Raw genomic sequence first — 56242 nt, forward strand, 5'->3', positions numbered from 1 at the left:
TAAAGTCTGATAAAGGATATGGATACAGTGAAATGGATTCTCAGTCTGTTTTAGCAATGCGCGGTATGAACTGTATCAAGTATGCAGGTGGAGACTTAAAGCAGTTTGAGAAGTTTTCAAAGATATACGAAATAGAGCATAAATTGAAAATATCGTTTTCTGAGAAAGGCGATGTAGTTAATTTTTCAAGCACGGATTCAGAAAATTCAATATCTTTTAGGACGGCGAGCATTAAGGAAGGTGGTAGAAAATTAAGGGATAATTTCAAATCTGTTCTTTTACAAAAGGAGGAATTAGAAAAAGCTCATAATGCCCATTTCGTTAGTCTGGATTTTGAAACTAAATATGATAATCAAGGACAAAAATCTAAATTGAAAACAAGTGGTGTGAAATATGCTTGATTCAATTTCTAAACTCAAAGATATTTTCAAACCGAAGTATGTGAAACAACTCAATGGCCCGCATAGGGTCGATGAGAGGGCAGACCTTGAACCATTCAAGGTCAAAGTTAAGGAAAGACTGATTAAGGCAATCATTCGTGGTGTGGTTGGTCTGCCGCTGGTTTCAGACAAAAAGCCAGAGTTTGAAGCTGAGATTGCTTATAAGCACAATGGTTATTACATAAAGCATATCCAATTTCTCAGAAGATCTGTCTATGCTCGTTCAGTATTCTGGCAGATAGTAAAAGAATTTCCAATTAGCTATACAGATGAAGCCGCTGCCGTCATGGATGCCTTTTATCAAGAAGTGAAGCTTCAAGATTTCATTGAAAAAATCTGTATAGGATTAGTGAATAATCTTCAACTGGAATCATTGGGAGATATTGAGCAAGCCCGATTGCACCTAAACAACCTTATAGCTAATCGTCTTGCTATTGAGCTTGATGATTTCTTTAACGCTAACCAGCTTCTGGTTTTGTGCTGTGCAAGGGCAGAAGGCGTCAAAGGTTCGTTAATCTTCAAGGACGATGAAGACGGAAAAATTCAGGGAATATTAGATAGAAGAAACTATGATAGGCCAATGTTCGATGACCAGTATCATTTGGCGAGAGGGAACTATAAGCCAGTTTCTGACAAGGATGATGAAGAAAAGCCCTTTGAATGAAGGGCTTTTTTACTGGTTAGAAATTTTCATTCATTATCTGCGTCAATTCTTCAACCGTCATATTTTGACCAGCATTTACCGCTGCGGGTAACTCCAAAGCTGGTTTAGCTTGTTTCGTTTCCTCCTGCTTTATCTCTTGTTCAAGGGCTTTTTCATACTCGTTAGAAGAAGCGGATAGGCCAACCAATTCTGTTGGGTAGCAGTGTTTCAAGGCTCTGCGAAGGGGAACAGCCATTTCTGTTTCAAGCTGGAAAAGCTCCATGATTTGGAAATTATCCATAGATTCCAGTTTGGAGCGTTTGATTCTTGAAGCGCCGCCTTTTTCACGCAGGCCGATTATATTATCTATGTAGTATTTGTTTTTTCTTTTTGGCTCGAAAAGGGTATATGGAAAAACTGAGTATCTTTCTTCAACCAATTTGGCGTATTCGTAAAATTCTTTCCAACCTTCTGTGGTAGTCGTATCTCCCCATTTTGGTTTTCCTTGCTTTTTTTCGATTAATTCTACTATTGCCAATGGTGATGTAATTTCGTCTATTGCCTTGTCCAGCATAAAATTATTGATTGATTCCCAAAGGTTGAAATTTATTTTGACGCAAGATTTTCTTCTTTCGTCTTCCAATACTTGGAATGATTTGTTAGGTGTTTGCATAATTTTTAGTAATTGTTTACCTCATTATATCAAATGAGATCTTGAAACCCGCCTTTTCTGGAGTTATAAACACGATCCATTTTTTCAAAAGGAATTTGAACATGTTGAAGAAAACCTTAGCAGCGCTGGCCTTGGTGGTCGCTGGGGGCCAGGTTCTGGCCGCTCCTGCTGATTTCGCTGCCTACGCTGTGCCTGTCGAGAACATCACGCTTAAAGGCCCGCTGACGGGCGCTAATGACCAGATCCGGGCAAAGGTCGCATGGGTCAAGACAAAGGCGCAGAAGCCTAATTTTGCAGGCCATTACGTGCTTGACAGCTTTGGCTGTGGGACGGGCTGTATGTCTACTGTCCTTGTAGATCTGCGAACAGGGGCTGTCTATCGTGCGCCGTTCCACGAACCCACCTATGGCGAAAAGTCTTACCGCCCAGATAGCCGTCTGGTGGAATACAGCAAGTATGGCTATATCAAGGCTGGCTCTCCCGAAATGTCTCAGATTGATGGCATCGCAATTTGGGATGACAAATTGAAAGCTTTCAAGATCAAGGAAGAAGGTAAACCCTACAAGATGGATATGGAATAAAAAAAGATCCATATAGAACCCGCTTAACGGCGGGTTTTTTAATTATTAAATGGTAGAATATGCACAATAACAAACTAACTATTATATGAACGATATAGTAAAAATAGCTACTGATTCAAAGATATTCAAAGCTGAAAGCGCCATGGGTAAAATAAAGCTGAAACTGGCTATTACCATACCGCGCAAAATATTTGCCAAGCGTGATTTGCAGCAAGCCATGAAAAAGCTCGTCCATTTGTTTTCAAATTCAACAACCTCTTTGAAGGTCGGTATTGTTGTTCCAGACAATGCTATTACTGAAAAAGCGCTGAAAGAGTTTATTGCCGTATTGGATGGTTTTATGAAAGAAGAAAATTTAACTTATGATAAAGTTAAATCATAACAATACTATAATATATGAAAAAAATATATGATTTGAAAGGATTAAATAAGTTAAGAAGTCAATTGCGATATTTGCAGATGGCAAGATGTGTATATCTTGGAGATATGAACAAAAAAGGAATTGAAATTGAAAGGCTGATGAAGAAAGAAAAGCAAGAAAAGATAAGGTCTGCTCGCTACGAACTAAAAGCATACGAATATATTGTAGATGAAGCTCATAGCTATGCGTCATATAAGGATATTGCATTTGATGAATGCTTTGAAGACCTTTTAGCAAGTTATGAACATGCAAGAAAAGCTGATGAATATCATCTGCGGATTGTCCAGCTTGAAAGCGGAAAATCTAAGAAACAGAAGAAAGGTAAGGCATGAGAATCTTTGTATGGCTCGGCCTTAGTCCAACGGCGGATGAAAAGAGAATTTTAGATTTTCTGGATAAGCCGGAATCTGCAAGTATTAAAGTGGTTGGCAAAAATACCCTTACTATGGATAGTCGATTTATCAGGAATAATGAAGAATCAAGAAAGATTCTGGATTATAAGAAAACCCTCCATATCTGATTTCCTTTTTCAAAAAAAACCGCCAACAGGCGGTGTTTTTATTCTGGTTTAATTTTTCTGCGCTTCCCTCCATCTGGTTCTGAATCTGGTTTGTCCTTGGCCTTGGGTGCTGGCTTGTCCTTGTGCTGCTCTGCTGGCTTGGTGTCGGCCTGTGGAGCTGGTTCAGTCTCATACTGTGCAAGGGAAGGGGGCATAGTGAACCCGGCCAACTGGAACAGTTCTGCAAGCTTCTGGCTCTCGATCTTCAAATCCTCCCTGAGACGTTTGGCAATCTGCTCAGCATCAGATGGGGTGAGCGGCAACAGGTCGTTAGGCATCGCCCATAAGCGCGGCTGGGGGCTTCTGTGAAGGGCATAGAGCATTGCATGGTATGCAGGTTTGCTGTCTACGATTCTATCAAGCTTGCGCGTGTGCATGAGCCTTGTAACTTTACCTGAATGCGCTGGGTCGGCCAGGATCTGGTCTATCTTATCCACGTTCTTCAAGAGGGTTGCGTCATACTGAGCGGCTTGGAGCTTCTGCAGCTTGCCTTGCACGGTTAGGGTAGGGGTGTAGTTCTTCACCCTGACGCCGTTCAAGCTCGCCTCTATGAATAGAGCCTCCTGCATGGCGGCGTTTGATGGGCCTGTGAACTCGATGTATGTATCACCTCGGGCAACAATTTCTTGGATCAGCGCTCTCACGCTTTGGTTGTTATTTTGAAGCAATTCATACTCATGATTAGCTACGCGCCTAAACATTTCACGATTGTATTTGTTAACCGCTGAATCGCCATTTATAGTGACATTCGCCAAAGATTTGTTGGAATGAACTGAATCCCTCATGCGTTTTTGAAAGTGCTCAATTGTTTCAAATTCGTCTTCGTATCTGAACAATGTATAGGGAACGTATGCCGAAAAAGGTTTACTGGATTTCGTTCTTTGGAATTCGTTTTTGTTGATTTTCTCGTTGTAATCCCTATTGAATTTCTCTTTCTGGAATGCAGCTATTTCTTCTGGTGTAATATCAAAAATTGAAGAATAGATTTTATCCTTGGGATTTATGCCCATTTTTGATAATGAAATGCTCGTATTATAATCAATGAAAGTTATAGACCATTGAACAGCCTTGCCACTCTGGCGGGGTGTAATACGCAAACCATCAGCTAAAAGCTGCTTGTTTATTTCTTTCAAATTCGCGTTAGGATTATTAATAATGTGGTCAATTGCCTTAACTGCCAAATGCGAAAGGTCTATTTTGTTCTTCATGTATTCCTGATTAAAATACTCCTGTTTTTCCAGAAATTGTTTCATGTGCAAAGGCATAGTTTGGTAGGATTTCATTTTTTCAGGGCGTAGATTGTTTAACACATAAATTGTTCCATTCTTCGTTTTCTTACCATCATCATTCAGAGCTTCACCTGATTTTCTTTCAAACTTAACACCTACGTCATTGGCTTTAAGAGAATCTTTTGCAGCGGTATAGTTATATGAAGTTCCTGAATATGCGGCTGTGATGGCTTCAAGTTTTTTATGAAACTCTATGTCATCATCCATGTTATATTGTTTGTTTCTAAACTCGGTTTCCATTTGTAATAAGAACGGATATTTCTTTTCCATTTCGTATTTTATATCCTGACAAAAATCAAGCATTCCGCCTTCAAATCTTTTTCCAATATGAAATTTGTGATATTCGCCGTCCATGTCGAAATACCCTAAGCCGATATGCAGGTGAGGGTTTGTATCTTTCAAGTGAACGTCAAAATCTGCAAAGAATCTGTTTTCTTCACCTCTATTCAGCTTGTTCAAAAACATAGACCTGAAATCATCAAACAAGGCAATACGTTCTTTTGTTGAAAGATTTTTTAATTCACTTTCTTTGAATGAAGCTATAAAAATCAGTTCGTCACCATCTCCATCACCACTGCCGTGATTCTTCTTTTTTCGACGTGCCTCGTTATTGTGGTTCATGAGAAATTCAGCTTTTTCAGCGGCCCATTGGCTTGTATACATCTTCCTTTCTTTATCTGTTTTAAATGGGGTTATGCTGTTTTGAACTGCTGGGGGAAGAAGCTTAGTAGGAATGTTAGACCAGCTATAAATGGTTCCCTCATGTTGGTCTACTCCTTCCTTTACTTTCTCGCTGTGAAGATATTCATACCAGCGTTTCAGGTTCTGTTTTCCGCTTAATTTGAACTTGTTTTTCTTCGATATGCCAGCCTTTACTAAATCATCTGAGTTTTGATTGAATGATATAATCATGTTAGTTGCCTATTATTTCATATTGGTTTTTTAACTCCTTTAATTTCTGCGCTACGGCTTTGGTATTGATACGTTTTGATTCGGAGTTTAATTTGTTTATTTCTGCTACCAGTGAATTGAATAATTTGAAAGATTCAACGAATTTATCAAGTTTATTTTGGTCATTTTTTGATAGGTTAAAGTTTTTTATGTTTACCCAAGACTTGCAAATATGATCTGCAGTTGCTTCCCTAATATTTCCAAATCTTTGCAATATCTCTAAGGTTTTTTCTGAAACAACAAAGGTAAACCAAACCTCATGAGTATTGTTTTCGGAAGCTTTTTTTAGGGGTGTGAAGATCTCTAATTTTGTTTTTTCCTTACTCGCAGGTAGGTTAGAAATATGCTCAATGAATTGGTAGGCAATCTCTGATGCTGACTGATATTCTCTAATGTATTGATTGAGAGAATATGTTTTACCATCGCCAGTTTGGAACACCTCTGAGCCAACGGTTCTAACTAATTGTGCAAGGTTGTTGTTATGGTTTGCTATGTGTCTATTGAGTAGTTCATTTGTTGATTTGTAATTACCTTCTATTGTAAATTCACCTTGTTCAGTTATCTCATTTAGAAGATGTGAGAAACCCTTTTTACGTGTATATTCCTTTCCCTTTTTGAAATGCGTGAAACCAGCCATGCGGCTGATTTCAATTGCTAAATCTTTAAACTCTTTCGTGCATTTAAACTTTTGGCGAATCTTATTATTGCTCATAGCTCGCACCACTATCAGCAGTAGAAAGTTTTCCTGAAATTAAGGGATATACGTCTTTATAAGATTTAACTTTGAGTAATAATTGAATCTTGCTCCATTCGTTTTCTTTGTCATGAACTATCAATTGATCTTCTAAATCCATGACTTCGCGTTGCAATTCCTTTCTTTGGTCAATTAGATTTTTAATCTGAGGTTCAAGCTTATCAATAGCTGCATTTATAGTTTCGCTATCATCTGAAATATCTAAACCTTCGCTTTTGCTTTTACGCTGTAATCTACCTAATTTAGTGATTAAGTCGTCATATGTTTTTTCAAGCGGTTCGATTTCTAAATCAAGTTTTACAATTGATTTTGTATTTTTATCTATCGCTCTATTCAAGTCATTTATAGATAATTTTTTGTTTGATGGTGTAGCATTTTTTATAGTCATAATAATTAATGAATGTTGTTTGTAATAGTTATATCATATTTAATTTCCAAATCCCTTGAAGAAGAAATAAAAATAAAAAATAAATCCAATTTGCACGAATGTTGGCACAAGAATGCACTGCCAAATTGGGTTGCCTTGCGTGCTGACAAAAGCGATAACCAGCGCCGCAATATTGGATAAAAAAGCTTGTTGTAGCGTCTTCTTGGAGGGGTAGATTTTGCGCATGGCAAGCTTTAATTCTGGTTTTGAGTCGATGTATTCGTTAACCCTCTCGACTCTGATTAAGATCTCTTTTCGTTCTTCCTCTGCGTCGTATAAATCTAATTGAGCGTCTTCTGCGGTGCTACCAATGCCAAACGTGGCCTTGCGACTTCTGAGCGCTCTGTGGGCCTTAAGGATGGCTTCCTTGTTGGCTTCCTGCTCGTTCAAAAGTTCTTGATAGCGCGGTGTGTTTCTGAAAGTATTTGCTATTTTCAGTAAACGAAAATAGTTAATAAAGGATTTAATCATGTTAGCAATAATGTTGTTTCTGACATTATAGCAAATCAGATGCCTAATATTATTAGATAGCGAATAATTCAAATAGTTGGCATATCAATAATGAAATTGTTGGTATAGCTATCAATCAATCGTAGGCATTAGCAAGCGGAGCGCGTCAGCATAACCAATTAGGCTAACAACTTATAAGTGTTGGCATAATGGTCCTTCCTCGCTTGCTTTTAATCAATCATAATTAGCTTTTGATTTTCTTATGCAGATTTTTAGTTTTATGCCGACAGTTGCCCGGTTTTGTATACGCTGAGCATCTAATAGAGGAAAGAACATACGCCCTTGGCGTAGAAAATGGGATTGAATAGGCTTTCTCATGATTCAATTTTTGGATTAATTAGCTTAGGTCTTTTCATTCTGTATAGACCATTCAACACGAAAGTTAATCAAATATTTTGCTAATCATCATTTTTGAATTTCTCGCATGATATAATTTGCTCATAACAAATTATTTCTATCATGAGCACACCTATATCAATTTCAAAAACTAAACCGAAAACAATTAATTTCCATCATTCAATTTCTTTCAATACGATTGCAGCCGGTAGCGCCTTCTATGTGGCTGTTGATTCCAGCACTGGCTTACGTTCAGCTTTCCTTTCATCAGTTATTAAGTGCATAGATGAAATGGATTGCAGCACGCCAAACGGGCTTATGAGAATCTTCGACACTGTTGAATCCAGAATCATTGTTGATAGATTTATTAGCAGTCATTGCAGCAATGAATCTGGCCTAAAATCATTCAGTGATGGTCAACTATATAGGATCTATAATTGAGATTCAGCTTCGATAAAAATAGCCGCCTTCTTGGTCCGTTTTTTTGTGGATGAAAACTATTTTCTAAATTATTTTTCGTTAAGTGTCTGCATAGAAAAACTAAATGATATAATTTGAATATAACAAAATAATTGGTAACTACATGAAGCTTAACTACACTTCAAACCACTCCGTTTCAGCACGAATAATTTACAAGGATTTAGTATCGCTTGGTGCATTATCAGCGATAGCAATAGCAGCATTTACGTTCTTCCATTTTGTTTAAGGCTGCCAAGCACCAGAGGCCCATTGCGGGCTTTTTTTGTTTTTTGAAATGGTTGAAATTATTTTCAATTATATACGCTTTACTCGTAATAAAGCGAAAATTAAATGTTATAATTATACTATACACAAAAAACTATTATCATGATTACATTCCTTGCTTCAACTATAATCCTTCTTGTTTCAACATTGTTTGCTGACGCTGCATTCAAGTTCAGAAAATCTAAAACCTATACTAAGACATTTGCAAAAAATAAAGCCCTTGGATTAATAGCTAACGCTTTATCAGGCTCAGTTTTCCTGTTCAATTATTTCTTTGCTTTGCTTTCAGTTATGATAGTCGTGAGCTTCGGTTATTTCGTTGCAGAAGACGCTGTAATTAATATGATTTCAAATGCTCCTGTGTTGTGGATCTACGTTGCCATAGCGTTGATTGTGGCGTTGATTGTTTTAATGGTTGGCGCGTTCTTCTTGAACAGAAAATACAAAAGAGCCGAAGGTTTTAACGTAAATGCAATAGTGTTATATTTCGTATACTTGGGTTTTGAATTAGGTTCGTTTATGTTGATTGTTAAAATCCTGTTGTTGTTCACTGTTGATTTCTAATTAGTAATCTAAATAAATTATCCGCCAAATAGGCGGTTTTTTATTTGTGCGTGTTATAATAAGAAAAACAAATCTACATATCATGAACAAAAGAATTAACTCCAAGTTAGAAAATCTGTTTGAGCTTTTATTTGAAAAATATTTCGACGCATTTTTATACGCATTTTGTGGCTCCATTGTTGCTGCAATTATACTTGAAGGCATTGTGAGAATTTCCTACATCCAGCTTCCAAGCTTCTTTAAAATCCCAAAAAATGAAACCGGGCAATGGCTCTACCAACAATTTTTCATTAATGGTATTGAGTTCAATTTGGAATCATTTCTGTTCACACTTGGAACATTATCAGTTTTTGTAGGAATCAGCTTATCAATGTATGAAGGGTGGTCGCTATGGAAAAAAAGAAAATCATAATGGCGATTTTTTTAATTCTAAACTCATATACTTCTTTTGCTGATTCATTCATCCCTGAGAATCAAGTTCAGGCTGCGCTTTTAGGATTGAACATGGACGGCAAGTCTGAATTGCTCTGCTATAAAGAGTTTAAATTAGGTTATTCGTCTGTTGCTAAAATTTAATTTCGTTATTGCCCTTGATTTTAATTTGGTAATGTTATAATTGGGGTATAACAAATTAATCACTATATGAAACAATTTATCCAGAGCGCTAAGTCTACGCTTTTAAAAATTAGACAACAAAAGGCGAAAGCAGAAGTAAAAATAATTGAAGCTGATAATAATTACACACCATCCCTCGCTGATGGCGTGGCTTCAAGGGTTTGGAACATCATACGCATTGCGGTTCTTCCCGTATTTTCAGCCTTTATCCTGTGTTTCATTGGCTTCATTTATTCGCAGTTCAAGTTCTCGATCCAGTCCACGCTTGTGTTTAGCTTTCTTGGCCTGTTAGTCGTGTTTGGGCTGGCTGTAAGCTCGCTCATGTGCAATTACGTGAGAGGGGAGCTACGTTTCTGCAGAGAACGCCTTGAAGCTCGCCAGATGGGCTTTTACAGCTTCTCAGAAGCCTCTACGTTCCTGATCAATGCAGCAAGGGGCAAGCGCGACGTTGCAGAAGCCTTGGAGCTTGGGAACAGACGCGAACCCATTAAGCTCATAGCAAGCGATTTGGCGCTGTTCTTCGCTGTGCCTACTGCTTTCTACGCCTGTGCCTTTTTCGCTCTTGTTGGGCATGGTATGAGCCTTGGCGCAGTCGCATTCTTGGTGGGCATAGTGTCTCTGCTTGTAGCGTTGGTGAATGACAGGATTTCGAGCCGCCAAAACCTGGCCTATTTCGTCATGGCTGCCTACAAATTCAGATGATCCAAAACCAATACGGAAGCCGGGATATTCCCGGTTTTTTTGTGCCCGTTGAAAATAAATAGCAAATAGCTTTGCTTAACACAAATTTAAGAAAATCAGAATGATATAATTGAGTTAAACAATCATTAATAATTATGTATAGAAAAATCCTCAGTGGTTTTCTGCTACTTTTCTGTTTGAACATTTCATATGTCGCAAGCGCTGATGAAGCCGTAGAGAAACAAACCACTACTCAAAATACTGTTCAGGTTGAAGAAGCTGAAGCAAATGATTTCTTCACATTGGCTGTAAGCAATCTCCCGCAATTAAATACCGATGATTCCAGTATTAGCTTCAAGTCCTTAACAAAAGGTATATATATAGACAATGAAGATATAATAGCAAATTTTGTTATTGGCTTTGTCGGAACTGAGAATCTTCCAGATTGGGCAATATCATTGTTAGCTTCGGTGGGCTTTACAAAGACTATTCCTCAATATTTCATTTTCAAATATCTATTAGCCAATATGGTGTATGTATATATTCCAGTAGCGCTATTAGCAGGGCTTTCTCTAATGTGGAGTGCCTTGATGAATTTGGCATCGCCAAAAGAGCCAGAGCCAATGATATGGTCACTTCGTGCTAAGAAATTAATAGCTGTTATAGCGGCTCCGTATTTGCACAAGCCTTTATTAATAAGCTTAGTTTTATCAATTCTGGTGGTTACGGCTTTCGCTAATAAATTCCAAACTGTTCAAAATGTGAATACTGCTGAGAAAATATTCTCTACGATTCCAAGCGAGCAAGATAAATATATAGCTGCAAATAATTCAACAAATTATCTTGAAATTGCTTTGTCCAACATGAAAACCAGACAGGCGCTTTTAAGCTATGGCGCAGTTAACTTGGGAGATAGAGACGCATTTTTTACTAATATATTTGGTCAGACTGTTGAAGAAGCTTTAACAGAATCCAATAAATTTCAAGCTTTAAGAATTGAGCCAATTAACACTACAAAGATTAACCTTGACGCTACAACAAAGCTTGCAAATATTGTAAACGTGATAAATCTTTCAACGAGTGTAAATATCTATAAAAGCGATGAAGGTTATTCAACTGACGAAAGAAAGAATATTGGTTATCCAGCTAATATAGGAACAGTAGAGTTTAATACCAGCGCTGAGAATTTTGAGGGCTTATCGCATACAAGCCTAAATGACGGAACACTTGGTTATCAGATGCAAGCTGTTGTTAAAAATGCTGCTGAAAACAATGGCGATATTATGGTCAGTAATTCTGAAAAAGCTTATGAAATTCTTCTTCCATTATATCTCTCAGGGAATTTAAGCACTTCAACCCTTTTTGCTGATTCTGCAAGCTATCCTCAGTTAGATGCTTTAAGAAAAAGTGTGAATGCTGCTGCAAAGAAATTAGCGAAAGAATCTGTTGCATTAGTAAAGATTGATGAAATCGGAAACATGCCAGCCGAAGCAAGATTACAGCTTTCGGGATTATCCTCTGCAGCAGTTATGGCAGGTATTCAGGGTGCTGATGGGTCTGGTAAACAAACACGTAAAATACTTGCTTATTTCAACAAAATAGCAGAATCAAAAATTAATCAAGATTGCACTGAAAGGTGGTCTACTTACAAAAACAACAAAATAAATGTTGAGAAAATCAACGCTGCCCGCGATCAGGATGCTAAGAAATATTTCCAAAAAGATCAGAAAGCACAAGACTTCGTAAGCTGGGCTTGCGCTTGGGTGAGAGATTCAGATGCAACAGTAATAGCTCTTGGTTCTGAAAAGCCAGAAGATGAATTGCAATTTAAAGCAGAAGCTATGGCAAGAAAGGCCGCGTGGGATTTCGTTGCATTATCAGCTTTGGAAGGCGTTAAGCAAAATGCTAATGAAGACAAAACTTATCAAAATGCCCTTGCATCAGCTACATTGAGAAACATGAAATTGGGTCTTATTGGTTATCCTTTGGATTACCTTAATCAATCCAGAATTCAAGATTCTATAAATAGAAGAAATAACACAATTAGTAGTTCTGTGTATGTTCGATATTTAGGCCCGCGTGTTGAAGAAAACACATATGTAAACACTGAGATAGTATTCAATACAAAAGACTTAGACGGTGAATCAGATGAAGCAAAATCGCTTTATGGCAAATTCTGGACTGTAAATTTAAAGGGAATTATTGCTCAGGCAAGTCTTGATTTGTCTGCTTTGACTCCAGAAAACGAAAGCTCAATCAATGCAAAATTATCAGTTGCAATGAAGAATATGGTCATGGAAATGACAGGCACAAGCTGGGATTCCCTTGCTCCTGCGTTCGGTGGTGATCCAAACCTTTCAACGCATGAGGCCGCAAAAGCCTGTTTGGCAAACCCTGTTCCCTGCGATCAGCGTGGGACACAAAGCATTCCCACCACGGTCGTAAACGCTGGTGTAGAAGCTTACAGCTATGGATTCAAAGTCATATTGTGGAACAGTGCATTTAAGGCACTTTCAGTTGGTGCAGATGCCTTAAAAGATGTGAGTTCAGATGTTGGGGAATCAATTTCGGTTGTTCTTGGCGACAAAGGTGGCGTTAAAGGTAAGGCAGTTGGAAAATTCATTGGTCATTTGGGAAAAAGCGTAAAGATATTCTCAGATTTAATCGTAGCTGTAACAGATACATTAACGCCTATTGCATTTTTTATGATTACACTTGGATTCTTCTTGGCGTTTGTATTGCCGATGATGGCAGTGTTTTATGCATTTGTGTCTTTGATTAAATTATTTACAAGTATTCCATTCTATCAATTTTTCTTCGCTCCTTTGTATTATTTCAGGATGATAAAAGCGAGTAACCACGCTGAATTTGATCAGAATAGAAAGGCGTTTGTGGATAGCTACATTTCATTAGTTCTTGCAGTTCCATCTTTGATGTTCTCTTTAATAATTTATGTTGCAATTACTGAGAATCTTAAAATGGCAACCTTGCTTCGCTGGATTCTTGGTTCAGAAGCGGGCGGCTTAATTGGAATGATGATTTCAGGATTAATAGCCCTTGGTTCATTAGTATTCATCTTAATAAATGTGCTTAAAGAAGTTACGCACGGTAGAGAAGCATTCTTGAGAAAATTCAACTATCAAGAAAATGCTGATAGAGAAGTAGAACAAATGTCAAACAAGCTTTCTGATCAGAGAATCATGAACTTGGTTCATGGTGCTAAAAATGCAATCGACACTGCTACTTATGAAAAGAAACAAGAAGTAAAACAAGCATTGCGTGATAAAGAATCAAAGAGAAATGCAAGACAAACCTTTGATCAAAAATCAGGCAATAAGCAAGGTATGGGGTCTGGTTCGGACTAATACAAATAATTTGAATCTCCCGCTTAGGCGGGTTTTTTATTGGATAAATTTTGATAACCGCCAATTTGTTAAGGTTGAAATGTTATAATTGTGAATAACAACAAATTTTGACCATATTATGCTATACGTCTTATTCGCCTGTCTTTTTGTAGCCTTAGCTGGATTAATTTACAGTTCCATATCTTTATTCGGATCAGTCTATGCCCTGCAAATCATAATCATCGCATTTATCACATTCTCCGTGTATTTCTTCTTCAAATTCAAATCTCTTTTCGTCAAAGAATCAGAGGCCGTTGAAGGTGATGGCAAAGGAATATCGAAGAAGGAAATCACTGAGATCAGAAAAAGTTTTGAAAAAATCGACTAACCAATAATTTGGACGTTTCACAATGTTATAATTGAAACAAACAAACATTATATACATGAAACGTCTATTCATCATTTTGATGTTTCTGCTGAGCTTTCCAGTATTTGCAGAAACTCAACAATCAATAACAAATACGCTCGACGAATCTACAAACTGCCGCAGTATTTCTGATGCAAACCTTACAAGCTGCGCTGACAGTGTAGTCTCCAAGAATGTGGCACTATCTGGCATTTTGCCACTTATGGATGATAACACGGCTTATTTTGCCTCATTCCTGATTAACAAATTTGGTGGATTTGAAGGAAAAGTTAATTTATCGGCAAAGCAAGAAGATACGAATAAGCTTTTTGTTTTGTTTGATATTATTTTCAAGTTGGCCGGATTTTTAGCGTCCATATTGCTCACTTGGAATTATATTGACGCGATTGGCCACGCAATGATTAACAAGAAAGACGTAAACCAAAGCGCAATCGGTTGGACTCTTTTCAATAACGGTTTGGTATTTTTATTAGTCTATGGAAAGCTAATCCTTACTGGTTTTATTGGTGCTATTGTTGCTGGTATTTTCGTTGCAACGATAAATGCTATTCCCTCTGCTAAATTGCTAAGCAAATCTGCTGAGTTCGATGAAGCGGCTTATTATCAGCGAGCAGAAAGATACGCACGAAATTCATTAGAGCCAACATTTAATAAGCTGGTAAAAATTAACGTGGACATAGATTCTGTTCAGCTTAACTATCTTAGTCAAGCAATTCGATTCAATCAGTATTCTCACTTGTATATAGCAGAATCATCTTTTGAAAAATGTTTAAACGCCGAAAATAAAACCAATGATTCGTTTTTCCATGGTGTTTTAAAAGATTCCAGAACCATCAAAACCCAAGGCTGTCTTTTGTTGAATGGATACAAAACCTATGAGCCGGGGCAATTAGCTTACTCTGGTTCAGATACTGCAATGCAACAAGGATTGATTGAGTTGAATAAGGCGGCAAGGAAATACGCTTATGAATTTAGGAAAATGGCTTGTGATGAAGCCTTGTCTGGTGAAGACAGCAGAGTGAATGGCCTGTCTGGTGTGAAACCATACACTGTTTGCCTGAACAGGTCTGAGGATGGGAAGGTAATCAAATTAGACGAAACCGGATTGGTTGATTTCCTTCCAAAATCTGATCTTGATTTAGCGGCTCTCTCAAAAATAAAAACTGATGCCATTGGTGAGTTTGCTACTGTATTTGCGCAATGGTCTATATCACAAAGAGCGATGGCTCAAGTCGATACAGATTTAACATCTGAAACGGATTTAATCATCTTTATGTATAGAATTACCCAACAGGACATTGGGTATCCAAAGTGGCAGACCGTAATTCAAGATGAATTTCGTCGTATCGCAGCAAATGCTGATAGCGTGTTTTCTGCGTCAGATAATGGATTGGGGAATATAGAAAAAAGTCAGAAAAAGCTTGAAGATTCGACTAATGGAAACATTCAGGATGAATCTAAATTTATGGACATTCAGCAAAGCCTTGCAGTGGCTTTAAGAGATACAATGCGCCCTGATAACGGTCAAGTTCTAAATTGGCTTTTAGCTGCTGCAAACTTGGTTGGTGGTAACGCTTTTGATAATGCTGGGTTTACAGGGCAAAACTGTTTTGCGATGGATAATACCTGTATAGCGCCGTTCTCAAACCAGATTGCGAGTTCTGCAGCTTCAAATTTGACGTATGCTGAAAATATGTTTTATGGGGTTATTACTACTAAATCAGTTTCCTCTTTGCTTAATACATTCGCTCCTGATGCATCGTGGGGGCGTTTGATTGGTGGTATGTCATTTATTCTTGGTATGTTATTAGCTTTCTCTGTATTAAGAGCAGTTGCGAGTCTCATTCCGTTCTTTGTCTTCGTTGGAATGATTTCAACTTATGCAATTCGTTCTTTGACTATGATTCTCTTGGCTTTAACAGATGTATTGAAATTGTTGGTTCCTAAAAATGAAAATAGGCAGCACACCGGGTTAAATTCAGCTATTTGGCGTGTGTTTATGACTATCGTTTGGCTATTTATCGCTCCGAGTATTTGTATTGGAATGTTCTTTGTCTCAATTTCATTTTATGGTAGCTGTGTAATTGCCTTGGGGTATATTGTTTATGAAATTGCGACACACTTTATAGGCACTGATGGGTCTATCATAGTAATGTTCATACAATTTGGTGTGATGATGTTTATATTTCAATTGATAGATTTGTTGCTTATGGTAAAAATTACTATGTATTGCGCAAATATTATTACTGTCGTTGATAAGCTTATTAGTGACAATACAAATATCAATAATACAGCAGATGCAATTACTCACAAAGTTAATAGCGGTGTTGCCAAGGCGCTTAATAAATTCAGATAAAACAAATACGATAAGCGGCTAATTTATTTTAATTTAGCTGCTTGTTTTTAATAAAACACATGCTATAATTGGATTAAAGACAAAGGAGTAATTAAAATGTCAATTCACATCATGAATAGTATCGCGCATTTCTTTCGTAGAAATCTTGCGCTTTGGGCGGTATTGATTCCAATTGGTGTAATCTTTTTTGGTCATACCAGAATGAATACGGCATTTTTGCAAAATCACTTTTTCATTGTGATTTTCTTTCCTACTTTTTTGTCTGGTTGCGTAATGTGGGCTGTGCATACCATGCGTAACATTGAGAGTAATTAATTTATAAGGTGATTGAAATGAATGGGTTGAAAAGTTTGGCAAGGTTTAAATTCGTGATGCTGCTTATGTTGATTTTGTTCATCTACAAATCAACGGTTTCCATGATTTTGGGCGTCTTCGTTTGGGATTTCACGCCAGAGTTGACTGGGTTCAGCGGTAACGCATACATGCACTCCAAGCTGGCTTTCGTGGCTTACAGCGGCACGTTCCATCTGTATTTCATGTATTTCTGTGCGGCTGCATGGGCTGTCACTTTTGTCTTGGGCCACAAGATCCTTGTAGGTCGCATTCGTAACGCCCGCTACTGATTAGCCACCAACACGGTGGCTTTTTTGTTCCTGTGCAATGCAGGCGCATTCGTTCGATCTCTGAGCAACCTCATAGCTTCCTCATAGCAACCTCATAGCTTCCTACCAGTAACCTCATAGCTTCCTCATAGCTTCCTCATAGCGGCCTACCAGCTTCCTCATAGATCCATACCATCTGGCTCACATCAACCTACCAGCAAGCTCATAACCTGCCCTATGTTGCGCCATACCCCTGTGCGTTCCTCCCTGCCTGCAGCTCGATCTGGCCGTCCTCTGGTGGGGTAGGGTGGTAGATACCTCCCATACTGCTCTGAGCCACCTCCCAGCTTCATCTGAGCTACCTCAGAGCAAACTCATAGCCCCGGTTTTACTGGTCGCCCCGGTGATCTTGCTTTCCTGCAGACAAAAAAAACGCCTTTCGGCGCATTCTTACAATTGGTTCCAAAGCTTGGTTAAGTAGCTGCCGCCTCCCAATTCTTTCAATGAAAACGTTTTTTGGAAATTGAGTGTTACATCATCGTGTCCTTCTGGAATAACTCTCGAAACTGAAACAACTGATTTTTCGCCATTAAAGTATATCGCTTTGAGGCTATGAACTCTGTGAAACTCTTGATTAGCTGGTATGTGTTGTTTTACTTCTGTTGCTATGATTTTTTCTAATTTATTCATGTAATCCACCTTTTTAGTTATTTTGTTATTAGAAGAATGTTATCTCCACATAAATATAATAACATATTATTTTGAATAATATACGCTTTACTGCAAATAAAACGAAAAATATTATAATATTTTAAATTATTTGGTAATTTAATTTTTTGAAATTGAAAAGGGTATTGGTTGGTAAGCTCTGAGCAAGCTATTAGGAACCTATGAGCAACCTATTAGGTTGCTATGAGCCAGCTATGAGCGACCTCATAGCCCCGGATTTGTTGGGCCTTCTTGCTGGATCACTGGTTCGGCCTGGGTCTGGTAGCAGGCAACAAAAAAGGCCGCTTATGGCCTGTTTCTGATTTTTCGCTTGGTTGCTGGTGGGGTAGGGGCTGGATCTGGTGCCTGTGGTGCCGGGGTTTGCTGTGGTGCTGCTGGTGCTGCCTTGGCTGTGCTTACAGGGTTTTCAGCACGGTAGGCTTTCACCTTCTCTAACAGATCTCTGAGCGCGTAAAGCCCTGCGCTATCTGGCCTAACCTGAGCGGGATCTGAGTTTTTCCCGTTTGTGTCGGGAAACTGGACGAAAAGCGGCTGACCATTGAATTTTATTTTCTCGTCGTTTTCGTTAAGTGCGTAATATCTCAAATGCCTAAACTGGCCCTGCTTTACGCCTATTTTGATTTGGTGATCTAAAATTTGTTTGTAATATGAATCTTCCATTTTGGTTCTCATTCACATGAATAATCTCATGCTTAATTGAATGATACCATTTTGAAATGTGAATTTTAGGGTGTAAAAAAACGCCTTGTTGGCGTTCTCTTATTATATTGACTGTATTCTCAATGTGTTGCTTCCAGCGATTTTGCTAACAATGATGTTGGCAATTTCTCCTATTATTCTGTCGCTGTTAATAAATGTTCTTTTTTCATCAGATACAAGATTGCTCCATTCTGGTGTTTTGTTTTGGTTAGTTAATCCAAAGATTGATTCAATTGTGCAGTTTTTTTCAGTTTTCATTTTTAGTTACTCCGTTATTTTCTTGTTTTGGGTTTTTGCTTTCCCTATAAATATAGTAGCATTTATTTTTCAATAATATACGCTTTACTACAAATAAACGAAAATAAATAAAATGTCTTTGCTTGCAGTGGTTTTCTACTTTGCATTTGCTATACTGAATATGTAAGAAACTGAATATAATTCTTATAAATCTAAATCGTTGAATATTTAGAATATAGTTCAAAATCAGATTGCAACCTTCGGGTTGCTTTTTGATTTTAGAGAGGCGTATAAAAAGCCCCGATGGGCTTTTATTAATAATGTTCTTCTGGTTCAAGCAAGATGTTTTTCTTCAATTCTTGAAGTTCTTCATCTGTGTAGTTCTTTAACCATGACTTGTATTTGCTGCTGTTTCGCTTCAACTGTTTATTGAGTTCGATGAAAAGGTAAAAGCGGTATTCTGATTCTACGCAAAATGTTCCAACCAATTTATCCATTTTCTTTTTGAATTTCTTCACATACTCAATATCCATACCTTCATTATGCGCGACGTAATCAAGAGATCTGCCGTGGGCAACATGGGAGTATGGGGTTTCTAAGGTGGGTTCTCTTGCGATGGGTAGGGCGTTTGGTAAATAGAATCGGCCATCTGGTGAGAAGTGTCCTCGGGGTTGAATCTCTTTCTTTTGAAGCTTGCCATGCTGGATTAATATGTGGAACGCATTTACTAAATTATTTTCCATTTTTCTAAATGATTGTTTATTAAAGTATATCATTTAGAAGGTTGGAAATTAGGCATTAAAAAAGCCCTTTCGGGCCGTTTTTAAACTTTTGGTTTGTTTCGTTTTTTGTTTTCAACTTTTTCCAATGCTTCTCCAAACTTTACAAGCGCCTCCAAAGTTTCAGGTTTGAAGCTGTAATGCTTTCCATCTTTTTTGTCTACTTCATTCAACAATTTTGGATTGGGCTTGTTGTAATTAGCAGTCAAAACTGGTTCAGCTTTTTTCAGCATATTATTTATTGAGCTTGATAATTCTTGTCGATTTTTTCCTGATAGATGAACTTGCTGATTATCGTCTTTATATCCTGTCTCAATATCTAAAAATATTGTTTTTCCTTCAAGTTTACCTATGTCTAACATTTGCACATTGTCATAAACTGTTTCTTTGAAATAATCTCCACCTGATATTTTCTGCTTAAACTTAGATTCAAAATCTCTACCTTCAATTTGGTATTGAATTACGCCTGATACGTGATTTTCTTCATCCAATCCACCGGGAAATTTAGAAAATTCTGCTGCTGTTATTTTCACTGATTTAACAGTTAAATCGCCATTTTTTATATGATCCTTGTAAGCTTCGTTTTCTTCCAATTCTCCTTTACATTCTTTTGCTTCTGCTATGCTGTAGAGTTTACTGATGGTGCTGCTTTCAGTGCTGTCTAAACCTCTATTTAACGAGTTATATCGAATTCCTTCGTCATCACCCCACGAATAAATTATTGCTCCTTCACCCACTAAACCATCTGTTGCGTTTTTTTCTGGCTCCCAGGAAAATATTAGTGAATGTTCAATGTCTGGATGGGATATGTGAACTGCTGGATATTCATTTTCGTCTGAAACGTAAGCTACACCTTTATCTATCAAGCGTTGTAAATCTGGCTTGCTTTCTTTGATAGTATCTTTGATCTCTTGGATTGCTAATGCTCGATCTATTTCATAATCATCTACTTCCTTAACGCCAGCGGTTTTCAATATGTTGGCTTTGTCTTTGATAAAGTGTTCAGCATACGTTCTGTCATCGCTATAATATTCTTGATCTTGGTTATAGCTAATTACTGATGCAATCGCCGCTTCTACTACTTTTTGTGTTTCTAATTCATTTTCAGTTTGACTCATTTAATTTACCTTTTTTATTAATTGTGTTTTTATCTGATGTTTCCATCATTGATTTAATTATAACATATTGATTTTCAAAGCAATTCGATAAGGTTGTTTTCTACAATAGTATTTTTTGTTATTCTTTCTACAAGCGTCAACATGGCTTTATCTGCAATAGTATTTGCCCTGATCATTATCAGGTCGTTCATTGTTATAAGCCTTGGAATATCCTCATAAACATATTTTGTCTTGTTGTTCCCTCCTTCTTTTTCACCTCCAATAGTAATTCTTTTTCCGTCCTTCGTTACATACAGTCTTGATTCGTAGCCGGGCCTTCTTTTTATTTCAATTGAAAATCCTAACTTTTCCAGTTTTTGGAATGTTCTGTTTTTTGTTATATATATCATTTTTATTAACCTCTCCTATTGTTATACCATTTTATTTTGAATTTCATACGCTTTACTCAAAATAAATTGATTTATATTTTAATATTGAGTTTTCCTTTGGTCGGGCTGACAGTTGCCCGATGGGCATGGCGTGGGCTACTGTATGTCCATACAGTCTATGAGTTTTATCTGATGTTCACTGTCCTCGGGCCAGTCCCGCACCTTCAAGAAGCCCTTGGAAAGCCCGTTGTAGGGCGCGTTAGCTGTGGCTTCCCTTCACCAGCGTTGGAGTATGCAGAGCCGCCTCTATCGCTTGATGAGCTGGTTTGCTTGCGTGAGCCGTCAAGGTGGCTGGTAAGGGCAGATGGTGAGTCGCTGCGGGATCTTGGTATCTACAACAAAGACGTGTTGGTTGTGGATCGAGCGCTGGAACCGCTGGATGAAGATGTGGTGATAGTGGTTATGGGCGGCGACTTTACCGCCAAGCAATTTTTGGAAAGGCCGGGGCTTCCGCCTGTGCTGAAAGCCCATAATCCAGCTTGTGCGGATCTCGTAGTAGGGGAGTGGGAAAGCATCGAGTGTTGGGGTGTGGTGATGTGGAACCTTCATCGCGTTTCGCGGCGCTGAGGCTTTATGGCTGTCTTCGCACTGGTCGATTGTCATTGCTTCTACGTCTCTGCAGAAGCAACCCTTGATGCGTCTCTGAGGGTGCCAGGCTTGCCAATAGCCGCGCTTTCAAATGGTGATGGTGCGGTGGTATCGCGCAATGACGCCTGCAAGCAATTAGGTGTGAAGATGGGGCAACCCTTCTTTGAGATTAAGCACCTGATGAAAAGCCACGGTTTAAGGGTGGTTTCTTCTAATTATGCGCTTTATCAAGAAATATCAAATCGTGTAATGCTTGTGCTGTCGAGGTTTGCCCCGCGATTTGAGGTCTATTCAATTGATGAATGTTGGTTGGATTTAACGGGTATTCCGGGGGATTTGGAAAAGCTGGCTCATGAAATGAGAATGGCGGTTTTTGCCGCAACGGGTATACCTGTTGGGGTTGGCATTGGTTCGACAAAGACGCTTGCCAAGGCTGCGAATTTCGCAGCAAAGAAATGGAAAGCTAAAACTGATTCGGTTGTGGTTTTACTGGATGAAGTGAAACGCGACAAGCTTCTAACATGGATGCCGGTTGGTGAAATATGGGGCGTTGGGCGTCGGATTTCTGCGCATTTAGAATCAATGAATATCCTGACTGCTTGGGATTTGTCGCAGTATAATAAGAAAACTTTGCGCAAGCATTTCAATGTCAATATCGAAAAAACGGCCATCGAATTAACTGGTGTGTCTTGCTACGGGCTTCAAGAACATGCTGAACCCAAGCAGACGATTGCGAGCACAAGATCCTTTAATGGCCGTGTTGAATCAATTGATGGATTGCGTGAAGCTGTTGCTACTTATGCCGCTCGCGCTTGTGTAAAACTGAGATCCGAAAAGCAATTATCAAGCTGCATTCAGGTCTTTATCCAAACCTCACGTTTCGATGATAAGCCTTATTCCAAAGCAATAATTGTAGGTCTGGAATCTCCATCTGATGACAGCCGGGAATTCGTTCAGGCTGCATTATGCGGGTTGGAAAAGATTTTCTTGGCTGGATATAGGTATGCCAAAGCTGGTGTAATTCTCAGTCAGTTTTCAGAAGCTAAGAATGTCCAGCATGATTTGTTTGCGCCTGAGCCAAGGCGTAATGCGCCAGAATTGATGAAAGTTTTGGATACTGTAAATTTTCGATGGGGTAGGGGAACAATTCGGATTGCTCGGGAGAAAAAACAATCCAGTTGGTCGATGAAGATGGATTTTAAGTCGCAGAACTATTTGACGAATTGGAATGAATTAAAATTGGTTAGGTGTTAGACGTTAATTTTCTAAAATCATGGTATTATTAAAATAAAGCACCATGAAAAAAATTAACAAAAATATAATGGTGTTGTGCTTCTGCATAGCACCTAACGCCTTTGCGTGGTCAACAAAAGATTTTGGAAATGACGGACCACATCCAGAATTGTTGAGTCAAGCTACTTGTTTATACGATGCAAATAATTACTATCAGTCTGGACCTTACAATGAATCTCACTCATACACTGGAAAGATGGGCGGTATAGCAATATGGGGTAAGGGGTCCGGTGGGTCAAATACGAGCTTGGGAATAGGAGGTGCTGGATTTTACGAAGTCGCAGACAAAAAATACTTCGTTGGACCATTCGCGGAATACATAAAGATTCGAGAAGGTGGCGGTAGAGAAAGTGAAAATGTTCCGTATTATAAATATCAGATTTGTTATGTAACCCCTGTTTCTTTCAGCTATTACAGCTATGAAAACTCTACCCAGTCATGCCCTGCCGATAGGCCAAGCGGCACGGTTTTTATTCAAAGAAGGTATGAAGTCTGGACGGATGGAAGCGTTAGAAACATGGGTGGTTGGTATGAGACAGGTAACACATGCCAAGCGGTGATGCTCAGGACTGAATACCAGTCTCAGAGCCTCCCGTGCGCCTCATACGGTGGTGAATACGCTGAGGGCGGTAACGGTATCAGTCAAAGCCGTTCGCGTGATGTGTGGACTGACGGGGCCAGATCCTGGGGGCAGTGGTCAACTGTCGGCAATAGCTGTTATAGGACGGTTCAGGACGAACGCAAGGCAGGGACTGTTAGCGCCTGCGTGCTGGGCCAGAAGGGCCGTATCGTTACCAAAGAAGTGAGGACGCACACGGAAAAGGCCGCTGATGCCTCAAAGTCTCAGGCTGAAAAGGATCAACTGGCTGACCAATCGGCTACGGCTTGGACTGTGGTAGTAACCGAAAACACTTGTAAGGACGTGCCATCGCAAACGTGGAGCGAATCAGGGCAACAGGTGCTGTCATGCTCGACTGAAAAAGGTTCGTCTTGGAGCGGTGATGTTGTTGCGTATGGTTATACAGAATACACATACAACAGCGCTACCAAGGCGACTACAAGCCGCTTTGTCGAAACGTCGAGGTCGGAAAACTGCATGATGGTTCTGGAAGATCTGCAGATGGAATTTAGAAACAAGGCTTGTCCGTCTGGATCATCTGGAAATATCGTTGAATACAATTACTATGCCCTGTCCGGTGGGACAAAGGTTTACCCGTATGGGGCTGATGGTTGGTATGAGTATAATAATTCGTGTGCGCCAGATGCTAAATCATCGGGGGTAGCTGCTGATGTGGTTTCAGATGAACAACCAAGCGGATTGCTTTCTAATATCTCAATATCTTCAAGCCAAATTCAAAACCAAAACGAATTTCAAGAATATTTGAAAACCCTTGGTAATGCTGGATTTGCTACGAATGAAAACCATACACTTTATTTAGCGATAGATGACCTATCAACTGGTGCATATTATTCAGCCAAAGTTTCTGAGGCCGTAAAACTATTCGTCAAAACGGTTGGCAATGGAAATGCTCAGATAAAAATATCTTTGCCAATGGGCGCAAAAAGCTATATGGGAAAAGGGAAAATAACGGCTGATGCTGTGAATAGCCGTAAGGTGGTGATTCAGTCAGTGAGGCTTGATGGTGCCAGTGCAATACTAAAATATCGCGTTTTTGATGGCTCTGTGTTGAATGTTGCGGGAGAAAATACAGAAAAAATAAATCTATTCAATACAGACGCTTCTGGTTGGAACATTTCGGGGCAGTAAAAGAACATAAACCCGCCATGCGGCGGGTTTCGAGGGTGATTAAATTTCACGGTCCCTCGAGCGTCTTGAATCATTGTAAAGCCCGGCAAAGAGCTTTAATAACTCAGGGTTTGTTTCTGCTTGTGCTTCTGCCATGAGTTTAAGCTGTAATCCTACATGGAGATATTTTTGTAGCTCATAAGCCTTTTTAGAGAAAGCGCCGTTTTTGGATACTGCTTTTACTGCTTCAATCAATACGTTCGATTCTTCGCTAATGGAAACGCTTTCGTATTTGTTGAAGTTTTCAGCAGAAGTATTGAGATAGTCTTGTAAGCCTTTTTCAGCCAATTCGGCCTTAGTAGGCTCTGTCTTCTTTGGCTTTTTAACCACTGTAACAGGTTCAACAACTGGATTAGCTGGTGCGTTAAGTGGATCAAAGTCTGCTATAACTTCTTCTTTTGGTAATTCGATTCTTTTAAATGCCATTTTGTGTGCCTCATATATAGTTAGTAATTTGTTCTGATTTTTTTATGAGGTGCCTCAGATGCACCTATTAGGTTCCTATGAGGTGGCTCATATCTACCTATGAGCTACCTCATAGGTTGGTCTTATGCTGCTTGGTTTTCTTCGGTTTCATCAACGCTGAAAGCCTTTTCTACTGCTTCTTTGAATACCGCCAACACATCACTTGTGGCAGCTTGCGCGTATTTGCCGGGAACCTCGCAGACGCCCATACCATGGCGTTTTACGTCTCTGCAAATTTGACGATTAACCAATCTGTTTTTAAGCAATGGATGGCTGTTAGTGAAGTCTTTCCATTCCTCAGTAATTTCCTGATTGCGTTTTTCAGATACGTTTGCTTGATCAGTGATCACACTGAAAACGTGAGTATTGAATCGTGAGTTGGATTCTTTAATGTTCTCAATGAATTTATTAACACGTTTATTGCTATTGAAATCATCGTCAGAATTGTTGAATGGAAACAATGCAATATCACAAGCGTTAATTAAATCTGCATGCTCTGGTGTCAAATGGCACGGTGTATCAATGATTATTACTTTGTAACCATCGTTTTTTGCCACTTTGAATAGCGAATTAAAATTGCTGTTCATAGGGTGTCTAACGACTTCGTAATGAGCAAGTGATTCAAGATCTTCGATTTTGGCCTGAGCTTTTTTCTTGAAATTGCCATTCAATTTCAGTATTTCAGATTCAATCTCTGCTGCAATCGTGGCTTCACGTTTTTTGAACTGTGCATAGCTTGTTCCTTGCACGTCGCAATCAATGAGACGGCTTTTAACACCTGAATTATTCAAAGCATTGTTGATTGAACTCGCAATGTGGCTTTTACCTACGCCGCCTTTTTCAGACGTAACTACGATTGTAATAGGTTCGTCCATATCGTTGAGGTTATTGATAAATGCAACATCAAGAAGGGAAAGCGCGAATTTTTTCATTGGGGAAATCTCCATTTTTTAATTAGTAATTTGTTTTGTTAATTAAGTTATACCATATGATTTTTTAAAAAATAAGAGTTAACTCATATTTTTCTCATATTTTTTTCAGAGGAATCTATGAGCTACCTATGAGGTTGCTATGAGCTTCATATTATTTACCTATTAGGAACCTCATAGGTTTCTATTAGGTTGGGGTAATTCTATTAATTTGAATTGAATCGATCCACTGAAGAATCTGAATTTATTAGAATGATTGGATATCAAAAAAGGAAATAAAGAATATTTGGATATCAAAAAAAGGAATAAAAGAGCCTTGGCGGCTCCTTTTGGTGTGGCGGGGGGGGAATCAGTAGATTTTGAGGTCTGCGGGGTAGCTGTGGGCTGTAGGTGCCTTGGTGGGCTGGTCGATAGCCTGCCCGGTGTCTTCTTCAATGGTGTAGCCAAGCGCAAGCAAGGCTTGGAGTTCTTCGTCTGATTCAATCAATTCTTGGAGATCTGTGTTCATAATATTCACCTTTTGTATTTTCTTTTGGTTGTGGTTTTTTGGGATTGTTTCTGTTCATAAGCTGCTTCGCTTTCCTTTTTCGCTAACATTGAAGCTTGGATAATTTCAGGCACTGCCAGCGTAGGGTTTCGTTCAAGCTTCGCTTTCAGGTCTTCTGTCATTAGCTGAATGATAGATGAACTGGTTTGATCTGCTTGAACAGTAGCTTGCCAGATCTTTTCAGGATTATCCTTGAATCCGGCATGTGCCCATCCGAGATCATATGAAGCGTGGTTAGCCAAAAATGATTCTCTCAATTCATTCTGCATTTCACCTTCAAATTCAATGCCAAAATGGTTAGCTATACGCTGAGCCGATAAATTAGCTACTACTTCTTCAAATCCTCTGTATTCGCTGGATTCAGAATATTTGCTAAGGCTTTCACGGTTCTTTCTGCTCGAATGTCCATAGGAATGACTTATCTCATGCGCAATGGTATGAAATTCATGAGCAAGGCTTTTGAAAAGGGATGAAGGCGCTACGTTTATGGAATCCTTTGCTGGGCTATAATAGTTGTGCTGCCCGGTAGGTTCTATATTTCGCGTCAAGGGTGTTGGCATTGTGTCTATTAAGGATTGTAAAACTGTAGCTACTTCATCCTTTGTGGCTATTTTTTCATGTGCATTTAATAGATTTGAAAATCTTTTAGGGATTTCTCCCGTGAAATTCTTCAAGTTGAATACAGGGCTTAATTTTTCCCCTTTGCGCATGTAGAAACGTGCATTGCCGTCTTCATCAAGCATAGGTTCATAAATTCCCTTTTCATTTTTTTTGGTCAATTCCTTTTTGCTAACGAATGAGTGCAATACATAATCTGCTTTGCTTCCTTTCATTACCATCATTCCAGCATCCATGCCTTGCTTTGCAGTGAGATAAAAGGGCAGGTCATAGCCTTTATCCTCGGCAAGCATAGATAATATAGTGCTGTTTTGAATGTTGTATTTTGCGCCACTTGCTGGATTCAAATAGCGAACTCTAAAAACTGGCGATTCCCAAACGGGTCTTCCAGTTTCAGAAAATTTACTCAATGAATCTGCCAATCGCTCAGTAGCGGTTTTTAGAAAACCGTCTATTTTGTCTAATTCTTCCATATCTTAATGGTTTGTTATTTATTTAATAATACCATTTTAATTTTTGTTAATTATTCAGAAAATACTGATATTCAGATTCTGAAAGGTGGAATGCTTTGTTTTTTGCTAACAGCCCAGACTGTTAGCAGCGGGGGTAGGGGATAGGGTTAGGCAGAGTAGGCTGAGGGGCTTGGTGCTGGATGGGCCAGTGGTCGATTTTCAGGCGAAAAAAAACCCAGCCGTTGGGCCGGGTTTCTTCGCTTTGGAACGTCCAAAAAGACTTCCAAAAATTACTTCCAAAAACATTTCCGTCAAAATCGCTAACTGCTTGATTTTAAAGGGAAAAGATGGTGCCCCGAGGGAGACTCGAACTCCCACTCCTTTCGAAAACGGATTTTGAATCCGCCGCGTCTACCAATTCCGCCATCAGGGCTCAATGGCGGCGAAGTATAGAGAGGTGATTACCGTTGGTCAATCACGTTTCATGGTCAATTTTGACTATTTCCGCTAGACTTCCCGGCCCTGCTAGACGAACCCCATCATGCGCGTTGCTGACTTTACTTTTGAGCTCCCTGATTCGCTGATCGCTCGCCATCCTTTGGCCGAGCGTCGCGCCAGTCGACTGCTGACCCTGGACGGGGTGAGTGGTGCCCTCGCACACCGTCAATTCACTGATTTGCTTGAGCATTTGCGCCCTGGCGATCTGATGGTGTTCAACAATACCCGGGTGATTCCGGCACGGCTGTTTGGCCAGAAAGCGTCCGGCGGCAAGCTGGAAATTCTGGTGGAGCGGGTGCTGGACAGCCATCGCGTGCTGGCCCATGTGCGCTCCAGCAAGTCGCCGAAACCGGGCTCGAGCATCCTCATCGATGGTGGTGGCGAAGCCGAGATGGTCGCGCGTCATGATGCGCTGTTCGAGCTCAAGTTCGCCGAAGAGGTGTTGCCGTTGCTGGAGCGCGTCGGCCATATGCCGTTGCCTCCTTATATAGACCGCCCCGACGAAGACTCGGACCGCGAGCGCTATCAGACGGTGTATTCCCAGCGCCTCGGCGCCGTCGCTGCACCGACTGCCGGGCTGCATTTCGACCAGCCGCTGCTGGATGCGATCGCCGCCAAGGGCGTCGAGACCGCCTATGTGACCCTGCACGTGGGGGCCGGTACGTTTCAGCCGGTGCGTGTGGATAAGATCGAAGATCACCATATGCACAGCGAATGGCTGGAAGTCAGCCAGGAAGTCGTGGACGCGGTTGACGCGTGCAAGGCGCGCGGCGGGCGGGTGATTGCGGTGGGCACCACCAGCGTGCGTTCCCTGGAGAGTGCGGCGCGTGATGGCGTGCTCAAGCCGTTCAGTGGCGACACCGATATCTTCATTTACCCAGGCCGACCGTTCCATGTGGTCGATTGCCTGGTCACCAACTTCCATTTGCCGGAATCCACGCTGTTGATGCTGGTGTCGGCATTTGCCGGTTATCCCGAGACCATGGCCGCTTATCAAGCCGCCATCGACAACGGATACCGTTTTTTCAGCTACGGTGATGCGATGTTTATCACCCGTAATCCGGCGCCGCGCGGCCCAGAGGAACAACTATGAGTCGTATGTCGTTTGAACTGCTCGCCACCGACGGCAAAGCCCGTCGGGGTCGCCTGACTTTCCCGCGCGGCACCGTCGAGACCCCGGCGTTCATGCCCGTGGGCACCTACGGCACCGTCAAGGGCATGCTGCCGCGTGACATCGTCGCCACCGGCGCGGAAATCATCCTCGGCAACACCTTCCACCTGTGGCTGCGCCCGGGCACGGAAGTGATCAAGAAGCACGGCGACCTGCATGACTTCATGAAGTGGCAAGGCCCGATCCTGACCGACTCGGGTGGTTTCCAGGTGTTCAGCCTGGGCGCCATGCGCAAGATCAAGGAGGAGGGCGTGACCTTCGCCTCGCCGGTGGACGGTTCCAAGGTGTTCATGGGGCCGGAAGAGTCGATGCAGGTGCAGCGTGACCTGGGCTCCGACATCGTGATGATTTTCGACGAATGCACGCCATACCCGGCCGATGAAGACGTCGCGCGGATTTCCATGGAGCTGTCCCTGCGTTGGGCCCAGCGCTCGAAGAATGCGCACGGCGACAACACTGCCGCGCTGTTCGGTATCGTCCAGGGCGGCATGCACGAAAGCCTGCGCAAACGCTCGCTCGAAGGCTTGGACAAGATTGGCTTTGACGGCCTGGCCATCGGCGGTTTGTCGGTGGGCGAGCCCAAGCACGAAATGATCAAGGTGCTGGATTACCTGCCGGGCCTGATGCCGGCTGACAAACCTCGTTACCTTATGGGCGTTGGCAAACCCGAGGATCTCGTAGAGGGTGTGCGCCGCGGTGTGGACATGTTCGATTGCGTGATGCCAACCCGTAATGCCCGCAATGGGCATCTGTTCATCGATACAGGCGTGCTGAAGATCCGTAACGCGTTCCATCGCCATGATGATTCGCCGCTGGATCCCACCTGTGATTGCTACACCTGCCAGAACTTCTCCCGTGCTTATCTGCACCATCTGGACAAGTGCGGGGAAATGCTGGGTAGCATGTTGAATACCATCCACAATTTGCGTCACTACCAAGTCCTGATGGCTGGTTTGCGCGAGGCTATTCAACAGGGTACATTGGCCGCCTTCGTCGATGCCTTCTATGCCAAGCGCGGGCTCCCTGTGCCGCCCTTGGACTGAGTTTTCCGACCCTAAGATTCACTATTTGCAACTGGAGTGCTAAATGAGCTTTTTTATCTCTAACGCCATGGCTGATGCCGCTGCGCCTGCCGCTGCCGGTCCTATGGGCGGTGGTTTCGAGTGGATTTTCCTGGTCGGCTTCCTGGTCATCTTCTACCTGATGATCTGGCGTCCACAGGCCAAGCGCGCCAAAGAGCAGAAGAACCTGCTCGGCAGCCTGCAGAAAGGTGACGAAGTTGTGACCACCGGCGGCATCGCTGGCAAGATCACCAAGGTTTCCGACGCTTTCGTGGTTCTGGAAGTCTCCGACACCGTAGAAATGAAGTTCCAGAAGGGCGCCATCGCCGCCACGCTGCCTAAAGGCACGCTCAAAGCGATCTGAGTAACAACCTTTACCAATCGACGGGGCGCGCAAGGCGCCCCGCGTTATAAGCGGGCGGCGTGATGCTGAACAAATACCCTCTGTGGAAATACGTACTGATCCTGGCGGTGCTGGCGATCGGTTTTATTTATTCCGCTCCCAATCTCTATCCTGATGACCCGGCGATCCAGATCACTGGCGCCAGCACTTCGCTGCAAGTCAATCAGGCTGATCTGGAACGCGCGAGCAAGGCACTGACCGACGCTGGCATCCAGGTTAAAGCGGCAACGTTGGCGGCTGATGCGAAGGGCGGCTTGCTGCGCCTGACCAAGGCAGAAGACCAATTGCCGGCCAAAGACGTTGTGCGCAAGGTCATGGGTGATGACTACGTCGTCGCGCTCAACCTGGCACAGACCACGCCGACCTGGTTGCGCAAGATCGGCGCGCACCCGATGAAGCTGGGCCTGGACTTGTCCGGTGGTGTGCACTTCCTGCTGGAAGTCGACATGGACAAAGCCCTCGACGCTCGCCTGAAAGTCTACGAGGGTGACGTGAAGAGCCTGCTGCGCAAAGAGAAGTTGCGTTATCGCAGCCTGCCGCAGCTCAACGGTGCCATCCAGCTGGGCTTCTCTGACGAAGCTTCGCGCGAACAGGCCCGTGCGCTGATCCGCAAGAATTTCAACGATTTCGACATCGTGCCGGCTGACCTCAATGGCCAGGCTGTACTGCGTCTGGCGATGACCCCAGCCAAGCTGGCGGAAATCCGCGAATACTCCATCAAGCAGAACTTGACCACGGTACGTAACCGCGTCAACGAGCTGGGTGTGGCCGAGCCGATCGTTCAGCGCCAGGGTGCCAACCGCATCGTGGTTGAGCTGCCGGGCGTGCAGGACACTGCTGAAGCCAAGCGTATCCTGGGCAAGACTGCCAACCTGGAATTCCGTCTGGCAGCTGAGCCGGGTGCTACCCGCGCGACTGCCGAAGAGTTCGAGTTCCGCGAAGGCAACCGTCCTCCAGCGCTGATCGAGCGTGGCTTGATCATTACCGGTGACCAGGTGACTGACGCCAAGGCCGGTTTCGGCGAGCACGGTACCCCTGAAGTGAACATCCGCCTGGATGGCCACGGCGGCGAACTGATGAGCCGCGCCACGCGCAGCAACGTCGGTCGCAGCATGGCGGTGATCTTCATCGAGCAACGCCCGGTGACCACCTACACCAAGCAGATCGTCAACGGCGTCGAGAAAGACGTGCCGGTACAGACCTTCAAGGAAGAGAAGAAGATCATCAGCCTGGCGACCATCCAGTCGCCGCTGGGTGCTCAATTCCGTATCACTGGCCTGAACGGCCAGGGTGAGTCCTCGGAGCTGGCCCTGTTGCTGCGTGCCGGTGGCCTGGCTGCACCGATGTACTTCGCTGAAGAACGTACCATCGGCCCGAGCCTGGGTGCCGACAACATCACCAAGGGTATCGACGCGGCCTTGTGGGGCATGCTGTTCGTGTCGCTGTTCATCATCGCCATCTACCGCTTCTTCGGCATCATCGCCACCGTGGCCCTGGCGGGCAACATGGTGATGTTGCTGGCCCTGATGTCGCTGCTGGGCGCTACACTGACCCTGCCAGGTATCGCCGGTATCGTACTCACCATGGGTATGGCGGTAGACGCCAACGTGCTGATCTTCTCGCGGATCCGTGAAGAGATCGCCGCCGGCATGACCGTGCAGCGTGCAATCAACGAAGGCTTCGGCCGGGCATTTACCGCGATTCTCGACTCCAACCTGACCACCTTGCTGGTCGGCGGGATTCTCTTTGCCATGGGCACCGGCCCGGTCAAAGGTTTTGCGGTGACCATGTCCCTCGGTATCTTTACCTCGATGTTCACGGCCATCATGGTGACCCGCGCAATGGTCAACCTGATCTTTGGCGGGCGTGACTTCAAGAAGTTGTGGATTTAAGGGGCTGCCATGTTACGTACAATCAACTTCATGGGCGTTCGCAACGTTGCGTTCGGCGTCACCGTGCTCCTTACCGTTCTGGCGTTGTTCAGCTGGTTCCATAAGGGCCTGAACTACGGTCTGGACTTCACCGGCGGTACGCTCATCGAGCTGACCTACGAGAAGCCGGCCGACGTCACCCTGGTGCGCAACGAGCTGGTCAAGGCCGGCTATCACGAAGCCATCGTGCAGAGCTTCGGTGCCACCACCGATCTGCTGGTGCGTATGCCGGGCGAAGACCCGCAACTGGGTCACCAGGTCGCCGAAGCCTTGCAGAAGGTCGGCGGTGACAACCCGGCGTCGGTCAAGCGCGTCGAGTTCGTCGGCCCGCAGGTCGGTGAAGAGCTGCGCGACCAGGGCGGCCTCGGCATGCTGATGGCGCTGGTCGGCATCATGATCTACCTGGCATTCCGCTTTCAGTGGAAATTCGGTGTCGGCGCCATTGTGTCGCTGATCCACGACGTGATCGTGACCGTGGGCATCCTGGCGTACTTCCAGATCACCTTCGACCTGACTGTGCTCGCGGCGGTACTGGCGATCATTGGTTACTCCCTCAACGACACCATCGTGGTATTCGACCGGGTTCGTGAGAACTTCCGGGTGCTGCGCAAGGCGTCGTTGATCGAGAACATCAACGTTTCCACCACCCAGACCCTGTTGCGGACCATGGCGACGTCGATCTCCACCCTGTTGGCGATCGCGGCACTGATGATCTTTGGCGGCGACAACCTGTGGGGCTTCTCCCTGGCTCTGTTCATCGGCGTTCTGGCGGGTACCTACTCGTCGATCTACATCGCCAACGTGGTGCTGATCTGGCTGAACCTCAACAGCGAAGACCTGATCCCTCCTGCTGCGACTGGCAAGGAGGTCGACGACCGCCCTTGATGGGCGCTTGTTGATCTGCTGTTACAAAGAAGGCACGAGTATTGAACTCGTGCCTTTTTTTTTGCTCCAAGGCTGGGTATAGCGCGGATCTTTCGGTCCGTTTGTGATGGTCAGGAGGTTCACGTGAACAAGTCGTTGCTGGTTGGTGCGGTATTGGGTGCTGTCGGTGTGACTGCCGGGGGTGCTGTTGCCACCTACAGCCTGGTGAAAAGCGGCCCTGAGTATGCGCAAGTGCTGGCGGTGCAGCCGGTAAAAACCCAGATCAAAACCCCGCGCGAGGTCTGCAAGGACGTCGCAGTGACCCGGCAGAAGCCGGTTCAGGATCAACATCAGATCGTCGGCACGGTAGTCGGCGCACTGGCCGGTGGCCTGTTGGGCAACCAGGTCGGTGGCGGTAATGGCAAGAAGCTGGCTACTGTAGCTGGCGCGGTCGGTGGCGGTTACGCTGGTAACAAGGTTCAGGAAGGTATGCAGAACCGCGATACCTACACCACCACTCAAACCCGTTGTAACACCGTCAATGACATCAGCGACAAGGTGGTCGGTTATGACGTGCGTTACAACCTGGATGGCAAGGAAGGGTCTGTGCGCATGGACCGTGATCCGGGTGGCCAGATTCCAGTCGATAAAGAAGGTCGGCTGATCCTGGGTCAGAACCAGCAGTAATTGATAAGCCTGGCACTGGCCAGGATGTAGGAGCTGGCTTGCGATTGCGGTGGGTCCAGCTGATTAGCTAGCTGGCTGACCGCTATCGCAGGCAAGCCAGCGCCTACATTGGATTGTGGTTGAGTCAGTGGTACTGGGTTTGCCCCCAAATCCCAGGCATAAAAAAAGCACCCCTCGGGGTGCTTTTTTGTGCTCGCTCGCTTAGCGTTTCAGCGAAGCCGGCAGGTGCGGCTGGATCGCCGTCAGTACTGCCTTGAAGCATTTGGTGTTGCCGGCAACCACGTGGCCTTTCTCAAGGAAGTCGTGACCGCCGGTGAAGTCGCTCACCAGGCCGCCTGCTTCCTGGATCAGCAGGGCGCCTGCAGCCATGTCCCACTCGGACAGGCCCGATTCCCAGAACGCATCAAAACGACCTGCGGCCACATAGGCCAGGTCCAGGCTGGCGGCACCGGCGCGGCGGATGCCAGCGGTCTGGCCAACCAGGGCGCGGAACATGCCCAGGTAGTTTTCCAGGTTGTCCATCTGGTCGTCACGGAACGGGAAGCCGGTGCCGAGCAGGGCGCCGTCCAGGCTGGTACGGCCGCTGACACGCAGGCGACGACCATTCAGCTGGGCGCCACGGCCACGGCTGGCGGTGAATTCTTCCTGGCGAACCGGGTCGAGTACGACGGCGTGTTCCAGGCGGCCACGGTATTTGCAGGCAATGCTCACAGCAAAGTGTGGGATGCCGCGCAGGAAGTTGGTGGTGCCATCCAGTGGGTCGATGATCCACAGGTAGTCTTCGCCTTCGCCGCTACCTTTGTGCAGGCCGGTTTCTTCACCGAGGATGCCGTGGGTAGGGTAGGCCTTGCGCAGGGCGTCGATGATTTTCTGTTCGGCGGCGCGGTCCACCTCGGATACATAATCCTTGGCGTCTTTTTCGTCGACCTTGATGGTATCCAGGCGCTCGATGGAGCGGAAGATCAATTCACTGGCGCTGCGGGCGGCGCGCAGCGCGATATTCAGCATGGGCTGCATGGATGTGTCACCTAAGGTTGTTAAAGAAAGCCGGGCATTCTAGCAGAAACTTTCTTCAGGTGAAGGACGACGTTAGCTTTCATGGCATAACCTTAGGCTGTTCTGTAAGATTTGCTCCCCTTTCCCGTGTCCGAGAGCGCCTCCCTTGCTGCAAAACATTCGTGTCGTCTTGGTCAATACCAGTCATCCCGGCAACATCGGCGGGGTGGCGCGAGCCATGAAAAACATGGGGCTGACGCGCCTGGTGCTGGTCGAACCGCGCGTGTTCCCCCATCACGAGGCTGATGCCCGTGCGTCCGGCGCCAATGACATCCTCGAAAAGGCCCAGGTCGTCGCCACCTTGGAAGACGCCCTGGTCGGTTGCAACCTGGTGCTTGGCACCAGCGCTCGCGATCGCCGCATTCCCTGGCCGCTGCTGGATCCGCGCGAGTGCGGGACCAAGGTCGTGGAAGAGGCGGCTGGCGGCGCTGAGATCGCGCTGGTGTTTGGCCGTGAAGACTCCGGCCTCACCAATGAAGAGCTGCAGCGATGTCATTACCACGTGCACATTCCATCAGACCCCGAGTTCAGCTCGCTGAACCTCGGGGCAGCGGTGCAGGTGTTGAGTTATGAAGTGCGCATGGCCTGGCTGGCCGCAGAAGGGCAGCCGAGCAAGGTCGAGAAGGACGAAGTGGCGTCGACCAAGAGTGGCGAGTTGGCCACCATGGACGAGCTGGAGCGATTCTATGAACACCTGGAGCAAACCCTGGTGGCCATTGAGTTCCTCGATCCGGAAAAACCACGGCACTTGATGGCGCGCCTGCGTCGGTTGTACGGACGCAGCTCGGTCAGCCGGGCGGAAATGAATATATTGCGTGGCATCCTCACGGAAACCCAGAAAGCGGCCCGTGGCGAGCTTCTTAAGCGGAAGGATTAAAAATGTTCGAGCGTTTGCGAGAAGATATCCAGAGTGTTTTCCACCGTGACCCGGCGGCGCGCAACGCCTTTGAAGTGCTGACGTGCTACCCGGGCATGCATGCAATCTGGATCCATCGCCTGTCCGGCGCCCTGTGGGGCATGGGCTGGAAATGGCTGGCGCGGCTGGTGTCGAACTTCGGTCGCTGGCTGACCGGGATCGAAATCCACCCGGGGGCCAAGGTCGGGCGTCGCTTCTTTATCGACCATGGCATGGGCATCGTGATCGGCGAGACGGCTGAAATTGGGGATGACGTAACCCTCTACCAGGGCGTGACCCTCGGCGGTACCAGCTGGAACAAAGGCAAGCGCCACCCAACCCTCGAAGACGGCGTGGTGGTCGGGGCGGGCGCCAAGGTGCTGGGCCCGTTCACGGTCGGCGCGGGCGCCAAGGTCGGCTCTAATGCGGTGGTGACCAAGGCGGTACCGGCCGGTGCGACCGTGGTCGGCATTCCAGGGCGGATCATCGTCAAGCCGGAAGTCGGCGACGAGCAGGAAGCCAAGCGCAAGGCCATGGCCGAGAAGATCGGCTTCGATGCCTACGGCGTCAGCGAAGACATGCCGGACCCGGTGGCACGCGCCATCGGCCAGTTGCTCGATCATCTGCAGGCCGTAGATGGCAAGCTGGAGGGCATGTGCGGTGCGCTGAAGGATCTGGGCAGCCCTTACTGTGCGAAAGATCTGCCTGAGTTGCGCGAAGAAGACTTCGCCGAGATCAAGGACGAAGCATCAGCCACCAAGGCAGGCTAGATATTACGGTTGATAGAAATCTCCTGTGGGAGCTGGCTTGCCGGTGATAGCGGTCTGCCAGCTACCCATTGAGCTGCTGATCCACCGCCAATCGCAGGCAAGCCAGCTCCCACATTTGATCTCCATTGGTCATGAGATCGGGCGTTGACCTTGTTCCTGCTGGTCGTCCCCACCCCATCCTGCTATGATTCGCGCGCCCTTTTTACGGGTAATCCTGACTAAAGCACTAGGTCTTATAGTTGACTTAAATACTCGGGAATCGCATACTTGCTCCCATTCTGAAACACCTTGGTACTTGTCCATGAGACTGACTACAAAAGGCCGATACGCGGTGACCGCCATGCTTGACCTGGCCTTGCACGCGCAAACTGGGCCGGTGTCCCTGGCCGATATCTCCGAGCGCCAAGGCATTTCCCTGTCCTACCTCGAGCAACTGTTCGCCAAGTTGCGCCGCAGCAACCTGGTTTCCAGCGTGCGTGGGCCGGGCGGCGGCTATCAACTGTCCCGCGACATGCAGGGCATCCAGGTAGCCCAGGTCATCGACGCGGTGAACGAATCCGTCGATGCAACCAAATGCCAGGGTCTGGGTGACTGCCACGCCGGCGACACCTGCCTGACGCACCACCTGTGGTGTGACTTGAGCCTGCAGATCCATGAGTTTTTGAGTGGTATCAGCTTGGCTGATCTTGTGACTCGCCGTGAGGTGCAAGAAGTAGCCCAGCGTCAGGACCAGCGCCGTTGCAACACCAAGGCGCCGCGTCTGGACAAGATTGAAGCGTCCGCCGTCGAGTGACAGCCGAAGAGCTAACGGCACGCCAGCCAGCCTGATTTAGGAGAAAGTCCATGAAATTGCCGATTTACCTTGATTACTCAGCGACCACCCCGGTTGATCCGCGTGTCGCGCAAAAGATGAGTGAATGCCTGCTGGTTGACGGAAACTTCGGCAACCCGGCCTCCCGCTCCCACGTATTCGGCTGGAAAGCCGAGGAAGCGGTCGAGAATGCTCGTCGCCAGGTCGCCGACCTGGTGGGTGCAGACCCGCGTGAAATCGTCTGGACCTCCGGTGCCACCGAGTCCGACAACCTGGCAATCAAGGGCGCGGCGCATTTCTATGCGACCAAGGGCAAGCACCTGATCACTACCAAGATTGAGCACAAGGCTGTCCTCGACACCATGCGCCAACTGGAGCGTGAAGGTTTCGAGGTGACCTACCTCGAGCCAACCACCGACGGTATCGTCACCCCGGCCATGATCGAGGCCGCGCTGCGTGAAGACACCATCCTGGTTTCCGTGATCCACGTGAACAACGAAATCGGCACCATCAACGACATCGCGGCCATTGGCGAGCTGACCCGTTCCAAGGGCATCCTGCTGCACGTCGACGCTGCCCAGTCCACCGGCAAGGTCGACATCGACCTGTCGAAACTGAAAGTCGACCTGATGTCGTTCTCTGCCCACAAGACCTACGGCCCTAAAGGCATCGGCGCGCTCTACGTGAGCCGCAAGCCTCGCGTGCGTATCGAAGCCACCATGCACGGCGGCGGTCACGAGCGCGGCATGCGTTCGGGCACCCTGGCGACCCACCAGATCGTCGGCATGGGCGAAGCTTTCCGCGTAGCCAAGGAAGACATGGCTGCCGAAAACGTGCGCATCAAGGCCCTCAGCGATCGCTTCTACAAGCAGGTCGAGAACCTTGAAGAGCTGTACATCAACGGCAGCATGACCGCCCGTGTACCGCACAACCTGAATTTGAGCTTCAACTACGTCGAAGGCGAGTCGCTGATCATGGCACTCAAGGACCTGGCGGTTTCGTCCGGTTCGGCCTGCACCTCGGCCTCGCTTGAGCCTTCGTATGTCCTGCGCGCCCTGGGCCGCAACGACGAACTGGCACATAGCTCGATCCGCTTTACGTTCGGCCGCTTCACCACCGAAGAACAAGTCGACTACGCCGCGCAGAAAGTCTGCGAGGCCGTCAACAAGCTGCGCGTTTTGTCGCCGCTGTGGGACATGTACAAAGACGGTGTCGATATTTCCAAGATCGAGTGGGCGGCACACTAAATATAGAAGCCGCCACCCAAGCTCTGTAGGAACGTGGCGGAAAACGCAGGCGTTTTTACAGGGTTCCAGAGCGGCCCTGATGAGTGAGGATTCAGTACCATGGCTTACAGCGAAAAGGTCATCGACCACTACGAAAACCCGCGCAACGTCGGCAAGATGAACGCGGAAGACCCTGATGTCGGCACCGGCATGGTCGGCGCTCCGGCGTGCGGCGATGTGATGCGCCTGCAGATCAAGGTCAACGAGGCTGGCGTTATCGAAGACGCCAAATTCAAGACATATGGCTGCGGTTCCGCCATTGCCTCCAGCTCCCTCGCTACCGAGTGGATGAAAGGCAAGACCCTGGATGAGGCTGTCACCATCAGCAATACCCAGTTGGCCGAAGAACTGGCCCTGCCGCCGGTGAAAATTCACTGCTCGGTACTCGCTGAAGACGCCATCAAGGCGGCCGTTCGCGACTACAAGCAGAAGAAAGGCTTGATCTAAGCATTTGGCGACGAGTAAGGAGTCAACGATGGCTATCAGCATGACAGAAGCGGCTGCGCAGCACATTCGCCGCTCCCTGAATGGGCGCGGTAAAGGTGAGGGGATTCGTCTGGGTGTTCGCACCACGGGCTGTTCCGGCCTTGCCTACGTGCTGGAGTTTGTCGACGAGGTGGTTGCGGAAGACCAGGTGTTCGAAAGTCACGGCGAGAAAGTGATTATCGACCCCAAGAGCCTGACCTACCTGGACGGCACCGAACTCGATTTCGTCAAGGAAGGGTTGAACGAAGGCTTCAAGTTCAACAACCCCAACGTACGCGGTGAATGTGGCTGCGGCGAAAGCTTCAACATCTGAGGCTATTCGTGGGTACTCCTTGTCATTTCGCTTTATTCGAGCTGCAGCCGAGTTTCCGGCTGGACCTCGAACAGCTGGCCACGCGCTACCGTGAATTGGCGCGTGGCGTGCACCCGGACCGCTTCGCTGACGCTTCCGAGCGTGAGCAACGCCACGCCCTGGAGCAATCGGCCAGCCTCAACGAAGCCTATCAGACGCTCAAAAGCCCTCCGAAACGCGCGCGTTACCTGCTCGCGATGAACGGTGGCGAGTTGCCGCTGGAAGTCACGGTGCACGACCCGGACTTCCTGATGCAGCAGATGCAGTGGCGCGAAGAGCTCGAAGACTTGCAGGACGAAGCCGATCTGGCGGGTGTCGCGGTCTTCAAGCGTCGTCTGAAAACGGCCCAGGATGAGCTCAACGAAAGCTTCGCAGCCTGTTGGAACGATGCTGCGCAACGCGAACAGGCCGAACGCCTGATGCGGCGCATGCAGTTCCTCGACAAGCTCACCTACGAAGTGCGCCAGTTAGAAGAGCGCCTCGACGATTAACCCAGTGCTGCCCGTGATGCACGCCTGATAGACAGATAAGACCTGATTACCATGGCTCTACTGCAAATCGCCGAACCCGGCCAAAGCCCTCAACCGCACCAGCGTCGCCTGGCGGTGGGGATTGACCTGGGCACCACCAATTCCCTGGTTGCTGCCTTGCGCAGCGGCCTGTCCGAGCCGCTGCCCGACGCCAATGGCCAAGTGATCCTGCCGTCCGCCGTGCGCTATCACGCTGATCGCACCGAAGTGGGCGAGTCGGCCAAGCTGGCCGCGTCTACCGATCCTTTGAACACCGTGCTGTCGGTCAAGCGCTTGATGGGTCGTGGTCTGTCCGACGTCAAGCAATTGGGCGACCAGCTGCCGTACCGCTTTGTCGGTGGCGAATCCCATATGCCGTTCATCGACACTGTCCAGGGGCCGAAGAGCCCGGTGGAAGTGTCGGCCGATATTCTCAAGGTGTTGCGCCAGCGTGCGGAATCCACCTTGGGCGGCGAACTGGTGGGCGCGGTGATCACCGTTCCGGCGTATTTCGATGATGCTCAGCGCCAAGCCACCAAGGACGCGGCGAAACTCGCCGGCCTCAACGTGCTGCGCCTGCTCAACGAGCCGACTGCGGCGGCCGTGGCCTATGGCCTGGATCAGCACGCAGAAGGCCTGGTCGCTATTTATGACCTGGGCGGCGGCACCTTTGATATTTCGATCCTGCGCCTGACCGGCGGTGTCTTCGAAGTGCTGGCCACCGGCGGCGACAGCGCCCTGGGCGGCGATGACTTCGACCACGCCATTGCGGGCTGGATCATCACCAGCGCCGGCTTGTCGGCTGACCTGGATCCGGGCGCGCAACGCAACCTGTTGCAAACCGCCTGTGCGGCCAAGGAAGCGCTGACTGATGCCGCCTCCGTTGAAGTGTCCTACGGCACTTGGTCGGCTCAACTGACCCGCGAAGCCTTCGATGCGTTGATCGAGCCGATGGTTGCCCGCAGCCTCAAGGCTTGCCGTCGCGCCGTGCGTGATTCCGGTATCGAGCTGGAAGACGTCGGTGCCGTGGTCATGGTGGGTGGTTCCACCCGTGTACCGCGCGTTCGCGAGGCCGTGGCCGAAGCCTTTGGTCGCCAGCCGCTGACTGAAATCGACCCGGATCAGGTAGTCGCCATTGGTGCTGCGATCCAGGCCGATACCCTGGCTGGGAACAAGCGCGATGGTGGCGAATTGCTGCTGCTCGACGTGATTCCGCTGTCCCTGGGCCTCGAAACCATGGGCGGCCTGATGGAGAAGGTGATTCCACGTAACACCACCATTCCCGTTGCCCGTGCCCAGGACTTCACTACTTACAAAGATGGCCAGACGGCCATGATGATTCATGTGCTGCAAGGTGAGCGCGAGCTGATCAGCGATTGCCGCTCCCTGGCGCGCTTTGAATTGCGCGGCATTCCGGCGATGGTGGCCGGTGCGGCGAAGATTCGCGTGACCTTCCAGGTCGACGCCGATGGCCTGCTCAGTGTCGCTGCGCGCGAACTGGCGTCCGGCGTCGAAGCCAGCATCCAGGTCAAGCCGTCCTACGGCCTGACCGACGGCGAAATCGCCAAGATGCTCAAGGACTCGTTCCAATATGCCGGTGACGACAAGGTCGCCCGCGTATTGCGTGAGCAGCAAGTGGATGCCCAGCGCCTGCTCGAAGCGGTGCAGGGCGCCCTTGAGGCGGATGGCGAGCGCCTGTTGGATGCCGAAGAGCGCATGGTCATCGACCTGCAAATGCATGAGCTGGCTGAACTGATGAAAGGCAACGATGGTTACGCCATCGAGCAGCAGACCAAGCGCTTGTCGCAGGTCACGGATGCGTTTGCCGCCCGGCGCATGGATCAGACGGTGAAAGCCGCACTGGCCGGGCGCAACCTGAATGAAATCGAGGAATAATTAATGCCGCAGGTCATTTTTCTGCCACACGCCGAGCATTGCCCGGACGGTATGGTCGTGGAGGCTGAGACCGGCAAGTCCATCCTCGAAGTTGCCCATGACAACCACATCGAGATCGAAAGCGCCTGTGGCGGTGTGTGCGCCTGCACCACCTGCCACTGCGTGATTCGCGAGGGCTTCAACTCCCTGGAAGAAGCGGATGAGCTCGAAGAGGACTTTCTGGATCGCGCCTGGGGCCTGGAGGCGACTTCTCGCCTAAGCTGTCAGGCAAAGGTCGGAACTGAAGACATCACCGTCGAAATCCCGAAATATTCCCTCAACCATGCAGCCGAAGCGCCGCATTGATTCAAGGAAATGTCATGAGCCTGAAATGGGTTGATGTACAAGAAATCGCTATACAACTTGCGCAAGCCCACCCGGAGGTCAATCCTCTGACGGTCAACTTCGTCAAGCTGCGCAATCTGGTGATGGAGCTGCCGGACTTCGACGACATCCCCGACCGGGGTGGCGAAAAGGTTCTGGAGGCGATTCAAGGCCTGTGGATCGAAGAAGCAGACTGAACCGCCTTTTTACGCAGTTAGGCAATACCCAATAACCCGCGTATAATTCGCGGGTTTAATTTTTCGTAAATTACCGTTTCTGGAGTTACACCATGGCTGTTCAACGTACTTTCTCCATCATCAAGCCTGACGCTGTTGCAAAAAACGTCATCGGCGAGATCACCACTCGTTTCGAAAAAGCCGGCCTGAAGGTTGTAGCTTCGAAACTCAAGCAACTGTCCAAGGCTGAAGCTGAAGGCTTCTACGCTGAGCACAGCGCTCGTGGCTTCTTCGGCGACCTGGTTGCCTTCATGATCTCCGGTCCTGTTGTTGTTCAGGTCCTGGAAGGCGAAAACGCTATCGCTCTGAACCGTGAGCTGATGGGCGCTACCAACCCTAAAGAAGCAGCTGCCGGCACCATCCGTGCTGATTTCGCTGAGTCCATCGACGCCAACGCTGTACACGGTTCGGACTCCGAAGCCGCTGCTGCTCGCGAAATCGCTTACTTTTTCGCTGCTACTGAAGTAGCCGCTCGCTAAGCATCGGCTTAAAGAGTGAGGGTGAATCCATGACTACATCGACTGTTAAAACCAACCTGCTGGGTCTGACTCAACAGGAAATGGAAAAATTCTTCGACTCAATCGGGGAGAAGCGTTTCCGTGCCGGTCAGGTAATGAAGTGGATTCACCACTTTGGCGTCGACGATTTCGACGCCATGACGAACGTCAGCAAGGCTTTGCGCGACAAGCTCAAGGCTATTGCTGAAGTGCGTGGTCCGGAAGTGGTCAGCGAGGACATCTCCAGCGACGGCACCCGTAAATGGGTGGTGCGCGTGGCGTCCGGCAGCTGTGTCGAGACCGTGTACATTCCCCAGGGCAAACGCGGCACCTTGTGCGTTTCGTCCCAGGCAGGCTGTGCCCTGGACTGCAGTTTCTGCTCCACCGGCAAGCAAGGCTTCAATAGCAACCTCACCGCCGCCGAAGTCATCGGCCAGGTGTGGATTGCCAACAAATCCTTTGGCAGCGTCCCGGCAACCGTCGACCGTGCCATCACCAACGTGGTGATGATGGGCATGGGTGAGCCGCTGCTGAACTTCGACAACGTCGTTTCGGCCATGCATCTGATGATGGACGACCTGGGCTACGGCATCTCCAAGCGCCGTGTGACCCTGTCGACCTCCGGCGTGGTGCCGATGATCGATGAGTTGTCCAAGCACATCGACGTCTCCCTGGCGTTGTCGCTGCACGCACCCAATGACGCATTGCGTAACCAATTGGTGCCGATCAACAAGAAGTATCCGCTTAAGATGCTGCTCGAGTCTTGCCAGCGCTACATGTCGTCCCTGGGCGAAAAGCGCGTGCTGACCATTGAGTACACCCTGCTCAAGGACATCAACGACAAGGTCGAACACGCGGTCGAGATGATCGAGTTGCTCAAGAACATCCCGTGCAAGATCAACCTGATTCCGTTCAACCCGTTTCCACATTCTGGCTACGAGCGGCCGAGCAACAACGCCATCCGCCGTTTCCAGGATCAACTGCACCAGGCCGGCTACAACGTCACCGTACGCACCACCCGTGGTGAAGACATCGACGCCGCCTGTGGCCAATTGGTAGGACAGGTGCTGGATCGCACCCGTCGCAGCGAACGTTATATCGCGGTGCGCGAACTGAGCGCCGCCGACGATATGCCACAAAGCGCTGCGAATCGAAACTGAGAGAGGATCTCTATGCCCTTGCGCCTTGCGCTGCTTTTACTGGTGACCGGCCTTGCGGCCGGGTGTGTTTCATCGGGACATGAAAGCCCGTTGCAAACCGGTAAAGGCCGTGACGCGGCGCGAGTTGCCTATGTGCAACTGGGGTTGGGGTACCTGCAGCAAGGCATGAGCGAACAGGCCAAGGTGCCATTGAAAAAGGCCCTGGCGCTGGACAGCGACGATGCCGACGTCAACGCGGCATTGGCCCTGGTATTCCAGGCCCAGGCCGAGCCTGAACTGGCCGATCAGTATTTCAACAAAGCCCTGGCCGTCCGGCCTGCCGATCCGCGGTTGCTGAACAATTACGGCAGCTTCCTGTTCGCGCAGCAACGTTATGACCAGGCAGCCGTTAATTTCCAGCAAGCCAGCGCCGATACCCTCTATCCTGAACGCTCGCGGGTGTTCGAGAACCTTGGGGTGACCTCGATGCGCCTCGGCCAGCGCGACAGCGCACGCCAGCAACTGGAAAAAGCCCTGCACTTGAACGGTCGTCAGCCACGCGCGTTGCTCGAAATGGCTGAGTTGTCCTACGAAGACAGGCATTATGTGCCGGCACGTGACTATTACGAGCGTTTTAGCCTGCTCAGCGGGCAAAATGCACGTAGTCTATTGCTCGGTGTGCGCCTGGCGACGGTTCATGAAGAACGCGACACGGCCGCACGTTTTGGCCAGCAACTCGAACGACTCTATCCCGGTACGCCGGAATATCAGCAATACCTGTCGGAGCAATGATGAAAGCGGCGCACCCGGAAGTTGTAGCAGCTAATCGCGTAAACCCAGGCGACACCTTGCGTCAGGCCCGCGAAAGCAATGGTTGGTCGTTGGCGGAAGTGGCCCTCAAGCTCAATTTGACCACTACCTCCCTGGGCAACCTGGAAGCCGGCGCGTTCGACAAGCTGCCTGGGCATACCTTCGCCCGCGGCTACATCCGCGCCTACGCCAAGCTGCTGGGGATCGACCAGGCCGTATTGGTCCAGGAATTCGACCAGTTCACCGGCACCGACTCCCAGGGCAGCAATGTCCACGGCCTGGGCCGCATCGAAGAGCCGGTGCGGGTTTCCCACACGATTTTACGCATTGTCAGCCTGTTGCTGCTGATCGCTGTCATTGGCGGCGGGTTTGTCTGGTGGCAAGACCAGACCTCCCAGCGCTCCAAGGACCTGACCAGCAACGCCATGGAGCACGTCGAAGTCGAAAGCGCCGACGGCACCACCCAGATTCACCCGCTCGATGAGCCAGAAGACCAGGCTGTGGCTGAGAGCCAGGCCGCGCCTGAAGCGCCGGTTGCCACTGAGCCGCCAGCAGCAGAAACCGCACCTGCCGCAACCGCTGCCGTACCAGCACCTGCGACGCCGTCTGCACCGGCTCACACACCGGCAGCTCCGGCCGCCCAGGCGCACACTCCAGCGACTCCGGCGCAGGCGCCAGCGGCCCCAACGCCGGCCGCTCCGGCAGCGCCTGCGATTTCACCGCCTACCGCCCCGGCATTGATCGCGGGTGATGGGCGCGTACAGATCACCTTCATCGCTGACTGCTGGACGCAGGTCACCGATGGCAATGGCAAAGTGCTGTTTAGCGGTCTGAAGCGTAAGGGAGATACTCTTGACCAAGGCGGCAAGCCTCCTTTGACGCTGCGTCTGGGCTTTGCCCGTGGCGCGCAAGTGGCCTACAACGGCCAGCCTGTGGACGTGGCGCCGTTCACCAGTGGCGAGACCGCTCGCCTCAAGTTGGGACAATAGTCATGCACGGCGAATCTCCAATCAAACGTCGCGTATCGCGCAAGATCTGGGTCGGCTCGGTGCCGGTGGGCGGCGATGCCCCCATTGCGGTACAAAGCATGACCAACAGCGACACCAATGACGTGGCCGCCACCGTCGCCCAGATCAACCGTCTGGAAGCGGCCGGCGTGGACATCGTGCGGGTATCCGTGCCGGACATGGATGCTGCCGAAGCCTTCGGTCGCATCAAGCAACTGGTCAAGGTGCCGTTGGTGGCCGACATTCACTTCGACTACAAGATCGCACTGCGCGTAGCCGAACTGGGTGTGGACTGCCTGCGTATCAACCCGGGCAACATCGGTCGCGAAGACCGTGTGCGTGCCGTGGTGGATGCCGCGCGTGATCGCGGCATTCCGATCCGCATCGGCGTCAACGCCGGCTCCCTGGAAAAAGACCTGCAAAAGAAATACGGCGAGCCGACCCCGGCGGCGCTGGTTGAATCGGCGCTGCGCCATGTTGAACACCTTGAACGCCTGAATTTCCAGGACTTCAAGGTCAGCGTGAAGGCCTCCGACGTGTTCATGGCCGTAGAAGCCTACCGCCTGCTGGCCAAGGAAATCGTGCAGCCGCTGCACCTGGGTATCACCGAAGCCGGCGGTTTACGTTCAGGCACAGTGAAATCTGCGGTGGGTCTCGGTATGCTGCTCGCCGAAGGGATTGGCGATACTATCCGCATCTCCCTCGCGGCAGACCCGGTAGAGGAAGTGAAGGTCGGTTACGACATTCTCAAATCCCTGCATTTGCGTTCCCGTGGCATCAACTTCATTGCCTGCCCGAGCTGCTCGCGGCAGAACTTCGACGTGGTGAAAACCATGAACGAACTGGAAGGGCGCCTCGAAGACCTGCTGGTGCCGCTGGATGTCGCGGTAATCGGTTGTGTGGTCAACGGCCCGGGTGAAGCCAAAGAGGCGCACATCGGCTTGACCGGCGGCACACCGAACTTGATCTACATCGACGGCAAGCCGTCGCAGAAGTTGACGAATGACAATCTGGTGGATGAGCTCGAAAGACTGATCCGCGAGAAAGCGGCCGAAAAGGTCGCGGCTGACGCAGCGCTGATCGCGCGCGGCTGATTGAACGAATTTAAGGATTTGATGTGAGCAAGTCTCTGCAAGCCATTCGTGGCATGAACGACATCCTGCCTGAGCAGACGCCCCTGTGGCGTTACTTCGAGAGCACTGTCGCGCGCCTGCTGGATAACTACGGTTACAAGCAGATCCGCATGCCGATCGTCGAGTTCACCGAGCTGTTCAAGCGCTCGATCGGTGAAGTGACCGACATCGTCGAAAAAGAGATGTACACCTTTGAGGACCGCAACGGCGACTCCCTGACCCTGCGTCCGGAAGGCACAGCCGCGTGCGTGCGCGCCGTGCTCGAGCATGGCCTCACCGGTGGCGGCCAGCCACAGAAACTCTGGTACATCGGCCCGATGTTTCGCCACGAGCGCCCGCAGAAAGGCCGTTATCGCCAGTTCCACCAGATCGGCCTGGAGGTGTTCAACCTCGACGGTCCGGACATCGACGCCGAGCTGATCGTGCTGACCTGGCGCCTGTGGGGCCTGCTGGGCATCCGCGACGCGGTCAAGCTTGAGCTCAACAGCCTGGGCACCAGCGAGTCGCGCGGTCGCTATCGCGAGGCCCTGGTCGAATACCTGTCCGCCCACCTGGACAAACTGGATGAAGACAGCCAGCGCCGTCTGAAAACCAACCCGTTGCGCGTCCTTGATACCAAGAACGCCGACACCCAGGCCGTGCTGGTTGATGCGCCGAAAATGGCCGACTACCTGGACGACGAATCCCGACTCCACTTCGAGGGCCTCAAGGCTCGCCTGGAGGCGGCCGGGATTCCGTACGTGATCAACCCGAAGCTGGTACGTGGCCTCGATTACTACAGCAAGACCGTGTTCGAGTGGGTCACCGACAAGCTCGGCGCCCAGGGCACCGTGTGTGCCGGTGGGCGTTACGACGGCCTGGTTGAACAGATGGGCGGCAAGCCGACCGCGGGTGTAGGTTTTGCCATGGGTATCGAGCGGCTGATCCTGCTGCTGGAAACCCTGGAGCAGGTCCCGGAAGAAATCTCCCGTCAGGTGGATGTGTACCTGTGCGCGTTCGGCGAGGCGGCCGAACTGGCAGCCCTGGCCCTGAGCGAAAAGGTTCGCGACCAACTGCCGAACCTGCGCCTGCAGATCAATGCCGGCGCCGGCAGCTTCAAGAGCCAGTTCAAGAAGGCCGACAAGAGCGGTGCGCTGTATGCACTGATCCTCGGCGATGACGAGTTGGCCCAGCAAGTGATAGGTTTCAAACCCCTGCGTGGCCAGGGCGAGCAACAGAACATTGCCTTTGATGCGCTCGCCGCGCACTTGGCCACCTGCGTCGTGCAGGGTTGAAGCTGTCGAACAGCCGAATTTAGCGATTAAGGAGTATTGGGGTGTCGAGTACTGATGATGAGCAACTGGCCGAGTTCAAGGACTGGTGGCAGCGTAACGGCAAGCCCCTGGTTACTGGCGGCCTGCTGGCTTTAGTGGTGGTGTTCGGCTGGCAAGCCTGGACCAAGTATCAGGCCAACCAATCCCAGGGCGCCTCGATCCTCTATCAGCAATTGCTGGAAACCACGTTGACGCCTGACGGCAAACCCGACCCTGCACAAGTAGCGGATCTGGCCGGCAAGTTGAAGAACGAATTTGGCGGTACCACTTACGCCCAGTACGGCAGCCTGTTCGTCGCGAAAGTCGCGGTCGACACCGGCAAGCTGGATGACGCAGCCACCGAGCTGAAGGCCATCGCCGACAAACCGACCAACCCGACCCTGGGTGAAATCGCACGTCAGCGCCTGGCTCAGGTATTGGCGGCACAGAACAAGGCTGACGAAGCACTCAAACTGCTCGACGGCGATGCTGACAAGGCATTTGTAGCCACTCGCGAAGAGCTCAAGGGCGACCTGTTGGTCCAATTGGGTCGTACCGACGAAGCCAATGCTGCGTACCAAAAAGCCAAGGCGGCGCTGTCTGATGAAGCGGCGGTCGGTGGCTTACAAATCAAGCTGGACGACTTGGCCAAAGGGGATGCGTGACGTGATCCGTTGGAAACATGCAGCATTGCTGGCTCTGGCCGTTCTGGCCGCGGGTTGCAGCAGCAACAGTAAAAAAGAACTGCCTCCGGCCGAGCTGACCAGCTTCAAGGAAGAAGTGGTCCTGCAAAAGCAGTGGAGCCGCTCCATCGGTGACGGTCAGGGCGACACCTACAACATGTTGGTACCGGCAATCGACGGTGACAACATTGTGGCCGCTGACGTGACCGGCGTCGTGATCTCCATGGATCGCATGAACGGCGACGTGAAGTGGAAGAAAGACCTCGAATTGCCTGTGTCCGGCGCCGTTGGCGTGGGTTATGGCCTGGTGATGCTCGGCACGCTCAAGGGCGAAGTCGTGGCGCTGGATTCCAGCACGGGTGAAGAGAAATGGCGCGCTCGCGTGACCAGTGAGGTTCTCGCACCGCCTGCCACCAACGGCGATATCGTCGTGGTGCAGACCCAGGACGACCGTGTGATCGGCCTCGACGCCAGCACCGGTGAACAGCGCTGGTTGTACGACAGCACCCCGGCGGTACTGACGTTGCGCGGTACCAGTGGTCCGATTGTGACCAACAATCTGGCCGTTGCAGGCCTGTCGACCGGTAAAGTGGTCGCCCTCGATACCCAGAACGGCGTGCCGGCCTGGGAGACCCGTGTGGCCATCCCGCAAGGTCGTTCGGAACTCGATCGCGTGGTCGACATCGATGGTGGCTTGCTGCTGTCGGGTGAAACGATCTACGTCGCCACTTACCAGGGCCGTGTAGCGGCGCTGGACCTGCAGAGCGGTCGCGTCAACTGGCAGCGTGATGCTTCCAGCTACGCGGGTGTCGCCCAAGGGTTTGGCAGCGTCTACGTCAGCCTGGCATCCGGCACCGTTGAAAGTGTGGATGAGCGCACCACCACTGCGCTGTGGAGCAACGACTCGCTGGCCCGCCGTCAACTGTCGGCACCGGAAGTGTTCTCCAGCTACGTGGCTGTTGGCGACTTCGAAGGCTACCTGCACCTGCTGAGCCAGGTGGACGGTCGCTTTGTAGGTCGTGAGCGTATCGACAGCGACGGCCTGCGTGCCCGTCCGCTGGTCGTGGGTAACATGCTTTATGTGTTTGGCAACAGCGGCAAGCTGGAAGCCCTGACCATCAAGTAAGAACTATGCTTGGGGTAACCCCCAGGCGGCCCCGTTTCGGCGGGGCATGCGGCATTTGAATATGCTGCCCCGAGCACCAGCCGCTGCCTTGCAGCGGCTTTTGTATTTTCTGAAATAACGAAGTGGAGAGCCGCATGGTTCCCGTAATCGCCCTGGTGGGCCGACCAAACGTCGGCAAGTCCACCTTGTTCAACCGCCTGACCAGGACTCGCGACGCCATCGTCGGCGACTTGTCCGGTCTGACCCGTGATCGCCAATACGGTGAGGCAAAGTGGCAAGGGCGCTCCTACATTATTGTCGACACCGGTGGTATCTCCGGTGACGAGCATGGCATGGACGAAAAAATGGCCGAGCAGTCGCTGCTGGCCATTGAAGAAGCCGATGTCGTGTTGTTCCTGGTGGACGCCCGTGCGGGCTACACCGCTGCCGACCAGATGATTGGCGAGCACCTGCGCAAGCGCAACAAGCGTTCCTACGTGGTCGCCAACAAGATCGACAACATCGATCCTGAACTGGCCCGTGCCGAATTCAGCCCGATGGGCCTGGGCGACGCGATCCCGATCGCCGGTGCACACGGTCGCGGCATCACCCAGATGCTGGAAATTGCCCTGAGCAGCTTCCCCAAGGATGACGCCGAGGAAGAAGAGGGCGAGGAAGAGATCGTCGCCGAGGGTGAGGAAGCCAAGCGCATTCCTGGCCCGAGCGAAAAAGACGGTATCAAGATCGCCATCATCGGCCGTCCGAACGTGGGCAAGTCGACCCTGGTCAACCGCATGCTCGGTGAAGACCGGGTTATCGTGTATGACCAACCCGGCACCACGCGCGACAGTATCTACATCCCGTTCGAGCGTAACGACGAGAAGTACACGCTGATCGACACCGCCGGTGTGCGCAAGCGCGGCAAGATCCATGAGGAAGTTGAAAAGTTCTCCGTGGTGAAAACCCTGCAGGCGATCAAAGACGCCAACGTGGTGATCTTCGTGATGGACGCCCGCGAAGGTGTGGTGGACCACGACCTCAACTTGCTGGGCTTTGCCCTGGAAGCCGGTCGCGCCCTGGTGATCTCGATCAACAAGTGGGACGGCATGACGCCGAGCGAGCGCGATTTCGTCAAGATCGAGCTGCAGCGCCGGCTGTTCTTCGTCGAGTTCGCCGACATCCACTTCATCTCGGCACTGCACGGTACCGGCGTGGGCAACCTTTACGCATCCGTACAGAACTCGTTCAAGTCTGCGGTCACCCGCTGGCCGACCAACCGCCTGACCCAGATCCTCGAAGACGCGGTGGGCGAACACGCGCCACCGATGGTCAACAACCGCCGGATCAAACTGCGTTACGCCCACTTGGGTGGTGCCAACCCGCCGATTATCGTGATCCACGGTAACCAGATCGAGAAGGTGCCAAAGTCCTATGTGCGTTACCTGGAGAACACCTACCGCCGTGTCCTGAAGCTGGTCGGTACGCCGATCCGCATCGAGTTCAAGGGCGGCGAGAACCCATACGAAGGCAACAAGAACACACTGACTGACCGTCAGGTGAACAAGAAGCGTCGTTTGATGACTCACCACAAGAAGGCCGACAAGAAGCGCCGCGACAAGCGATAGCCGCAGCTTCAAGTCGTCAGCTACAGGCTGCAAGAGAGGGCTCCTTTGGAGCCCTTTTTTGTGCCTGGCAGTTTGTCGCTTGACCTGCTTGCAACTTGCAGCTTAAAACTTGGGGCTCACCTGCAGGGGCCTCCGATGATCACCAGTAAGCTGCCAAATGTCGGCACGACCATTTTCACCACCATGTCGCAACTCGCTGCCGAAACCGGCGCGCTCAACCTGTCCCAGGGCTTTCCCGATTTCAATGGCCCGCAGGGTTTGCTCGACGCGGTAGGTAAGCATATCGCTCTTGGCCATAACCAATATGCGCCGATGACCGGGCTGCCCGTGTTGCGTCAGCAAGTGGCCGCCAAGATCGCCCGCAGCTACGGCGCCACGGTGAATGCGGACACTGAAGTGACCATCACCCCAGGCGCCACCGAGGCGATCTTCTGTGCGATCCAGGCAGTGATTCGCAGTGGTGACGAAGTCATCGTCTTCGATCCCTGCTACGACAGCTACGAGCCCTCGGTCGAACTGGCAGGTGGCCGTTGCGTGCATGTGCAACTGAGCCTGCAAGGCTTTGCGCTCGACTTCGAAAAGATCAAGGCCGCGCTGTCATCGCGCACGCGCATGATCATCCTCAACACCCCGCACAACCCCACCGGCGCGTTGATCAGCCGCGCCGAGCTGGACCAGTTGGCCGAATTGATCCGCGACCGCGATATCTATCTGGTCAGCGATGAAGTCTACGAGCACCTGGTATTCGATGGTGTGCCCCACGTCAGCGTGCTGGCCCATGAAGAGCTGTACCGGCGCGCCTTCGTGGTCAGCTCCTTCGGCAAGACCTACCACGTCACCGGCTGGAAAACCGGCTACGTGGTCGCGCCACCAGCCCTTAGCGCCGAACTGCGCAAAGTGCATCAATATGTCAACTTTTGCGGCGTAACGCCTTTGCAGTACGCTCTGGCGGACTTCATGGCCGAACACCCGGAGCACGTCGAGGAACTGCCGGCCTTTTATCAGGCCAAGCGCGACCTGTTCTGTGATCTGCTGGCGCCGTCGCGTTTGAGCTTTACCCGGGTGACCGGCACCTACTTCCAGCTGGTGGATTACTCACAGATTCGCCCGGACTTGGATGACGTCGCCATGTCGCTGTGGATGACCCGCGAACACGGTGTGGCGACCATTCCGGTCTCGGTGTTCTATCAGGATCCACCCCAAGGCCAGCGCCTGGTGCGCCTGTGCTTTGCCAAACGCGAGGAGACGCTGCAGCAGGCAGCGGAAAAACTATGCGCGATCTGAGTGCACTGCCCGACCTGAACATTGCCTTGGTCCAGACCAGCCTGGTGTGGCATGACCGTCAGGCCAACCTCGAGCATTTCGAGCTGTTGCTGGAGCAGGCGCGCGGCGCCGACCTGATCGTGTTGCCGGAGATGTTCACTACCGGCTTCTCCATGGAGTCGGCCACCCTCGCCGAACCGGAAAACGGCCCTACCCATCATTGGCTCCAGGCCCAGGCGAAGAAGTACAACGCGGTAATTACCGGCAGCGTAATCATCCAGGCCGCCGACGGCAGCCATCGCAATCGCCTGCTGTGGGCGCGGCCGGATGGCGAGGTGTTGCACTACGACAAGCGTCATCTGTTTCGCATGGCCGGTGAACACAATCACTACACCCCCGGCGAGCGCCAGGTGCAGTTCGAATTGAAAGGCTGGCGTGTTCGGCCGCTGATTTGCTACGACCTGCGTTTCCCGGTGTGGAGCCGTGACGCCCAGGACACCGACTTGCTGCTGTACACCGCCAATTGGCCGGGGGCGCGGCGTCATCATTGGAACCGTCTGTTGCCGGCGCGGGCTATCGAAAACCTGTGTTATGTGGCGGCGGTGAATCGGGTTGGTACCGACGGTAAGGGTTTTGCCTACACTGGTGACAGCCAGGTGCTGGATTTCCAGGGCGAGACCGTGCTGAGTGCGGGGGAGGCGGATGGGGTTTTTCAAGTTCGTCTTGAGGCCGGGGAGCTGGCGGATTATCGCACTCGGTTTCCTGCCAATTTGGACGCCGACACGTTTCACTTGGGCTGATGGGGCGATGTTGAGTACGGGTACCTCGACCTTCCAGTCGAGGTACCAGGGGATTAGCTTTTAGAGGGCAAATTCGCTGCTTCGAATGGCCGCGTAGTAGTTCTTGCTTTGCTGGGCGATGTCTTTGGCTTCTGTGCTGTTGGGATCCAGTGTTCGATATTGCTCATAAAACTTGTGTCCCAAACCTCCTTTTTGTCCGGACGTTTCTTCCAGCTGCTTGCAATAATCCTCTCCCAACATGGATTTGGCGGTACTTGGATTCATCTTTCCAAAGATCATTGCAGGTGTGATGACTTGCATTTCACAATTGCCGCCGGCCTCGGATTTATAGGTGGCATTGATGCCGCTGTAACCGAGTGGGTCTACATCTCCATCAATTCTTTTTATATTGATGCCGCCTTTTTTTTCCAGATCGGAAACCACGTTGTCTACTTTTTCGCTATTGATAATGACGGTCGTGCGGGTGAGGTCTTTGATTTTGCCCATGTCGCCGCCGTAGTCATTATTTATTTTGGTCAATGCTCGATCAATTGTTTTCATAGGGGCGGTAATTAACTTGCCGCCATAATCTTTAGCTATTTTTTTGGAAAAATCATCGTTTTCCGATTTCGAGGTGTACATCTTTTCGTAGATGAACGTTCCCAGCTTGGTATGCCCTCTTTTTATACCCAAACGTTCAGGGTCACTATTGTTTGTAGGCGGGAGGGTTTCTTTATTGTCCGTTGACCATTCGTTTGGCCTTTGCTGTTGGGGGCTTGCTTGTTGTGCAGGCGTGTGCGCGATAAAGGGGTTGCTGGCTGGATGAGAAGGAGCGGTCGTAATCATGAGCGAGTACTCTCACTGTGATTATTTTCTTGCGGATCAATACGGAAGATTTCATCAGAGAGATTTTTGCAGTGATAATGCTGTTTCATGTGATTCCTCAATACTTACCTCAAATGCATTCCCTTAGAGATTAATGCAGGGCGCTCCTCACCTTGCAGGCGCTTATTGGGTGGTTGCATCTAAGTTTAAAGTTCCATCCATGCCGTAAGGTCTATGTCTGGAGCAGGTAGGCAGGGAGGCGTTAAGTCTCTCGAAAAGTATTTGGTATGATTTTGAATACTGTCTAGTCCTGAAATAGGTTTACACCTGTTTCAGTCTCAAAACGCCCGATGCACCGCATCGGGCGTTTTGTATTTCAGGGATAAGTGCGGCCGCTCCCGATTGTAGATTTGCACCGATTCATCCACCATTTTCACTGCATCCGCCAGGTCTTTGGGACGATGCAGCAAAAACTCAGTCTTCAAAATCCCATTTATCCTCTCCGCCATCGCGTTCTGATAGCAATCATAGCCGTCAGTCATTGAGCACCTGATTCCATGCCGGGTATGCATCCGTTGGTATAAATCGGAGCAATACTGAGCTCCGCGATCTGAATGATGAATGAGCGGTTGATTGGATTTTCGCTGACTAACAGCCTTCTGCAGTGCTCTGACCACCGACTCCGTATGCAGGCTGCCGTGCACATGATGACCCACGATTTTGCGGGAGTACGCGTCTGTTATCAGGCTGACGTAAGCGACACTTTCCCGCGTTGGGAGATAGGTAATGTCTGCGACCCAAACCTGCTCAGGTCTGCTGGCTACAACTTGTTCCGGACCAGCTTTGAGTAGGTTGGGGTGACGGCGGAAGCGATGATGGCTATGCGTGGTTTTATGGTATGCACGTTTGCGAGGGACCAGCTCTCGCGCCTCTCGCAAGATGGAAAACAGGCGGTCTCGACCGACACGTAGCGCCGCTGCGGCTTCAATTACCATCAGGTGGTGCAGTTTGCGCGTCCCAAGCCTCGGCTGGCGGCGACGCTTTTCCAGAACGAATTCCACTACCTGCTGGTCTTGGCAAACTCTCGCGTCAAAGGCTCGGTTGCGCTTGTAATACGCTTGGCGCGAATGCCCATAAACAGGCAAGCCCTGGTAATGCTCAGGTCTTGGATTTGCCCTTGCGAGAGGACTTGCCGGGTCGCTT

At 49.1% G+C, this 56242-nt stretch carries 59 protein-coding genes, 1 tRNA gene and 1 pseudogene (2 of these 61 cut by a window edge); 42 read left to right on the top strand and 19 right to left on the bottom strand.

Going from position 1 to position 56242, the window contains the following annotated elements; genetic code table 11:
- A protein-coding gene (locus AC07SI_RS26670) for a hypothetical protein (protein WP_495006842.1) crosses the window boundary here: on the top strand, positions 1-401 show its end. It extends 646 nt beyond the left edge of the window; the window shows 401 of its 1047 coding nt (coding positions 647-1047); its start codon lies beyond the left edge, outside the window; it ends in the stop codon at positions 399-401.
- The gene (locus tag AC07SI_RS26675; protein WP_495006843.1) at positions 394-1104 is read left to right on the top strand and encodes a hypothetical protein; all 711 of its coding nucleotides are present in this window, start codon (positions 394-396) and stop codon (positions 1102-1104) included. The genes AC07SI_RS26670 and AC07SI_RS26675 overlap by 8 nt, the downstream gene beginning before the upstream one ends.
- A 16-nt stretch (positions 1105-1120) precedes the next feature.
- On the opposite strand, the gene AC07SI_RS26680 is transcribed toward AC07SI_RS26675, so the two are convergent.
- On the bottom strand, positions 1121-1756 hold the full coding sequence (locus AC07SI_RS26680) for a hypothetical protein (RefSeq protein WP_495006844.1): 636 nt from the start codon (positions 1754-1756) through the stop codon (positions 1121-1123).
- 101 nt (positions 1757-1857) lie between these two features.
- Here AC07SI_RS26680 and AC07SI_RS26685 point away from each other — a divergent pair, with 101 nt between their 5' ends.
- The 4 genes from AC07SI_RS26685 (at position 1858) to AC07SI_RS26700 (ending at position 3278) form a co-directional block, all read left to right on the top strand.
- Complete coding sequence (locus AC07SI_RS26685) at positions 1858-2337, top strand: hypothetical protein (RefSeq protein WP_495006845.1); 480 nt, start codon at positions 1858-1860, stop codon at positions 2335-2337.
- A gap of 85 nt (positions 2338-2422) precedes the next feature.
- Complete coding sequence (locus AC07SI_RS26690; protein ID WP_495006846.1) at positions 2423-2719, top strand: hypothetical protein; 297 nt, start codon at positions 2423-2425, stop codon at positions 2717-2719.
- 14 nt (positions 2720-2733) lie between these two features.
- Positions 2734-3090 carry a hypothetical protein gene (locus AC07SI_RS26695; RefSeq protein ID WP_495006847.1) on the top strand — a complete coding sequence of 119 codons (357 nt, stop codon included), beginning with the start codon at positions 2734-2736 and terminating at the stop codon, positions 3088-3090.
- Positions 3087-3278, top strand: a complete 192-nt coding sequence (locus tag AC07SI_RS26700) for a hypothetical protein (RefSeq protein ID WP_495006848.1) — start codon at positions 3087-3089, stop codon at positions 3276-3278. Before AC07SI_RS26695 ends, AC07SI_RS26700 begins: the two co-directional genes overlap by 4 nt.
- Before the next feature lie 38 nt (positions 3279-3316).
- On the opposite strand, the gene AC07SI_RS26705 is transcribed toward AC07SI_RS26700, so the two are convergent.
- From AC07SI_RS26705 to AC07SI_RS26720, 4 genes are read right to left on the bottom strand one after another with little or no spacing between them, the layout of a single operon-like run.
- Complete coding sequence (locus AC07SI_RS26705) at positions 3317-5518, bottom strand: hypothetical protein (RefSeq protein ID WP_495006849.1); 2202 nt, start codon at positions 5516-5518, stop codon at positions 3317-3319.
- Between the two features lies 1 nt (position 5519).
- Positions 5520-6269, bottom strand: a complete 750-nt coding sequence (locus AC07SI_RS26710; protein ID WP_495006850.1) for a hypothetical protein — start codon at positions 6267-6269, stop codon at positions 5520-5522.
- Positions 6259-6699, bottom strand: a complete 441-nt coding sequence (locus AC07SI_RS26715; RefSeq protein ID WP_495006851.1) for a hypothetical protein — start codon at positions 6697-6699, stop codon at positions 6259-6261. Before AC07SI_RS26715 ends, AC07SI_RS26710 begins: the two co-directional genes overlap by 11 nt.
- 39 nt (positions 6700-6738) lie before the next feature.
- On the bottom strand, positions 6739-7209 hold the full coding sequence (locus AC07SI_RS26720; protein WP_495006852.1) for a hypothetical protein: 471 nt from the start codon (positions 7207-7209) through the stop codon (positions 6739-6741).
- Positions 7210-8430: 1221 nt separating this feature from the next.
- Here AC07SI_RS26720 and AC07SI_RS26725 point away from each other — a divergent pair.
- The 6 genes from AC07SI_RS26725 to AC07SI_RS26750 all read left to right on the top strand — a co-directional run bounded on the left by AC07SI_RS26725 (position 8431) and on the right by AC07SI_RS26750 (position 16938).
- Positions 8431-8892, top strand: a complete 462-nt coding sequence (locus AC07SI_RS26725; protein WP_495006853.1) for a hypothetical protein — start codon at positions 8431-8433, stop codon at positions 8890-8892.
- Positions 8893-9282: 390 nt separating this feature from the next.
- Entirely contained in the window at positions 9283-9468 is a 186-nt protein-coding gene (locus tag AC07SI_RS26730) for a hypothetical protein (protein ID WP_495006854.1), read from the top strand.
- Positions 9469-9534: 66 nt separating this feature from the next.
- Positions 9535-10209 (top strand): hypothetical protein, encoded by a 675-nt coding sequence (locus AC07SI_RS26735; protein ID WP_495006855.1) that lies wholly within the window; start codon positions 9535-9537, stop codon positions 10207-10209.
- 134 nt (positions 10210-10343) lie between these two features.
- Entirely contained in the window at positions 10344-13553 is a 3210-nt protein-coding gene (locus AC07SI_RS26740; protein WP_495006856.1) for a hypothetical protein, read from the top strand.
- 422 nt (positions 13554-13975) lie between these two features.
- A complete protein-coding gene (locus AC07SI_RS26745) occupies positions 13976-16315 on the top strand; it encodes a hypothetical protein (RefSeq protein WP_495006857.1) in 2340 nt (779 codons plus the stop codon).
- 332 nt (positions 16316-16647) lie between these two features.
- A complete protein-coding gene (locus AC07SI_RS26750; protein ID WP_495006858.1) occupies positions 16648-16938 on the top strand; it encodes a hypothetical protein in 291 nt (96 codons plus the stop codon).
- Between the two features lie 429 nt (positions 16939-17367).
- Here the strand turns inward: AC07SI_RS26750 and AC07SI_RS26755 are convergent, their stop codons facing one another.
- From AC07SI_RS26755 to AC07SI_RS26780, 6 genes are all read right to left on the bottom strand, one after another.
- Positions 17368-17607, bottom strand: a complete 240-nt coding sequence (locus tag AC07SI_RS26755; RefSeq protein ID WP_495006859.1) for a hypothetical protein — start codon at positions 17605-17607, stop codon at positions 17368-17370.
- A 324-nt stretch (positions 17608-17931) separates the two neighbouring features.
- Entirely contained in the window at positions 17932-18306 is a 375-nt protein-coding gene (locus tag AC07SI_RS26760; protein ID WP_495006860.1) for a hypothetical protein, read from the bottom strand.
- A 102-nt stretch (positions 18307-18408) separates the two neighbouring features.
- Positions 18409-18603, bottom strand: a complete 195-nt coding sequence (locus AC07SI_RS26765) for a hypothetical protein (protein WP_495006861.1) — start codon at positions 18601-18603, stop codon at positions 18409-18411.
- 293 nt (positions 18604-18896) lie between these two features.
- A complete protein-coding gene (locus AC07SI_RS26770) occupies positions 18897-19325 on the bottom strand; it encodes a hypothetical protein (protein ID WP_495006862.1) in 429 nt (142 codons plus the stop codon).
- Between the two features lie 80 nt (positions 19326-19405).
- Complete coding sequence (locus AC07SI_RS26775; protein ID WP_495006863.1) at positions 19406-20479, bottom strand: hypothetical protein; 1074 nt, start codon at positions 20477-20479, stop codon at positions 19406-19408.
- Between the two features lie 74 nt (positions 20480-20553).
- Entirely contained in the window at positions 20554-20868 is a 315-nt protein-coding gene (locus AC07SI_RS26780; protein WP_495006864.1) for a hypothetical protein, read from the bottom strand.
- Between the two features lie 36 nt (positions 20869-20904).
- Between AC07SI_RS26780 and AC07SI_RS26785 the strand changes: the two genes are divergently transcribed.
- From AC07SI_RS26785 to AC07SI_RS26795, 3 genes are read left to right on the top strand one after another with little or no spacing between them, the layout of a single operon-like run.
- The gene (locus tag AC07SI_RS26785; protein ID WP_495006865.1) at positions 20905-21474 is read left to right on the top strand and encodes a LexA family protein; all 570 of its coding nucleotides are present in this window, start codon (positions 20905-20907) and stop codon (positions 21472-21474) included.
- A 6-nt stretch (positions 21475-21480) separates the two neighbouring features.
- Positions 21481-22749, top strand: a complete 1269-nt coding sequence (locus AC07SI_RS26790) for a Y-family DNA polymerase (RefSeq protein WP_495006866.1) — start codon at positions 21481-21483, stop codon at positions 22747-22749.
- A gap of 43 nt (positions 22750-22792) precedes the next feature.
- Positions 22793-24556, top strand: a complete 1764-nt coding sequence (locus tag AC07SI_RS26795) for a hypothetical protein (RefSeq protein WP_495006867.1) — start codon at positions 22793-22795, stop codon at positions 24554-24556.
- A gap of 39 nt (positions 24557-24595) precedes the next feature.
- Here AC07SI_RS26795 and AC07SI_RS26800 read toward each other — a convergent pair whose 3' ends face one another.
- The 5 genes from AC07SI_RS26800 to AC07SI_RS26820 all read right to left on the bottom strand — a co-directional run bounded on the left by AC07SI_RS26800 (position 24596) and on the right by AC07SI_RS26820 (position 28039).
- Positions 24596-25021, bottom strand: a complete 426-nt coding sequence (locus AC07SI_RS26800) for a hypothetical protein (RefSeq protein ID WP_495006868.1) — start codon at positions 25019-25021, stop codon at positions 24596-24598.
- Between the two features lie 122 nt (positions 25022-25143).
- Positions 25144-25992, bottom strand: a complete 849-nt coding sequence (locus AC07SI_RS26805; RefSeq protein ID WP_495006869.1) for a nucleotide-binding protein — start codon at positions 25990-25992, stop codon at positions 25144-25146.
- Positions 25993-26338: 346 nt separating this feature from the next.
- Positions 26339-26497, bottom strand: coding sequence for a hypothetical protein (locus tag AC07SI_RS26810; RefSeq protein WP_495006870.1), 159 nt, complete (start codon positions 26495-26497; stop codon positions 26339-26341).
- A gap of 5 nt (positions 26498-26502) precedes the next feature.
- Entirely contained in the window at positions 26503-27627 is a 1125-nt protein-coding gene (locus tag AC07SI_RS26815) for a zincin-like metallopeptidase domain-containing protein (protein WP_495006871.1), read from the bottom strand.
- Between the two features lie 327 nt (positions 27628-27954).
- Positions 27955-28039 (bottom strand) — tRNA-Leu (locus tag AC07SI_RS26820).
- Positions 28040-28147: 108 nt separating this feature from the next.
- Between AC07SI_RS26820 and queA the strand changes: the two genes are divergently transcribed.
- The 6 genes from queA to AC07SI_RS26850 all read left to right on the top strand — a co-directional run bounded on the left by queA (position 28148) and on the right by AC07SI_RS26850 (position 34221).
- Positions 28148-29197 (top strand): tRNA preQ1(34) S-adenosylmethionine ribosyltransferase-isomerase QueA, encoded by a 1050-nt coding sequence (gene queA / locus AC07SI_RS26825; protein WP_065908609.1) that lies wholly within the window; start codon positions 28148-28150, stop codon positions 29195-29197.
- Positions 29198-29202: 5 nt separating this feature from the next.
- Positions 29203-30318: a tRNA guanosine(34) transglycosylase Tgt gene (gene tgt, locus AC07SI_RS26830; RefSeq protein ID WP_003175976.1), complete on the top strand. Its 1116-nt coding sequence runs from the start codon at positions 29203-29205 to the stop codon at positions 30316-30318.
- 43 nt (positions 30319-30361) lie between these two features.
- The gene (gene yajC, locus AC07SI_RS26835) at positions 30362-30700 is read left to right on the top strand and encodes a preprotein translocase subunit YajC (RefSeq protein ID WP_003175975.1); all 339 of its coding nucleotides are present in this window, start codon (positions 30362-30364) and stop codon (positions 30698-30700) included.
- Between the two features lie 62 nt (positions 30701-30762).
- Positions 30763-32631, top strand: coding sequence for a protein translocase subunit SecD (gene secD, locus AC07SI_RS26840; protein ID WP_106802682.1), 1869 nt, complete (start codon positions 30763-30765; stop codon positions 32629-32631).
- A gap of 9 nt (positions 32632-32640) precedes the next feature.
- Positions 32641-33555, top strand: coding sequence for a protein translocase subunit SecF (secF, locus tag AC07SI_RS26845; RefSeq protein WP_065908613.1), 915 nt, complete (start codon positions 32641-32643; stop codon positions 33553-33555).
- 123 nt (positions 33556-33678) lie between these two features.
- A complete protein-coding gene (locus tag AC07SI_RS26850; RefSeq protein ID WP_065908615.1) occupies positions 33679-34221 on the top strand; it encodes a glycine zipper 2TM domain-containing protein in 543 nt (180 codons plus the stop codon).
- 201 nt (positions 34222-34422) lie between these two features.
- On the opposite strand, the gene suhB is transcribed toward AC07SI_RS26850, so the two are convergent.
- Positions 34423-35238, bottom strand: coding sequence for a type III secretion system regulator SuhB (suhB, locus tag AC07SI_RS26855; RefSeq protein ID WP_003175971.1), 816 nt, complete (start codon positions 35236-35238; stop codon positions 34423-34425).
- 145 nt (positions 35239-35383) lie between these two features.
- Here suhB and trmJ point away from each other — a divergent pair, with 145 nt between their 5' ends.
- The 21 genes from trmJ to AC07SI_RS26960 all read left to right on the top strand — a co-directional run bounded on the left by trmJ (position 35384) and on the right by AC07SI_RS26960 (position 54235).
- On the top strand, positions 35384-36154 hold the full coding sequence (gene trmJ / locus AC07SI_RS26860; protein ID WP_003210307.1) for a tRNA (cytosine(32)/uridine(32)-2'-O)-methyltransferase TrmJ: 771 nt from the start codon (positions 35384-35386) through the stop codon (positions 36152-36154).
- Between the two features lie 2 nt (positions 36155-36156).
- Positions 36157-36942: a serine O-acetyltransferase gene (gene cysE / locus AC07SI_RS26865; protein WP_065908617.1), complete on the top strand. Its 786-nt coding sequence runs from the start codon at positions 36157-36159 to the stop codon at positions 36940-36942.
- Between the two features lie 301 nt (positions 36943-37243).
- Complete coding sequence (iscR, locus tag AC07SI_RS26870) at positions 37244-37735, top strand: Fe-S cluster assembly transcriptional regulator IscR (RefSeq protein WP_003194020.1); 492 nt, start codon at positions 37244-37246, stop codon at positions 37733-37735.
- 50 nt (positions 37736-37785) lie between these two features.
- On the top strand, positions 37786-39000 hold the full coding sequence (locus tag AC07SI_RS26875) for an IscS subfamily cysteine desulfurase (protein WP_017530022.1): 1215 nt from the start codon (positions 37786-37788) through the stop codon (positions 38998-39000).
- A gap of 99 nt (positions 39001-39099) precedes the next feature.
- Positions 39100-39486, top strand: a complete 387-nt coding sequence (iscU, locus tag AC07SI_RS26880) for a Fe-S cluster assembly scaffold IscU (RefSeq protein ID WP_003209682.1) — start codon at positions 39100-39102, stop codon at positions 39484-39486.
- A 28-nt stretch (positions 39487-39514) separates the two neighbouring features.
- The gene (gene iscA, locus AC07SI_RS26885) at positions 39515-39838 is read left to right on the top strand and encodes an iron-sulfur cluster assembly protein IscA (RefSeq protein ID WP_003175963.1); all 324 of its coding nucleotides are present in this window, start codon (positions 39515-39517) and stop codon (positions 39836-39838) included.
- Positions 39839-39846: 8 nt separating this feature from the next.
- A complete protein-coding gene (hscB, locus tag AC07SI_RS26890; protein ID WP_495006872.1) occupies positions 39847-40368 on the top strand; it encodes a co-chaperone HscB in 522 nt (173 codons plus the stop codon).
- 51 nt (positions 40369-40419) lie between these two features.
- Positions 40420-42282, top strand: coding sequence for a Fe-S protein assembly chaperone HscA (hscA, locus tag AC07SI_RS26895; RefSeq protein ID WP_495006873.1), 1863 nt, complete (start codon positions 40420-40422; stop codon positions 42280-42282).
- Positions 42283-42285: 3 nt separating this feature from the next.
- Positions 42286-42627: an ISC system 2Fe-2S type ferredoxin gene (gene fdx / locus AC07SI_RS26900; RefSeq protein ID WP_015885743.1), complete on the top strand. Its 342-nt coding sequence runs from the start codon at positions 42286-42288 to the stop codon at positions 42625-42627.
- 14 nt (positions 42628-42641) lie between these two features.
- Positions 42642-42842 (top strand): Fe-S cluster assembly protein IscX, encoded by a 201-nt coding sequence (gene iscX, locus AC07SI_RS26905; RefSeq protein ID WP_065908623.1) that lies wholly within the window; start codon positions 42642-42644, stop codon positions 42840-42842.
- Between the two features lie 92 nt (positions 42843-42934).
- Positions 42935-43360 (top strand): nucleoside-diphosphate kinase, encoded by a 426-nt coding sequence (gene ndk, locus AC07SI_RS26910; protein WP_495006874.1) that lies wholly within the window; start codon positions 42935-42937, stop codon positions 43358-43360.
- Positions 43361-43389: 29 nt separating this feature from the next.
- Positions 43390-44538, top strand: a complete 1149-nt coding sequence (gene rlmN / locus AC07SI_RS26915; RefSeq protein ID WP_065908625.1) for a dual-specificity RNA methyltransferase RlmN — start codon at positions 43390-43392, stop codon at positions 44536-44538.
- Positions 44539-44550: 12 nt separating this feature from the next.
- Positions 44551-45309: a type IV pilus biogenesis/stability protein PilW gene (pilW, locus tag AC07SI_RS26920; RefSeq protein ID WP_065908627.1), complete on the top strand. Its 759-nt coding sequence runs from the start codon at positions 44551-44553 to the stop codon at positions 45307-45309.
- Entirely contained in the window at positions 45309-46316 is a 1008-nt protein-coding gene (locus tag AC07SI_RS26925) for a RodZ domain-containing protein (protein WP_262135482.1), read from the top strand. The genes pilW and AC07SI_RS26925 overlap by 1 nt, the downstream gene beginning before the upstream one ends.
- A gap of 2 nt (positions 46317-46318) precedes the next feature.
- Positions 46319-47428, top strand: coding sequence for a flavodoxin-dependent (E)-4-hydroxy-3-methylbut-2-enyl-diphosphate synthase (gene ispG, locus AC07SI_RS26930; protein ID WP_025859271.1), 1110 nt, complete (start codon positions 46319-46321; stop codon positions 47426-47428).
- Between the two features lie 23 nt (positions 47429-47451).
- Complete coding sequence (hisS, locus tag AC07SI_RS26935) at positions 47452-48741, top strand: histidine--tRNA ligase (RefSeq protein ID WP_065908631.1); 1290 nt, start codon at positions 47452-47454, stop codon at positions 48739-48741.
- A 41-nt stretch (positions 48742-48782) separates the two neighbouring features.
- Complete coding sequence (locus AC07SI_RS26940) at positions 48783-49424, top strand: YfgM family protein (protein ID WP_065908632.1); 642 nt, start codon at positions 48783-48785, stop codon at positions 49422-49424.
- Positions 49417-50568, top strand: a complete 1152-nt coding sequence (bamB, locus tag AC07SI_RS26945) for an outer membrane protein assembly factor BamB (RefSeq protein WP_065908633.1) — start codon at positions 49417-49419, stop codon at positions 50566-50568. Before AC07SI_RS26940 ends, bamB begins: the two co-directional genes overlap by 8 nt.
- A 134-nt stretch (positions 50569-50702) precedes the next feature.
- Entirely contained in the window at positions 50703-52172 is a 1470-nt protein-coding gene (der, locus tag AC07SI_RS26950) for a ribosome biogenesis GTPase Der (protein ID WP_495006875.1), read from the top strand.
- Between the two features lie 135 nt (positions 52173-52307).
- Positions 52308-53456: a pyridoxal phosphate-dependent aminotransferase gene (locus AC07SI_RS26955; protein ID WP_065908636.1), complete on the top strand. Its 1149-nt coding sequence runs from the start codon at positions 52308-52310 to the stop codon at positions 53454-53456.
- Positions 53444-54235, top strand: coding sequence for an amidohydrolase (locus AC07SI_RS26960; RefSeq protein ID WP_495006876.1), 792 nt, complete (start codon positions 53444-53446; stop codon positions 54233-54235). Before AC07SI_RS26955 ends, AC07SI_RS26960 begins: the two co-directional genes overlap by 13 nt.
- 60 nt (positions 54236-54295) lie before the next feature.
- Here the strand turns inward: AC07SI_RS26960 and AC07SI_RS26965 are convergent, their stop codons facing one another.
- Both AC07SI_RS26965 and AC07SI_RS26970 read right to left on the bottom strand, forming a co-directional pair.
- A complete protein-coding gene (locus tag AC07SI_RS26965) occupies positions 54296-55060 on the bottom strand; it encodes a hypothetical protein (protein WP_495006877.1) in 765 nt (254 codons plus the stop codon).
- A gap of 317 nt (positions 55061-55377) precedes the next feature.
- Positions 55378-56242, bottom strand: a pseudogene (locus AC07SI_RS26970) (IS3 family transposase); it runs 357 nt beyond the window's last position.

It is taken from the genome of Pseudomonas sp. GW821-FHT05D12 (assembly GCF_059419825.1).

What these genes read in the sequence shown, in the direction of transcription:
- AC07SI_RS26675 (WP_495006843.1), top strand. Translation starts at nt 394, where the DNA reads ATGCTTGATTCAATTTCTAAACTCAAAGATATTTTCAAACCGAAGTAT.
- AC07SI_RS26680 (WP_495006844.1), bottom strand. Translation starts at nt 1,756, where the DNA reads ATGCAAACACCTAACAAATCATTCCAAGTATTGGAAGACGAAAGAAGA.
- AC07SI_RS26685 (WP_495006845.1), top strand. Translation starts at nt 1,858, where the DNA reads ATGTTGAAGAAAACCTTAGCAGCGCTGGCCTTGGTGGTCGCTGGGGGC.
- AC07SI_RS26690 (WP_495006846.1), top strand. Translation starts at nt 2,423, where the DNA reads ATGAACGATATAGTAAAAATAGCTACTGATTCAAAGATATTCAAAGCT.
- AC07SI_RS26695 (WP_495006847.1), top strand. Translation starts at nt 2,734, where the DNA reads ATGAAAAAAATATATGATTTGAAAGGATTAAATAAGTTAAGAAGTCAA.
- AC07SI_RS26700 (WP_495006848.1), top strand. Translation starts at nt 3,087, where the DNA reads ATGAGAATCTTTGTATGGCTCGGCCTTAGTCCAACGGCGGATGAAAAG.
- AC07SI_RS26705 (WP_495006849.1), bottom strand. Translation starts at nt 5,518, where the DNA reads ATGATTATATCATTCAATCAAAACTCAGATGATTTAGTAAAGGCTGGC.
- AC07SI_RS26710 (WP_495006850.1), bottom strand. Translation starts at nt 6,269, where the DNA reads ATGAGCAATAATAAGATTCGCCAAAAGTTTAAATGCACGAAAGAGTTT.
- AC07SI_RS26715 (WP_495006851.1), bottom strand. Translation starts at nt 6,699, where the DNA reads ATGACTATAAAAAATGCTACACCATCAAACAAAAAATTATCTATAAAT.
- AC07SI_RS26720 (WP_495006852.1), bottom strand. Translation starts at nt 7,209, where the DNA reads ATGATTAAATCCTTTATTAACTATTTTCGTTTACTGAAAATAGCAAAT.
- AC07SI_RS26725 (WP_495006853.1), top strand. Translation starts at nt 8,431, where the DNA reads ATGATTACATTCCTTGCTTCAACTATAATCCTTCTTGTTTCAACATTG.
- AC07SI_RS26730 (WP_495006854.1), top strand. Translation starts at nt 9,283, where the DNA reads ATGGAAAAAAAGAAAATCATAATGGCGATTTTTTTAATTCTAAACTCA.
- AC07SI_RS26735 (WP_495006855.1), top strand. Translation starts at nt 9,535, where the DNA reads ATGAAACAATTTATCCAGAGCGCTAAGTCTACGCTTTTAAAAATTAGA.
- AC07SI_RS26740 (WP_495006856.1), top strand. Translation starts at nt 10,344, where the DNA reads ATGTATAGAAAAATCCTCAGTGGTTTTCTGCTACTTTTCTGTTTGAAC.
- AC07SI_RS26745 (WP_495006857.1), top strand. Translation starts at nt 13,976, where the DNA reads ATGAAACGTCTATTCATCATTTTGATGTTTCTGCTGAGCTTTCCAGTA.
- AC07SI_RS26750 (WP_495006858.1), top strand. Translation starts at nt 16,648, where the DNA reads ATGAATGGGTTGAAAAGTTTGGCAAGGTTTAAATTCGTGATGCTGCTT.
- AC07SI_RS26755 (WP_495006859.1), bottom strand. Translation starts at nt 17,607, where the DNA reads ATGAATAAATTAGAAAAAATCATAGCAACAGAAGTAAAACAACACATA.
- AC07SI_RS26760 (WP_495006860.1), bottom strand. Translation starts at nt 18,306, where the DNA reads ATGGAAGATTCATATTACAAACAAATTTTAGATCACCAAATCAAAATA.
- AC07SI_RS26765 (WP_495006861.1), bottom strand. Translation starts at nt 18,603, where the DNA reads ATGAAAACTGAAAAAAACTGCACAATTGAATCAATCTTTGGATTAACT.
- AC07SI_RS26770 (WP_495006862.1), bottom strand. Translation starts at nt 19,325, where the DNA reads ATGGAAAATAATTTAGTAAATGCGTTCCACATATTAATCCAGCATGGC.
- AC07SI_RS26775 (WP_495006863.1), bottom strand. Translation starts at nt 20,479, where the DNA reads ATGAGTCAAACTGAAAATGAATTAGAAACACAAAAAGTAGTAGAAGCG.
- AC07SI_RS26780 (WP_495006864.1), bottom strand. Translation starts at nt 20,868, where the DNA reads ATGATATATATAACAAAAAACAGAACATTCCAAAAACTGGAAAAGTTA.
- AC07SI_RS26790 (WP_495006866.1), top strand. Translation starts at nt 21,481, where the DNA reads ATGGCTGTCTTCGCACTGGTCGATTGTCATTGCTTCTACGTCTCTGCA.
- AC07SI_RS26795 (WP_495006867.1), top strand. Translation starts at nt 22,793, where the DNA reads ATGAAAAAAATTAACAAAAATATAATGGTGTTGTGCTTCTGCATAGCA.
- AC07SI_RS26800 (WP_495006868.1), bottom strand. Translation starts at nt 25,021, where the DNA reads ATGGCATTTAAAAGAATCGAATTACCAAAAGAAGAAGTTATAGCAGAC.
- AC07SI_RS26805 (WP_495006869.1), bottom strand. Translation starts at nt 25,992, where the DNA reads ATGAAAAAATTCGCGCTTTCCCTTCTTGATGTTGCATTTATCAATAAC.
- AC07SI_RS26810 (WP_495006870.1), bottom strand. Translation starts at nt 26,497, where the DNA reads ATGAACACAGATCTCCAAGAATTGATTGAATCAGACGAAGAACTCCAA.
- AC07SI_RS26815 (WP_495006871.1), bottom strand. Translation starts at nt 27,627, where the DNA reads ATGGAAGAATTAGACAAAATAGACGGTTTTCTAAAAACCGCTACTGAG.
- queA (WP_065908609.1), top strand. Translation starts at nt 28,148, where the DNA reads ATGCGCGTTGCTGACTTTACTTTTGAGCTCCCTGATTCGCTGATCGCT.
- tgt (WP_003175976.1), top strand. Translation starts at nt 29,203, where the DNA reads ATGTCGTTTGAACTGCTCGCCACCGACGGCAAAGCCCGTCGGGGTCGC.
- yajC (WP_003175975.1), top strand. Translation starts at nt 30,362, where the DNA reads ATGAGCTTTTTTATCTCTAACGCCATGGCTGATGCCGCTGCGCCTGCC.
- secD (WP_106802682.1), top strand. Translation starts at nt 30,763, where the DNA reads ATGCTGAACAAATACCCTCTGTGGAAATACGTACTGATCCTGGCGGTG.
- secF (WP_065908613.1), top strand. Translation starts at nt 32,641, where the DNA reads ATGTTACGTACAATCAACTTCATGGGCGTTCGCAACGTTGCGTTCGGC.
- suhB (WP_003175971.1), bottom strand. Translation starts at nt 35,238, where the DNA reads ATGCAGCCCATGCTGAATATCGCGCTGCGCGCCGCCCGCAGCGCCAGT.
- cysE (WP_065908617.1), top strand. Translation starts at nt 36,157, where the DNA reads ATGTTCGAGCGTTTGCGAGAAGATATCCAGAGTGTTTTCCACCGTGAC.
- iscR (WP_003194020.1), top strand. Translation starts at nt 37,244, where the DNA reads ATGAGACTGACTACAAAAGGCCGATACGCGGTGACCGCCATGCTTGAC.
- AC07SI_RS26875 (WP_017530022.1), top strand. Translation starts at nt 37,786, where the DNA reads ATGAAATTGCCGATTTACCTTGATTACTCAGCGACCACCCCGGTTGAT.
- iscU (WP_003209682.1), top strand. Translation starts at nt 39,100, where the DNA reads ATGGCTTACAGCGAAAAGGTCATCGACCACTACGAAAACCCGCGCAAC.
- iscA (WP_003175963.1), top strand. Translation starts at nt 39,515, where the DNA reads ATGGCTATCAGCATGACAGAAGCGGCTGCGCAGCACATTCGCCGCTCC.
- hscA (WP_495006873.1), top strand. Translation starts at nt 40,420, where the DNA reads ATGGCTCTACTGCAAATCGCCGAACCCGGCCAAAGCCCTCAACCGCAC.
- fdx (WP_015885743.1), top strand. Translation starts at nt 42,286, where the DNA reads ATGCCGCAGGTCATTTTTCTGCCACACGCCGAGCATTGCCCGGACGGT.
- iscX (WP_065908623.1), top strand. Translation starts at nt 42,642, where the DNA reads ATGAGCCTGAAATGGGTTGATGTACAAGAAATCGCTATACAACTTGCG.
- ndk (WP_495006874.1), top strand. Translation starts at nt 42,935, where the DNA reads ATGGCTGTTCAACGTACTTTCTCCATCATCAAGCCTGACGCTGTTGCA.
- rlmN (WP_065908625.1), top strand. Translation starts at nt 43,390, where the DNA reads ATGACTACATCGACTGTTAAAACCAACCTGCTGGGTCTGACTCAACAG.
- pilW (WP_065908627.1), top strand. Translation starts at nt 44,551, where the DNA reads ATGCCCTTGCGCCTTGCGCTGCTTTTACTGGTGACCGGCCTTGCGGCC.
- AC07SI_RS26925 (WP_262135482.1), top strand. Translation starts at nt 45,309, where the DNA reads ATGAAAGCGGCGCACCCGGAAGTTGTAGCAGCTAATCGCGTAAACCCA.
- ispG (WP_025859271.1), top strand. Translation starts at nt 46,319, where the DNA reads ATGCACGGCGAATCTCCAATCAAACGTCGCGTATCGCGCAAGATCTGG.
- bamB (WP_065908633.1), top strand. Translation starts at nt 49,417, where the DNA reads ATGCGTGACGTGATCCGTTGGAAACATGCAGCATTGCTGGCTCTGGCC.
- der (WP_495006875.1), top strand. Translation starts at nt 50,703, where the DNA reads ATGGTTCCCGTAATCGCCCTGGTGGGCCGACCAAACGTCGGCAAGTCC.
- AC07SI_RS26955 (WP_065908636.1), top strand. Translation starts at nt 52,308, where the DNA reads ATGATCACCAGTAAGCTGCCAAATGTCGGCACGACCATTTTCACCACC.
- AC07SI_RS26960 (WP_495006876.1), top strand. Translation starts at nt 53,444, where the DNA reads ATGCGCGATCTGAGTGCACTGCCCGACCTGAACATTGCCTTGGTCCAG.
- AC07SI_RS26965 (WP_495006877.1), bottom strand. Translation starts at nt 55,060, where the DNA reads ATGATTACGACCGCTCCTTCTCATCCAGCCAGCAACCCCTTTATCGCG.